Annotated in this window: 60 protein-coding genes and 2 tRNA genes (1 of these 62 running past the window's edge); 7 read left to right on the top strand and 55 right to left on the bottom strand. The window is 37.5% G+C overall.

The features are described 5' to 3' along the window. Together tkt and ACEN4L_RS08985 are read right to left on the bottom strand one after the other, a co-directional pair. Positions 1 to 288 carry the 5' portion of a transketolase gene (gene tkt, locus ACEN4L_RS08990; protein ID WP_407097224.1) on the bottom strand. The gene continues 1,707 nt to the left of window position 1, outside the view, so the window shows 288 of its 1,995 coding nt (coding positions 1–288); the start codon lies at positions 286 to 288; its stop codon lies off the left edge, out of view. A 102-nt stretch (positions 289 to 390) separates the two neighbouring features. Further along, positions 391 to 633, bottom strand: coding sequence for a DUF896 family protein (locus ACEN4L_RS08985; RefSeq protein ID WP_407097228.1), 243 nt, complete (start codon positions 631 to 633; stop codon positions 391 to 393). 229 nt (positions 634 to 862) lie between these two features. Here ACEN4L_RS08985 and lexA point away from each other — a divergent pair, with 229 nt between their 5' ends. Next, entirely contained in the window at positions 863 to 1,486 is a 624-nt protein-coding gene (gene lexA, locus ACEN4L_RS08980; protein WP_407097223.1) for a transcriptional repressor LexA, read from the top strand. Positions 1,487 to 1,543: 57 nt separating this feature from the next. Here the strand turns inward: lexA and ACEN4L_RS08975 are convergent, their stop codons facing one another. The 34 genes from ACEN4L_RS08975 to ACEN4L_RS08810 form a co-directional block, all read right to left on the bottom strand. Further along, entirely contained in the window at positions 1,544 to 2,182 is a 639-nt protein-coding gene (locus ACEN4L_RS08975) for a DUF3885 domain-containing protein (protein WP_407097222.1), read from the bottom strand. Positions 2,183 to 2,311: 129 nt separating this feature from the next. Further along, positions 2,312 to 2,824 (bottom strand): adenine phosphoribosyltransferase, encoded by a 513-nt coding sequence (locus ACEN4L_RS08970; protein WP_407097221.1) that lies wholly within the window; start codon positions 2,822 to 2,824, stop codon positions 2,312 to 2,314. A gap of 35 nt (positions 2,825 to 2,859) precedes the next feature. Further along, positions 2,860 to 5,193, bottom strand: a complete 2,334-nt coding sequence (gene recJ / locus ACEN4L_RS08965) for a single-stranded-DNA-specific exonuclease RecJ (protein ID WP_407097220.1) — start codon at positions 5,191 to 5,193, stop codon at positions 2,860 to 2,862. Between the two features lie 136 nt (positions 5,194 to 5,329). Further along, on the bottom strand, positions 5,330 to 6,196 hold the full coding sequence (locus ACEN4L_RS08960) for a DegV family protein (RefSeq protein WP_407097219.1): 867 nt from the start codon (positions 6,194 to 6,196) through the stop codon (positions 5,330 to 5,332). A gap of 22 nt (positions 6,197 to 6,218) precedes the next feature. Continuing rightward, entirely contained in the window at positions 6,219 to 6,779 is a 561-nt protein-coding gene (locus tag ACEN4L_RS08955) for a DUF1836 domain-containing protein (protein WP_407097218.1), read from the bottom strand. A gap of 152 nt (positions 6,780 to 6,931) precedes the next feature. After that, entirely contained in the window at positions 6,932 to 7,294 is a 363-nt protein-coding gene (locus ACEN4L_RS08950) for a lipopolysaccharide assembly LapA domain-containing protein (RefSeq protein WP_407097217.1), read from the bottom strand. A gap of 47 nt (positions 7,295 to 7,341) precedes the next feature. Continuing rightward, positions 7,342 to 8,172, bottom strand: a complete 831-nt coding sequence (locus tag ACEN4L_RS08945) for an SDR family NAD(P)-dependent oxidoreductase (protein ID WP_407097216.1) — start codon at positions 8,170 to 8,172, stop codon at positions 7,342 to 7,344. Then, positions 8,156 to 9,100, bottom strand: coding sequence for a ribonuclease Z (gene rnz, locus ACEN4L_RS08940; RefSeq protein WP_407097215.1), 945 nt, complete (start codon positions 9,098 to 9,100; stop codon positions 8,156 to 8,158). Before rnz ends, ACEN4L_RS08945 begins: the two co-directional genes overlap by 17 nt. A gap of 57 nt (positions 9,101 to 9,157) precedes the next feature. Next, positions 9,158 to 10,483 (bottom strand): GTPase ObgE, encoded by a 1,326-nt coding sequence (gene obgE / locus ACEN4L_RS08935; protein WP_407097214.1) that lies wholly within the window; start codon positions 10,481 to 10,483, stop codon positions 9,158 to 9,160. Between the two features lie 381 nt (positions 10,484 to 10,864). Next, the gene (locus tag ACEN4L_RS08930) at positions 10,865 to 11,590 is read right to left on the bottom strand and encodes an amino acid ABC transporter ATP-binding protein (protein WP_407097213.1); all 726 of its coding nucleotides are present in this window, start codon (positions 11,588 to 11,590) and stop codon (positions 10,865 to 10,867) included. Then, positions 11,583 to 13,070 (bottom strand): ABC transporter substrate-binding protein/permease, encoded by a 1,488-nt coding sequence (locus ACEN4L_RS08925; RefSeq protein ID WP_407097212.1) that lies wholly within the window; start codon positions 13,068 to 13,070, stop codon positions 11,583 to 11,585. Before ACEN4L_RS08925 ends, ACEN4L_RS08930 begins: the two co-directional genes overlap by 8 nt. 213 nt (positions 13,071 to 13,283) lie before the next feature. Continuing rightward, the gene (gene hemL, locus ACEN4L_RS08920; protein ID WP_407097211.1) at positions 13,284 to 14,573 is read right to left on the bottom strand and encodes a glutamate-1-semialdehyde 2,1-aminomutase; all 1,290 of its coding nucleotides are present in this window, start codon (positions 14,571 to 14,573) and stop codon (positions 13,284 to 13,286) included. After that, entirely contained in the window at positions 14,557 to 15,993 is a 1,437-nt protein-coding gene (gene hemA / locus ACEN4L_RS08915; protein WP_407097210.1) for a glutamyl-tRNA reductase, read from the bottom strand. Before hemA ends, hemL begins: the two co-directional genes overlap by 17 nt. Positions 15,994 to 16,087: 94 nt before the next feature. Next, entirely contained in the window at positions 16,088 to 16,672 is a 585-nt protein-coding gene (gene yihA, locus ACEN4L_RS08910) for a ribosome biogenesis GTP-binding protein YihA/YsxC (RefSeq protein WP_407097209.1), read from the bottom strand. Between the two features lie 368 nt (positions 16,673 to 17,040). Continuing rightward, positions 17,041 to 18,294 carry an ATP-dependent Clp protease ATP-binding subunit ClpX gene (gene clpX / locus ACEN4L_RS08905; protein ID WP_407097227.1) on the bottom strand — a complete coding sequence of 418 codons (1,254 nt, stop codon included), beginning with the start codon at positions 18,292 to 18,294 and terminating at the stop codon, positions 17,041 to 17,043. A 244-nt stretch (positions 18,295 to 18,538) separates the two neighbouring features. Continuing rightward, entirely contained in the window at positions 18,539 to 19,819 is a 1,281-nt protein-coding gene (gene tig / locus ACEN4L_RS08900; protein ID WP_407097208.1) for a trigger factor, read from the bottom strand. 163 nt (positions 19,820 to 19,982) lie between these two features. Continuing rightward, positions 19,983 to 20,945 carry a hydrolase gene (locus tag ACEN4L_RS08895; protein WP_407097207.1) on the bottom strand — a complete coding sequence of 321 codons (963 nt, stop codon included), beginning with the start codon at positions 20,943 to 20,945 and terminating at the stop codon, positions 19,983 to 19,985. 222 nt (positions 20,946 to 21,167) lie between these two features. Next, complete coding sequence (locus tag ACEN4L_RS08890) at positions 21,168 to 21,950, bottom strand: acetyl-CoA carboxylase carboxyltransferase subunit alpha (protein WP_407097206.1); 783 nt, start codon at positions 21,948 to 21,950, stop codon at positions 21,168 to 21,170. A 40-nt stretch (positions 21,951 to 21,990) separates the two neighbouring features. Continuing rightward, a complete protein-coding gene (gene accD, locus ACEN4L_RS08885) occupies positions 21,991 to 22,842 on the bottom strand; it encodes an acetyl-CoA carboxylase, carboxyltransferase subunit beta (protein ID WP_407097205.1) in 852 nt (283 codons plus the stop codon). Between the two features lie 41 nt (positions 22,843 to 22,883). Further along, positions 22,884 to 24,251: an acetyl-CoA carboxylase biotin carboxylase subunit gene (locus tag ACEN4L_RS08880; protein WP_407097204.1), complete on the bottom strand. Its 1,368-nt coding sequence runs from the start codon at positions 24,249 to 24,251 to the stop codon at positions 22,884 to 22,886. Between the two features lie 4 nt (positions 24,252 to 24,255). Continuing rightward, the gene (fabZ, locus tag ACEN4L_RS08875) at positions 24,256 to 24,678 is read right to left on the bottom strand and encodes a 3-hydroxyacyl-ACP dehydratase FabZ (protein WP_204211168.1); all 423 of its coding nucleotides are present in this window, start codon (positions 24,676 to 24,678) and stop codon (positions 24,256 to 24,258) included. Between the two features lie 55 nt (positions 24,679 to 24,733). Next, on the bottom strand, positions 24,734 to 25,210 hold the full coding sequence (gene accB / locus ACEN4L_RS08870) for an acetyl-CoA carboxylase biotin carboxyl carrier protein (RefSeq protein WP_407097203.1): 477 nt from the start codon (positions 25,208 to 25,210) through the stop codon (positions 24,734 to 24,736). Next, the gene (gene fabF, locus ACEN4L_RS08865; RefSeq protein ID WP_407097202.1) at positions 25,211 to 26,449 is read right to left on the bottom strand and encodes a beta-ketoacyl-ACP synthase II; all 1,239 of its coding nucleotides are present in this window, start codon (positions 26,447 to 26,449) and stop codon (positions 25,211 to 25,213) included. It lies immediately after the preceding gene. A 21-nt stretch (positions 26,450 to 26,470) separates the two neighbouring features. Beyond that, positions 26,471 to 27,208: a 3-oxoacyl-[acyl-carrier-protein] reductase gene (gene fabG, locus ACEN4L_RS08860; RefSeq protein ID WP_407097201.1), complete on the bottom strand. Its 738-nt coding sequence runs from the start codon at positions 27,206 to 27,208 to the stop codon at positions 26,471 to 26,473. Between the two features lie 31 nt (positions 27,209 to 27,239). Continuing rightward, the gene (gene fabD, locus ACEN4L_RS08855; protein WP_407097200.1) at positions 27,240 to 28,169 is read right to left on the bottom strand and encodes an ACP S-malonyltransferase; all 930 of its coding nucleotides are present in this window, start codon (positions 28,167 to 28,169) and stop codon (positions 27,240 to 27,242) included. 100 nt (positions 28,170 to 28,269) lie between these two features. Then, positions 28,270 to 29,229: an enoyl-[acyl-carrier-protein] reductase FabK gene (fabK, locus tag ACEN4L_RS08850; protein ID WP_407097199.1), complete on the bottom strand. Its 960-nt coding sequence runs from the start codon at positions 29,227 to 29,229 to the stop codon at positions 28,270 to 28,272. 30 nt (positions 29,230 to 29,259) lie between these two features. Continuing rightward, positions 29,260 to 29,490 carry an acyl carrier protein gene (locus ACEN4L_RS08845; RefSeq protein ID WP_407097198.1) on the bottom strand — a complete coding sequence of 77 codons (231 nt, stop codon included), beginning with the start codon at positions 29,488 to 29,490 and terminating at the stop codon, positions 29,260 to 29,262. Between the two features lie 33 nt (positions 29,491 to 29,523). Beyond that, positions 29,524 to 30,501, bottom strand: a complete 978-nt coding sequence (locus ACEN4L_RS08840; protein ID WP_407097197.1) for a beta-ketoacyl-ACP synthase III — start codon at positions 30,499 to 30,501, stop codon at positions 29,524 to 29,526. An 18-nt stretch (positions 30,502 to 30,519) separates the two neighbouring features. After that, entirely contained in the window at positions 30,520 to 30,969 is a 450-nt protein-coding gene (locus ACEN4L_RS08835; protein WP_407097196.1) for a MarR family winged helix-turn-helix transcriptional regulator, read from the bottom strand. A gap of 280 nt (positions 30,970 to 31,249) precedes the next feature. Continuing rightward, on the bottom strand, positions 31,250 to 31,582 hold the full coding sequence (locus ACEN4L_RS08830) for a DUF2187 family protein (RefSeq protein WP_407097195.1): 333 nt from the start codon (positions 31,580 to 31,582) through the stop codon (positions 31,250 to 31,252). A 230-nt stretch (positions 31,583 to 31,812) separates the two neighbouring features. Next, positions 31,813 to 32,421, bottom strand: coding sequence for an alpha/beta hydrolase (locus tag ACEN4L_RS08825; protein WP_407097194.1), 609 nt, complete (start codon positions 32,419 to 32,421; stop codon positions 31,813 to 31,815). A gap of 578 nt (positions 32,422 to 32,999) precedes the next feature. Continuing rightward, positions 33,000 to 33,449 (bottom strand): MarR family winged helix-turn-helix transcriptional regulator, encoded by a 450-nt coding sequence (locus ACEN4L_RS08820; RefSeq protein ID WP_407097193.1) that lies wholly within the window; start codon positions 33,447 to 33,449, stop codon positions 33,000 to 33,002. A gap of 308 nt (positions 33,450 to 33,757) precedes the next feature. Continuing rightward, a complete protein-coding gene (locus ACEN4L_RS08815) occupies positions 33,758 to 34,435 on the bottom strand; it encodes a CBS domain-containing protein (protein ID WP_407097192.1) in 678 nt (225 codons plus the stop codon). 42 nt (positions 34,436 to 34,477) lie between these two features. Continuing rightward, positions 34,478 to 35,074 carry a TVP38/TMEM64 family protein gene (locus ACEN4L_RS08810; RefSeq protein WP_407097191.1) on the bottom strand — a complete coding sequence of 199 codons (597 nt, stop codon included), beginning with the start codon at positions 35,072 to 35,074 and terminating at the stop codon, positions 34,478 to 34,480. A gap of 262 nt (positions 35,075 to 35,336) precedes the next feature. Here ACEN4L_RS08810 and ACEN4L_RS08805 point away from each other — a divergent pair, with 262 nt between their 5' ends. Further along, entirely contained in the window at positions 35,337 to 35,984 is a 648-nt protein-coding gene (locus ACEN4L_RS08805; protein ID WP_407097190.1) for a PepSY domain-containing protein, read from the top strand. 56 nt (positions 35,985 to 36,040) lie between these two features. Here ACEN4L_RS08805 and ACEN4L_RS08800 read toward each other — a convergent pair whose 3' ends face one another. Both ACEN4L_RS08800 and ACEN4L_RS08795 read right to left on the bottom strand, forming a co-directional pair. Further along, positions 36,041 to 36,601, bottom strand: a complete 561-nt coding sequence (locus tag ACEN4L_RS08800; protein WP_407097189.1) for a CDP-alcohol phosphatidyltransferase family protein — start codon at positions 36,599 to 36,601, stop codon at positions 36,041 to 36,043. Positions 36,602 to 36,773: 172 nt separating this feature from the next. Beyond that, positions 36,774 to 37,448: a hypothetical protein gene (locus tag ACEN4L_RS08795; RefSeq protein WP_407097188.1), complete on the bottom strand. Its 675-nt coding sequence runs from the start codon at positions 37,446 to 37,448 to the stop codon at positions 36,774 to 36,776. Positions 37,449 to 37,633: 185 nt separating this feature from the next. On the opposite strand from ACEN4L_RS08795, the gene ACEN4L_RS08790 reads away from it, so the two are divergent. Next, positions 37,634 to 37,723, top strand: a tRNA-Ser gene (locus ACEN4L_RS08790). A gap of 101 nt (positions 37,724 to 37,824) precedes the next feature. Here ACEN4L_RS08790 and ACEN4L_RS08785 read toward each other — a convergent pair. Together ACEN4L_RS08785 and ACEN4L_RS08780 are read right to left on the bottom strand one after the other, a co-directional pair. Next, entirely contained in the window at positions 37,825 to 38,769 is a 945-nt protein-coding gene (locus ACEN4L_RS08785; RefSeq protein ID WP_407097187.1) for a DUF975 family protein, read from the bottom strand. 312 nt (positions 38,770 to 39,081) lie between these two features. Then, positions 39,082 to 39,858 carry a general stress protein gene (locus ACEN4L_RS08780; protein ID WP_407097186.1) on the bottom strand — a complete coding sequence of 259 codons (777 nt, stop codon included), beginning with the start codon at positions 39,856 to 39,858 and terminating at the stop codon, positions 39,082 to 39,084. A 269-nt stretch (positions 39,859 to 40,127) separates the two neighbouring features. Between ACEN4L_RS08780 and ACEN4L_RS08775 the strand changes: the two genes are divergently transcribed. After that, positions 40,128 to 40,201, top strand: a tRNA-Arg gene (locus tag ACEN4L_RS08775). Between the two features lie 165 nt (positions 40,202 to 40,366). Here the strand turns inward: ACEN4L_RS08775 and ACEN4L_RS08770 are convergent. Beyond that, the gene (locus ACEN4L_RS08770; protein ID WP_407097185.1) at positions 40,367 to 41,350 is read right to left on the bottom strand and encodes a diguanylate cyclase domain-containing protein; all 984 of its coding nucleotides are present in this window, start codon (positions 41,348 to 41,350) and stop codon (positions 40,367 to 40,369) included. Positions 41,351 to 41,551: 201 nt separating this feature from the next. On the opposite strand from ACEN4L_RS08770, the gene ACEN4L_RS08765 reads away from it, so the two are divergent. Then, a complete protein-coding gene (locus ACEN4L_RS08765; protein ID WP_407097184.1) occupies positions 41,552 to 41,935 on the top strand; it encodes a PH domain-containing protein in 384 nt (127 codons plus the stop codon). Between the two features lie 70 nt (positions 41,936 to 42,005). Here ACEN4L_RS08765 and glnA (ACEN4L_RS08760) read toward each other — a convergent pair whose 3' ends face one another. The 14 genes from glnA (ACEN4L_RS08760) to ACEN4L_RS08695 all read right to left on the bottom strand — a co-directional run bounded on the left by glnA (ACEN4L_RS08760) (position 42,006) and on the right by ACEN4L_RS08695 (position 56,420). Continuing rightward, positions 42,006 to 43,346 carry a type I glutamate--ammonia ligase gene (gene glnA, locus ACEN4L_RS08760; protein ID WP_407097183.1) on the bottom strand — a complete coding sequence of 447 codons (1,341 nt, stop codon included), beginning with the start codon at positions 43,344 to 43,346 and terminating at the stop codon, positions 42,006 to 42,008. 45 nt (positions 43,347 to 43,391) lie between these two features. Continuing rightward, positions 43,392 to 43,784, bottom strand: coding sequence for a MerR family transcriptional regulator (locus tag ACEN4L_RS08755; RefSeq protein ID WP_407097182.1), 393 nt, complete (start codon positions 43,782 to 43,784; stop codon positions 43,392 to 43,394). A 597-nt stretch (positions 43,785 to 44,381) separates the two neighbouring features. Further along, positions 44,382 to 45,713, bottom strand: coding sequence for a type I glutamate--ammonia ligase (glnA, locus tag ACEN4L_RS08750; RefSeq protein ID WP_407097636.1), 1,332 nt, complete (start codon positions 45,711 to 45,713; stop codon positions 44,382 to 44,384). Between the two features lie 169 nt (positions 45,714 to 45,882). After that, positions 45,883 to 47,148, bottom strand: a complete 1,266-nt coding sequence (locus tag ACEN4L_RS08745; RefSeq protein ID WP_407097635.1) for an aminotransferase class I/II-fold pyridoxal phosphate-dependent enzyme — start codon at positions 47,146 to 47,148, stop codon at positions 45,883 to 45,885. After that, positions 47,145 to 48,392: a GTPase HflX gene (gene hflX, locus ACEN4L_RS08740; RefSeq protein WP_407097634.1), complete on the bottom strand. Its 1,248-nt coding sequence runs from the start codon at positions 48,390 to 48,392 to the stop codon at positions 47,145 to 47,147. The genes ACEN4L_RS08745 and hflX overlap by 4 nt, the downstream gene beginning before the upstream one ends. Before the next feature lie 39 nt (positions 48,393 to 48,431). Beyond that, positions 48,432 to 49,364 carry a tRNA (adenosine(37)-N6)-dimethylallyltransferase MiaA gene (gene miaA, locus ACEN4L_RS08735; RefSeq protein WP_407097633.1) on the bottom strand — a complete coding sequence of 311 codons (933 nt, stop codon included), beginning with the start codon at positions 49,362 to 49,364 and terminating at the stop codon, positions 48,432 to 48,434. A gap of 489 nt (positions 49,365 to 49,853) precedes the next feature. Beyond that, positions 49,854 to 50,252: a rhodanese-like domain-containing protein gene (locus tag ACEN4L_RS08730; RefSeq protein WP_407097632.1), complete on the bottom strand. Its 399-nt coding sequence runs from the start codon at positions 50,250 to 50,252 to the stop codon at positions 49,854 to 49,856. A gap of 105 nt (positions 50,253 to 50,357) precedes the next feature. Next, positions 50,358 to 51,452, bottom strand: coding sequence for a hypothetical protein (locus tag ACEN4L_RS08725; protein ID WP_407097631.1), 1,095 nt, complete (start codon positions 51,450 to 51,452; stop codon positions 50,358 to 50,360). Positions 51,453 to 51,644: 192 nt separating this feature from the next. After that, on the bottom strand, positions 51,645 to 52,613 hold the full coding sequence (locus ACEN4L_RS08720) for an ROK family glucokinase (RefSeq protein WP_407097630.1): 969 nt from the start codon (positions 52,611 to 52,613) through the stop codon (positions 51,645 to 51,647). A 19-nt stretch (positions 52,614 to 52,632) separates the two neighbouring features. After that, positions 52,633 to 52,860, bottom strand: a complete 228-nt coding sequence (locus ACEN4L_RS08715; RefSeq protein WP_407097629.1) for a YqgQ family protein — start codon at positions 52,858 to 52,860, stop codon at positions 52,633 to 52,635. 2 nt (positions 52,861 to 52,862) lie between these two features. Further along, complete coding sequence (locus tag ACEN4L_RS08710; protein WP_407097628.1) at positions 52,863 to 53,564, bottom strand: rhomboid family intramembrane serine protease; 702 nt, start codon at positions 53,562 to 53,564, stop codon at positions 52,863 to 52,865. Positions 53,565 to 53,661: 97 nt separating this feature from the next. Next, positions 53,662 to 54,246, bottom strand: coding sequence for a 5-formyltetrahydrofolate cyclo-ligase (locus ACEN4L_RS08705; protein ID WP_407097627.1), 585 nt, complete (start codon positions 54,244 to 54,246; stop codon positions 53,662 to 53,664). Between the two features lie 255 nt (positions 54,247 to 54,501). Continuing rightward, positions 54,502 to 54,651, bottom strand: coding sequence for a 50S ribosomal protein L33 (gene rpmG / locus ACEN4L_RS08700; RefSeq protein ID WP_204211082.1), 150 nt, complete (start codon positions 54,649 to 54,651; stop codon positions 54,502 to 54,504). A gap of 122 nt (positions 54,652 to 54,773) precedes the next feature. Further along, complete coding sequence (locus ACEN4L_RS08695) at positions 54,774 to 56,420, bottom strand: glycoside hydrolase family 13 protein (RefSeq protein WP_407097626.1); 1,647 nt, start codon at positions 56,418 to 56,420, stop codon at positions 54,774 to 54,776. 188 nt (positions 56,421 to 56,608) lie between these two features. Here ACEN4L_RS08695 and ACEN4L_RS08690 point away from each other — a divergent pair, with 188 nt between their 5' ends. Continuing rightward, positions 56,609 to 56,959, top strand: a complete 351-nt coding sequence (locus ACEN4L_RS08690) for a hypothetical protein (RefSeq protein ID WP_407097625.1) — start codon at positions 56,609 to 56,611, stop codon at positions 56,957 to 56,959. Between the two features lie 21 nt (positions 56,960 to 56,980). Continuing rightward, positions 56,981 to 57,508, top strand: a complete 528-nt coding sequence (locus ACEN4L_RS08685) for a hypothetical protein (RefSeq protein ID WP_407097624.1) — start codon at positions 56,981 to 56,983, stop codon at positions 57,506 to 57,508. Positions 57,509 to 57,671 lie beyond the last annotated feature (163 nt).

The following is a 57,671-nucleotide window of genomic DNA, read 5'->3' as shown; positions in this document are numbered from 1 at the left end:
TTCCCATTGACGGAAACTCTTTAAATCACCAATTGAAACTTTGTATCCTGCCAAATGCAGCATGCTGTACAACATCATGGATCCATGACCTGCAGAAAGTACAAAGCGGTCGCGGTCGACCCAGTGGGAATTTTTTGGATTGGCTTTTAAGTGCTTTGTCCATAACACATATGCCATTGGTGCAGCACCCATAGGTAATCCAGGGTGACCGGAGTTGGCTTTTTGAACTCCGTCAATGCTTAACGTACGAATGGTATCTACAGCTAATTGATCTACTTTATCGAACAAAAAATATCATTCCTTTCAAATTTCAAGCTTATTAAACTGCTTACATTGCTTCTATATCATACCATTTTTTTGTAAACAAATGGGAACTATTTCGAATTTTTTTTATCTGCCATGCAGACCTTTATCTTTTTGAATTTTCTTGACTTTATCAGGCGTTACATCGTTTCCTTCTTCGTCAACCACTTTCATGCCTTCAATATGGTTTCTCATTCCACCTCTGAAAGCTGTTAGATAATCTTCACGCAATTTTTTTTGTTCTACTTGTTCCGAAAGAGTTAGACCTTCTTCTGTTTTTGATTTTTTAGCTAACTCATTGATCCGGTTTATTTCTTCTTTTGATAACATTATCTTCATCCTTTCTACTTCCTTAACCAATATACCAAAAATGACTAAAAAATACAGCTGGATTGTCTGTTGAATTCGATCTTCTATATGTTATACCGACGATAAAATGACATTATAACTCAACAACTGGTCATTATCTTCAAAAAAGGCGAACGTTTGTTTGAAAAAAGGATTCGTTTATGCTATTCTAACAGTAAGAGTAAATAAGAATTGAGGTGTTTATAAAATTATGAAAAAATCACCAGCGTCTAGACAAATTGAAGTTTTACAATACATTTATGAACAAGTAAAAGAGAAAGGTTTCCCGCCGACTGTTAGAGAGATTGGTCAAGCAGTATCGTTGTCCTCTACATCAACTGTTCATGGACATTTATCTCGTTTGGAAAAAAACGGCTTTATTCATCGCGATCCGAGTAAACCTAGAACTATTGAATTGACAACTGCCGGTTTATCTCAATTAGGAGTTGGTTTAAATAAAATTCCTTTATTGGGTACCGTTACAGCTGGAGAGCCGATATTAGCTGTAGAAGAAGCGACAGATTTTTTTCCTATCCCACCCAGTTTAGAGTATGAAAATGGTTCATTGTTTATGTTGACCATTCGAGGAGAAAGTATGATCAACGCTGGGATTCTTGATGGAGACGAAGTTATCGTCCGTAAACAATCCAGTGCGGATAACGGCGACATTGTCATTGCAATGACAACTGAAGATGAAGCTACATGCAAACGATTCTTTATCGAACAAGATCATTACAGACTACAACCAGAAAACGATACTATGAGCCCGATCATCTTACAAGAAGTATCTATTTTAGGAAAAGTTGTCGGTCTTTATCGAAGCCATGTTTTATAAACAAAAAAGAGATTGTTTCAAAAATCGAGTGGGACTCGCTTTTTGGACAATCTCTTTTTATTCGAATAGTTTATCTATTTCAACTCTGTCATAATCTAAAATCCAGTCACTATATTTTGTATAGATCTCTTTTATTGCTGCAGGCGAAGTTGCCAATACATCACAACCTCTATCATCATAAGTATGGAAAATCGTTTTTTTCTGGATATTTATCACGTAAACATTATGAGAAATACTCGGATTAAAGCCTAAATCTTGGTTGCAAACAGCTTTCAGCAAGGCAACATGGTTTAAATCCATTGTTTTGCATGTTAAAGTAAATCTGTTGGTTTTACGTGTGCCATCCTCATCGTCTTCTGGAAAAATAAAAGGCAATTCTTGATGTTTTAAGCTGTAGAACAATGATTTTTTTATGTACGGAGAAAAATTCTGTAACTGACGTTTCAGTTTTTTTCTTACGTCAAAGTTGTTCATATCCATCACAACAAAAATATCATCTGTTGGTGAATGCAACGATTCAAATAAAGTAATTGCTCTATTATAACATCCTAATACATACAAGTTGTTTGAAGAATCAAAGAACCATTCCTTTTCTAGGCCAAGTTCAAAACGAATCCCAATACCCCAATTATAAAACAAAGGTGGTCTCAGCTGAAGATTGGGGTAATTTTCGTGCATAAAATCATTCAAGTTCATCTAATCACCTCATATGCACTAGTTATACAGTACTTTTTTTCTTCCGTCCGCTTTCAACAAATTCTTTCCATATTCCTTAAACAACACATAAAGAACTATCTCAACAGGAGATAGTTCTTTATGTGTTGATCAATATTCTGCTAAAGCAAGGATATCATAGCCTTTGATTTTTTCGCGGCCTTTTAGATCTTTTAACTCTACAATAAAAGCTGTTCCCACAACTACTCCACCTAAAGATTCAATCAATTCGATGGTTGCAGCAATCGTTCCGCCAGTAGCTAATAAATCATCACACACCAATACTTTTTGCCCTGGTTTGATGCTGTCTTTATGCAATTGCAGCGTATCTTTCCCGTATTCCAAACCATAAGTAACCTCTACGGTTTCACGAGGCAATTTGCCTTTTTTACGAGCTGGAGCAAAGCCGATTCCCATTTGATAGGCAACTGGACATCCGACAATAAATCCGCGAGCTTCAGGACCTACGATCATTTCTACACCTTTATCTTTAGCATATGCTACGATTTCATTTGTTGCAAAACGGTATGCCTCTCCATCTGCCATTAATGGTGAAATATCTCTAAAAATAATCCCTTCTTCAGGAAAATTTTCTACATCAGAAATATATTTTTTTAAATCCATTCTTTTTGTCCTCCGTTCACCAGTCAAATTCTTCTTTATTCGCTGATGGTTATTTGATTCATTAGCCATTGCTCAACTTCCCAAGCATGACTATAGACTAATCTTTCTTCCGCCTCGATACGTTGTACTTTTTTCTGGTACGTAATAGATTGTGTTAAATCTTTTTTCTCATTTGTTTCCACTCGATTAAGAAGTCCGGATTCTATTTTAACAAATCCAACCTCAAAAAACACCTGCAGAATGAATATTACTCGATTTTCTTTCATATTCAGTGTTTTTGCTAAAATACCCAGCTGATTTTTCACATCAATATTCTGATGAGACAAAATGAACTTGTATGCATTCGCAAAATGTTGCCGATTTGGCATACCTTCTAAATAATCATTCGTTGTACTGTGAAAAGAATACAAAACATTTTCCGGTTTATTGTGTTCTATCAATAAAGAAAGAATGGTCAATGAAGGTGGACAATCCACCAATACCAATAATGAATGCTGCATCAAAAATTGCTTAGCATCTTTTCGTGTCTGGATCAAGTAAGCTTTGCTTGAAGCGGGCATCTTTTCTTGGTACTGTTCATAGTTCGCAGAATCAAAGAATACGAAATCAGCGTTTTGCTTATTCCATAATGATTCTGGAATTTGTGTGCTTCGATAATCAAAGCATTGGATACCTTTAACAGCTATATCTTCAATCCGCAACTGTAATTTTCTAGAACCATTCCACTCATTGATTTCCAATTTGCCGACTGTTGACAGACGAGTGTTTCCTGATATTCGATCTGCCACTTCTCCAAAATCAAAACCAATAGTGTCAAGACTCGTTTGATCAAGCTGAACAGACATTTTCAAGTGTGTTCCGTCCGCCCCTATTTTACGGACCGTTTGCACGAGCACATTATCCAATTGAAAGGTCGGTTTAGGATTATCTGTACCGAAAGGAGCTAATTTTTTCAGCTCTTCAACCGTTTCGAGCGTTAAGTCTTCTTCGGTTACTACTTTGTCGATATGGATTTCTTCTCCCATTTGACCTGACAGTTGTTGTACAGCAGCATAGTCATTTAATTTGGAACGAATCTGTTCAATATTTTCACTTGGCACCGTTAATCCGGCTGCCATATGGTGTCCCCCAAAAGCTACTGTTAAAGGGCGGATTGTACCCAAAGCTTCATACAAGTGAAATGCTTGAACACTTCTGCCTGATCCCTTTGCCGTTCCGTTTTCACGGTCAATGTTCAGGATGATCGCTGGTTTGCCTGTCTTTCCAACTATTTTACTGGCAACGATCCCAAGGACTCCTTCATGCCAGCCTTCTTTAGCTAACACATAAACATCTGGTGAAGTATCTGTTTGTTCAAGCATATCGAATGCTTCGTCGGTTATTTTTTTTACGTACTGTTGTCTTTCTTCGTTCTTCCCTTGGATAATCTGCGCAATAGATTGTGCTTCATTTTCATCAAATGTAGTTAACAAACGTACTGCAGGCGAAGCGTCTCCTAGTCTGCCTGGAGCATTCAATCTCGGCCCAATAATAAAACCGACTGATTCCTCATCTATTTCGTTTTTTTTAACGCCGGCTACTTCATATAAGGCTACTAACCCTAACCGTTGCGTTTGCTTCAATAATGCTATTCCTTGAGTCACCAAAACCCGATTTTCATCTCTCAATGAGACTAAATCGGCAATCGTCCCCAAAGCTACTAAATCCAGCAATTCAACGGGCATTTCCCCAAGCAGAGCAGTAGCAACTTTAAAAGCCACCCCTACACCTGCTAAATCTCCAAAAGGGTACTGTCCAGCTGGATGACGTGGGTGTACAATTGCATAAGCATCCGGCAGTTCTTCAGGAAGCTCATGATGATCGGTTACGACTACATCAACACCTAATTCCTTAGCTCGTTTAATCGCCTCATGCCCAGACACCCCGTTATCGCAAGTAACGATCAACTGGCACCCTTCATTGATCAATTTTTCAAAAGCTTTACTGTTAGGTCCATATCCGTCTATAAAACGATTGGGGATATAAAAATCTACATTGGCGCCAATCATTTCCAGTGTTTCAAGCAACACCGATGTACTAGTCACTCCATCCGCATCATAGTCCCCGTAAATGATAATTTTATCGCCAGTTTCTACCGCTGCCATGATTCTTTCTGTAGCACGTTCCATATCATGCATCAAAAAAGGGTCGTAAATCCGCTTTTCACTTGGATGAAGAAAAGATTGGATCTTTTCTTTTGTATCTAATCCCCTGTGTAAACACAAAGAAATAAATAACGGTGAGTAAGAAAGTTCTCTGGATAATTCTTGGATCAATTGATGATTTTCAGTTTTTTCTGCTTGTTTCCATTTCATACGAGCATTAATCACAGTCTTCACTCCCAACCTAACTAGTATATCAAATAAGCCGTATAAATGGTAGATAATGGACAGCAAAACATCCTCTCTAAAAACAAAAAAACTTCAACAATAAGAGAGAAACTCTTGCTGTTGAAGTGCAACTTTTTTATTTTTCCAATCGGCTGACAGCGATCCCGATCAAACCAGGTCCTGTATGTACCCCTAAGGCTGGGCTGAGCGAATCAAAATAATTTGTACGGATATTCGGTAAAGCATTTTTCAATTTTCCAGCAATCGTGTCCGCCAATTCTTTAGTTTCTCTACCTGCATAACATACTGCCACATCGTACTTAACCGCTTGCTGTGCAAATTCAATCGTAGTATCGATCAGTTTTTGGATTCCTTTTTTACTTCCGCGAGCTTTAGCAACGGTGTAATAAATTCCATCCTCATTACATGAAATAACCGGCTTCAAGTTTAACAAGTTTCCGACAAGTGAGGAAACAAGTCCAATTCTGCCGCCTTTTTGAAGATATTCTAAAGTGTCCACATAGAAATGTACTTTAATATCTTCTATTCCATTTTGAAGTTTTTGTTTAATGATTTCCCATTCGAGACCAGCTTCTACATACGATAACGCTCGCTCTGCATGTAGCCCGCTGCCGATTCCAATATTCTTGGTATCCAACACAAAAACGTCTAAGCCTTCTATTTCTTCTGCCATTAAACGCACCATATTATTGGTACCGCTCAAGCCGCTTGAAATGGTGATGGCAATAACTTTAGTGTAGCCTTCTGCTTTGATTTCCATCATCATTTTTTTGATAGCTTCTCCGTCAGGCAAAGAGGTTTTAGGAACTTCTTCTTTCAAACGGTCATAGATTTCTTCTGCTTGAATGTCTACTTTATCGGTGTATTCCCCATCTTTGTAAATGATTTTCAAAGGAATCACTTTCATATTGCCCTTTTCTAAAATGTCCTGTGGAACATCTGATCCTGAATCAACTAGAAAAGCAATCTTTTCTTTATTCATTTTCTAATCGTCCTCCATTTAATTAATTACTTTTAGTTTCTTGATTTTCTGTCACTATAAGCGAAGCCACTAATTTTTCAGTCGCTATTTTAGTCGCTACTGCTAATGTAGCATTACGAACTAAAATATTTTCTTCTGTACAATCCTCTTTCATTAAAGGAACGTTACTGGTATTTCCGATTCTTGAAGCAACTGCCTTCAATGCATATTCTTGTTCAGAACAAAATAAATTATAAGCCTCTCTTATACCGTTTACTGAAGCTTGGTAGACGATCCCGTCTCTGACTTCTGGAATCGTAATCACTTGCTTAAGAATAGAGATAGCAATTAAATAGGCCAAGTGTTTCTTAGTGTACCTTTTTTTGACCGGTTTTGGAATAAGTTTCAATTTCACATAATTATTTACCATAGAGGAAGTAATGATTTTTTTATCATGGGTCGGATTGAAAATAACTAAATAATTTTCAATCAATGTAATGACTTGATCCATATATAAGTCGATATCTGGTAAATCATCCCATCTTGGCAAATGGTACTCTTCAACATCCACTTTCCATTTCAATAACTCTTCATTATACGTCATGTTTTCATATCCTTTTTAAAAGATAATTTATTTTAACACACACAAAGCAACTAGACAACATAGTTACAAGAACTAGATGAAAATGGTATAAAAAACTACCTCAATGTCTTTTCAGTTGTGGAAGAGATATTAAGGTAGTTTAAATTAGACCGTTATTTGGTTTCTGATTGATTCAATTGAGCTTGGAGTTGTTGTATTAAGCTGTTTTTGTCGCTTAATTCAGTCTCATGAGCTTTTTGAATATGTGCAATTTCTTGTTCTTGCTGCACTTTGGAATTTTCTATTTCTTTTTTCAGTTGTTTGACTTCTTTCCGCTCTTTCAGTAAAGGACCGGTCGAAATCAATACGGCTACTAAAGCTCCTATAAGCAAGGAGACTAAGATAACCATGATTAAAGGCCATGAAGCAACTGTAAAAGCAAAATTCACAGGGACTGCTTCAGTATTCATAACCGCAAACGCTGCAATCAATATCACTAATAGCAATGCAATAATAGTCGTCCATTGTCTTCTCATTTTTTCAACCTCGCTTTGTTTAGTCGTTTCAGCTTTTTATGTGAAATTTATTTTTGATTGAATAGAGTACTTGCTAAGTAATCCCCCATTTTAGGGAATAACGTATAGAATCTGCTGGCAACTTCCATCGATTTCGGCAAATTCAATTCTCGTTTGTTCGTACCGATCAAACGGACGATTTTGTGAGCCACTTCCTTAGGATCCAGTACATATTTGTCAACCTTAGCTAAATAGTCTCCATTTTTATCTGCTTTATCAAAGAAGGTTGTATTCACAGGACCTAAATTAACCGTTGAAACTTGAATAGATAATGGTTTCAGTTCTAGACGCAAAGCGTTTGTGTACCCAATAACCGCAAATTTAGTTGCAGAATAAATGGTCGATTTAGGAGTTGCCATTTTCCCTGCCATAGAGGCTATATTGATGATATGACCACTTTCTCGTTCAGCCATATGAATCGCAGCCATTTGAGAGGTGTACATCAATCCCAGCACGTTCACTCGGAACATATCCTCTGCAATTGCCATATCTGCCGTCAATACACTTTCAAAGTGTCCAAAACCTGCATTGTTGATTAATACATCAATAGGGCCTATTGTTGCAGTGATCTCCTGAAAGACAGCTTCAATTTCCTCAGGTTTTGAAATGTCCATCGAAAACAAGTAGGCTTTTTTACCTGAGATTTTTTCACAGGTATCTCTTACAGTCTGCAATTTATCTAAACTCCTAGCTGCAACTACAACGATGGCTCCTTCTAGAGCGGCTTCGTAAGCTATTTGTTCTCCGAGACCAGAAGATGCCCCGGTAATAAAAACGACTTTATCTTGCAAATGGTTATCAGATTTCACAAAGCTACCTCCTCTATAAATATTCTCCATCTTTTTGAAGCGGAATATCTACTTCACTAAAGTCTTTTACTACTGTGGTTTCTTTGAAAATTTTCTGTGCTTCTTTTTCAAGTGCATGAACATCTTTGGATAAAAATCGAGCACTGATATGTGTGAGTATCAGTTGTTTCACGTTAGCAGCTTTAGCTGTTTCAGCTGCTTCTACATTTGTAGAATGATTGTACTCTTTAGCAAGCTTGCGATTCGCATGATCAAATGTACTCTCATGCACTAATACATCCGCGTTTTCTGCCAACAATCTGCTGTTATCTGTTTTTTTAGTATCCCCTAAAATAGTCACCACTCGACCTTGATGCGGCGCTCCAATAAAATCTTTTCCATTGAATACCCGGCCATCTTCCAATGTGATCGTTTCGCCGTTTTTCAACTTGCCAAATAATGGCCCAAACGGAATACCTGCTTCTTTCACTTTATCTGCCTGAAGCGTTCCTTGATGACTGGCTTCTTCTATTCGATATCCAAACGATTGAATCCCATGCTTCAATTCCAGACAACTGACGGTAAAGTATTTATCTTGAAAAACAATGCCTTCTTTTTTGATTTCTTGAAATTTCAATGGATATTTTAAATACGTTCCACTGATTTTCAACGACGTCCTAACAAACTGCTCGATCCCTACAGGTCCGTAAATAGTAATTAGACCATCTCCACCCTGAAAAGCACGACTAGCTAGAAAACCTGGCAGTCCATAGATATGATCGCCATGCAGATGCGTAATAAAAATTTTATCCACTTTTCTCGGCTTTAAGGTGGTATGCAATATTTGTTGCTGCGTTCCCTCTCCACAATCAAACAACCAGACAGAGTTTATTTCATCCAACAGCTTCAAAGCAATACTGGATACGTTTCTTTGTTTTGAAGGTACGCCAGAACCTGTTCCCAAAAATAATAATTCCATTTCCTTCATCCTAATCTTCTTAAACTGTATATCTCTACTTTATTCTAACAGGGCTGTTTAATCCATGTATTCAAATTCAAATTCTTGATCTTTCATACGAACAATATCCCCATTTTTAGCACCACGTTGTCTCAATTCAGCGTCTACTCCCATAGATCTTAATTGACGAGCGAAACGCAAGGATGATTCATCATGATCAAAGTTGGTCATTTGGAAGAGTTTGATCAATTTATCTCCTCCAAGTGTCCATGTTGCATCCGGTTCTCTTTCAAGCGTATATGGTTTTTCTTCTGGTGTGTATTTGTATAGAATTGTTTCTTCATCATCCGCATCAACTTCATCATACACAGGGAACGGTTGCGTATTTTCCAATAAATCAGCTGTTTTACTCAGCAAGGCACTGATCCCTTTATGAGTCACAGAAGAAATTGGGAAAATAGCGATATCGTCATCAAATTCATTTTCTTTCAGTTCTTGAATTTTTTTCTTAAATATTTTTAAATTCTCTTCAGCATCAGGCATATCCATTTTATTCGCAACAATGATTTGCGGACGTTCTAATAAACGTAAGTTATACGACTCCAGTTCATTATTGATAACTTGGAAATCGTCAAATGGATCGCGTCCTTCGCTGCCGCTCATGTCAATGATATGCAGCAATACACGCGTACGTTCGATATGACGCAAGAATTGGATTCCCAGACCTACACCTTGTGAAGCTCCTTCAATCAATCCTGGCATATCAGCCATTACAAAGCTGCGGCCATCGTCAATACGGACCATTCCTAAATTCGGTACCAAAGTTGTAAAGTGGTACGCTCCGATTTTAGGTCTTGCAGAAGAAACCACTGACAGCAAGGTTGATTTTCCTACAGAAGGAAATCCAACTAGCCCAACGTCAGCCAATACCTTTAATTCCATTTCGATTTCAAATTCTTGACCAGGTTCTCCATTTTCAGCAATTTCGGGAGCTGGATTTCTCGGTGTTGCAAAACGGATATTTCCTCGTCCACCACGACCACCTTTTGCGACTATTAATGTTTGGCCATCTTCAATCAAATCACCTAAAACTACTCCAGTTCCAGCGTTTTTCACTACTGTACCTGGTGGAACTTTAACGATTAAATCTTTTGCTCCTCTACCATGCATTCCTTTAGTCATCCCATTTTCTCCATGTGAAGCTTTGAAATGACGGTTAAAACGGAAATCCAATAACGTTCTTAAGCCTTCATCAACTACAAAAACGATGTTTCCTCCTTGACCACCGTCACCTCCAGATGGACCGCCATCAGGAACATACTTTTCACGACGAAAAGAGACCATTCCATTACCGCCGTTACCGGCCTTAACATTAATTTTTACTTGATCTAAAAACATTGACATACTTATTTCCTCCTCAATTGATTGAGACTAGAATAATTCTATTTATTGATGATTTCTTGAACGGATAACTTATTTACTTTTTTTCTCAAAAAATCAGGATCCTATTGTGGAATCTTCATCAACTTTGAAAGATTCTACTACATTCACGCTTAATTGTACTTTTATTTTTGACATTTGTCCATTTAAACAAGAGAGAATCCCTGGATAATGACGAGTTCTGTTGCGATTTTAAGTCATCTAAGGGATAAAAATGCATTTGCCTTAAAAAGGTCTAGGATCCTCTTCTTCCTTTCACAGCGAACTCTCACATTGAACACATAAAAACAGTACCAATGAACCACTCCACTGATACTGTTTTTAAACTTTTTTCATCTGCCTGTACTACAACACTTTAGCTAAAAAATCTTGTGTCCGTTCATGTTGTGGAGAATTGAACATTTCTTCTGGTGTTCCTTGCTCCACAATGTATCCCCCATCCATAAACAATACGCGATCGGCTACTTTTTTTGCAAAGCCCATTTCGTGGGTTACAACGACCATTGTCATCCCTGATTCTGCCAAATCTTGGATAACGCTCAATACTTCCCCAACCATTTCAGGGTCCAATGCACTTGTCGGTTCATCAAATAGCATGACTTCAGGATTCATTGCCAATGCGCGTGCAATGGCAACCCGTTGTTGTTGACCTCCAGACAAATTAGATGGAAAAGCCTGTGCTTTTTCTTCCAATCCAACTTTTTCCAACAATTCAATAGCTGTTTTTTCAGCGACCTGTTCTGCTATTCCTTTAACTTTCATCGGTGCTATTTTCATATTTTCTAAAACCGTTTTATGTGGAAATAAGTTGAAATTTTGGAATACCATTCCCATTTTTTCTCTTAAGTGGTTCAATTTGACTTCTTTTAAACCAGTTAAAGAAGTCCCTTCAAAAACAACTTCTCCTTCAGTAGGTTTCTCTAATAAATTCAAACAACGCAGCAACGTACTTTTTCCTGAACCTGAAGGACCAATGATCACGACAACTTCGCCTTTTTTTATTTCCTCGTTAATGTCTTTTAAGACAACATTTTCTCCAAACGATTTTGCTAAATGTTCTATTTTAATCATGTGACATCTTCCCTTCGTAATAGTTCAATAGTTTAGTTAAGCTAAACGTTAAAATGAAGTAAATGACCATACTTACCGCAAGAGGAGCAATACCCCGGTAAGAAACAGACGTTACCACTCTGGTTTGGAAAATCAATTCGCTTACACCAATAACAGAAACGATAGAACTTTCTTTAATGATTGTCACAAATTCATTTCCTAAAGCCGGCCAAATATTTTTTAACGCTTGAGGGAAAATAATGTGTCTCATAGCTGTATTTTTACTCATTCCTAAGCTACGTGCTGCTTCGACTTGTCCAGTTGGAACAGAAGATAAACCAGAACGAATGATTTCACACACATATGCTCCACTATTCAAAGAAACGGCAATAATCCCAGCCAGCAATGCGGGAATATTAATGATATACCCTACCGCAAAATAAATGAACATCACTTGAATCATCATAGGTGTTCCTCGCACGAATTCAACATAAGCAGTGGCTAAAAAACGAAAGAATTTATTATTGGATAACCTTACTAAAGCCAATAAAACTCCAATAACAGAACCAATAAGGACACTGACAACCGAAATAAAAATCGTATTGAGAGTACCTTCTAAGAAATAAGACCAATAATTGGTCATAGAATTTGTGCCTGACTCAGACGATTCTGAATCTTGAGCTGTTTCCAAATAATTTCCAGCTTGAGCTAGGTACTCAGGAATCAGGTCTTCCGCTTGAATCTCAGCTAACGAAACATTGACTACATCCATTAGAGCGTCAGATCCCTTAGACATCGCAATAGCAGATCCTTCAGTCTCTCCTCCTTCAAAACCACCTTCAAAAGTCAGAAGCGCGTCATCAACGCCTGCAAAAGACAACGCGTTCGGGCCTTCCATAACGATAGCATCTACTTTTTTGGTTTTTAAAGCCAGCAATAAATCTGATGTTTTTCCTAAAGAAATCAATTCTGAGTCCGTCATTTCTGTTTTAGTTAATCCTTCTTGGATCGAACCCATTTGAGCCCCGACGATTTTCCCTGCAAAATCATCTTTTGAAGCATATAGGTCTTTGTCTTCAGAACGAATGACAATGTTTTGAGTAGCTTGGTAATACGTATCGCTAAAATCAACACTTAATTTACGTTCCTCTGTTGCAGACATACCTGCTAGAATCATATCTATATTGCCTGTTTCAAGAGCCGGTATCAAGCTGTCAAATTGCATATCTTCTACTTGCAATTTTACACCTAAATCATCCGCAATCTTCTGAGCAATCGAAATATCCATCCCGACGATTGTATCTTTTCCGTCAACAGTCGCGTGAAACTCATATGGCGGGAAATCAGCACTTGTTCCCATAATGAGAACGCCACGTTCCTTGATATCTTCCAAAGATGTGTCTTGTGAGGTTTCTTCTGCGGAAACGAATTGTGGGAATGAGAATAGTGGCAACATAAATCCAACTAATAACATTAAGGTTATCAAACCTTTTTTCTTCATATTTTTTCCTCCTGAATGGTGTACTCATAATCAATAGGGATAGTTTAACAAATCAGGAATATTTATGCAATATATTTTTGATTAATTTCTTTTTTATACATTATTAAGCGTTTTTATACATCTTTTAAGCCTAGTTTGTGTATATTTCATATGCAAAAAAGACTGAAAAGAGAATTTTTCTCTTTTCAGTCTTTTAGATCACATTATTCAACTCTATCTCATCAATGCTGCAAAGCTTTGATCCATAGCAGCTAATGTATCTTCAATATCTTTTTCTGTGTGTTCTGTACACAAGAAAATCCCTTCAAATTGTGAAGGAGGCAGAAAAATGCCTCGATCTGCCATCTCTTTATAGTATTTGGCGAAAAATGCTGTATCGCTCGCCTTACTTTGCTGATAGTTAGTAACAGGTGCCTCAGTAAAGAACATTCCTATCATACTGCCTGCTTGATTGACGGTTATGTCAATACTGTATTCTTGACTTAAGGACTGGATCCCTGCTTTTAGGAGATTGCCTAAATGTTCAAAATAACGGTAATCTTCTGGTGTCAATTGAGATAATGTCGCTATACCAGCAGCCATAGCAATAGGATTACCTGACAATGTTCCAGCTTGGTATATTTGACCAGCTGGAGCAATGTGTTCCATGATCTCTTTGCGTCCACCGTAAGCTCCTACAGGTACCCCTCCGCCAATTACTTTTCCTAAACAAGTAATATCAGGAGTCACACCAAAGTAGCCTTGTGCACTATGGTAACCGACTCTAAATCCAGACATCACTTCATCAAAAATCAATAACGCTCCATCTTGTTGAGTTAGTTCACGCAGTCCCTGAAGAAAACCATCTACAGGAGGAATAACTCCCATGTTCCCAGCAACTGGTTCAACAATGACCGCAGCGATTTCGCCTGCATAAGCAGCAAACAATTCTTTTACAGCTGCCAAATCATTGTAAGGAGCTACATACGTATTGGAAGTCGTGCTTTTTGGAACTCCTGGAGAATCAGGTAAACCTAGAGTAGCTACACCAGACCCTACTTTGACTAATAAAGCGTCATCGTGTCCATGGTAACTGCCCTCTAATTTAATGATCTTATCTCTTCCGGTATAACCGCGCGCTAAGCGCAACGCGCTCATAGTGGCTTCCGTTCCCGAATTTACGAATCGCACCATGTCGATTGAGGGGACTCGATCGATCACAATTTCAGCTAGTGCAGTTTCCATCTCGGTCAACGTACCAAAACTAGTTCCTAATGCGGCAGCTTCCTGGATTTTTTTAACTACAACAGGATTTGCATGGCCTAGAATCAGCGGGCCCCATGATAAAACATAATCAATGTATTCATTACCATCTTCATCAATAATATGGCTTCCTTTACCTTGCTTCATTACAATAGGAGGAACGTCCACTGATTTAAATGCCCGCACAGGACTGCTCACCCCGCCTGGCATAAGCTGAACAGATTTTTTGAAGATTTCTTCTGATCTAGTAGTATTTCTCAAACTGAACGACCTCTTTTCTTTCGAAATTAAAGACCGCTTTGTTTTCTTCTAGTGCTTTAGTGTCTTCTTTTTCTGATTTTTCTTCTTCTTTAGGTTTTTCTTCTCTCAAACCAATGTTTACTGCAAATCGATTCATCTCTTTTTCAGCTTTTTCTGATGAGTCTGTTTTTGCCATATCTTTCAGTGATTGAATTGGTTGTTTAGACAATTGGTTGATGACGCTTTGCATGTGTTTCTGAATCACTTCTGTTTCATGTTCCGTTAACTCAGGCAATTTATTTTGTAAACTGGTCATCACGGTGTCTTTGAGTTGATTATTTTTTTGACTGAATTCTTCCAAATAAGTAACTGATTTTCTTTCCTGGAACCAGAAATTGAATTGATAAACAGCTTCTTCCATTTCTGATTTGATAAAATTCAGTTCTTTTTCTTGTAATTGATTGGTCGATTTTAATTCACTGCTGATTCTGTCCATATCAAATAGGAAAATTTGTTTGTCCATTCCTAATTCTGTTTCTATGTTCCGGGGAACAGAAAGATCCATCATCATTTGATTTTTCTTAGAGAACCGTATATCATTCATTTTCTTGACTACATCCGTCGTTATAATCAACTCTTTAGACTTGGTAGCAGTAATTACACCATCGACTTTGGCTAATGACATAGGCAAATGGTTGTAATCGCCTGTATGAAAAGTCCGCATACTGATTTCACGTTTCTTCAGAAGACTCGACCACTCGTTTAATTTAGCTACTACTTTTTTTGTCTTTTCATAGTCACGGCTGGCGATCGTGACAGAATCAGCCCCTTGGTAAACTAAGGCTTTTGCTGCAGATTGAGCCATTTTCCCTGCCCCGATGATCAAAAATCGTTTATCGGAGAATTCCGCCCATTCTTGCTTGAACAACTGTACTGCTGCTGAAGCAGCATCTCGTGATACTTGATCTATTTTAGTTACGGTATGCATTTTCTTAGAAAATGCTACTGCTTTGTTAAATAAAGAACTCAAGATAGGGCCTACTGTCTTTGCCATTTGAGCAACTCGATAAGCATTTTTTACTTGTCCCAATATTTGGCTTTCTCCCACAATAGCGGAATCCAAACCTGTGGTGACATTAAATAAATGTGAAGCAGCACTCAAATTCGATTTTCCATAAGTAGTAGAAATCACTTGAGAGACATCGTACCCTGAATAATCAGCAATGTAATGCAATATATCGCCGTGTTTAAAAGAATCAGGATCAACATACAAATAGTATTCTGTCCGATTGCAAGTTGTCAAAATAGCCACTTCTTTTATTCCAGAAAACGAGTGTATATCAGAAAGTTGTTGATTTATATCGCTCTCTTCTATAGCATAATTTTCTCTAATTTCTATTGGTGCACATTGATGATTCACACCATAAAGTAAGATTTTCAATGTTTATCATCCTTTTAATTCTTCATTCCAACGTTGTGAGTGAATAGATTCGTTTCTAGGTCTTAACACCTAATATAAGTCCATTATTTTTAATCTACTTGATTTTTTCTTCAATGTACTTCCAAACTTCATCCATACCTAATCCTGTTTCTGAAGAAAATGTAAGAAGTTTATCCTCTGCATCCATCTCAAAGCCGTCTTTAATGATTTTTTCATGTTTATTCCATTTACTGCGTGGAATCTTGTCTACTTTTGTTGCCAAAATTAAAACAGGAATATCATAGTATTTTAAGAAATCATACATTTGAACATCATCGTTAGTAGGTGGATGTCTAAAATCAACCACGCAAATGGCTAGTTTTAATGTTTCTCTCTGTGTAAAGTATGTCTCCAGCATCTCTCCCCACTTAGCTCGTTCTGTTTTAGAAACTTTTGCATACCCATAACCAGGTACATCGACAAAATAGAATTTTTCTTCAATTTTGTAGTAATTCAATGTTTGCGTTTTTCCAGGTTTACTGGAAGTTCTAGCTAATTTTTTACGATTCGTCATCTTATTGATAAAAGAAGACTTCCCTACATTTGATCTTCCTGCCAACGCAATTTCCGGAAGGTTTGTCGTAGGATACTGTTTTGGTGAAACAGCACTAATGATAAATTCTGCATTATTTACTTTCATAATGTTTTGCACGCCCTTTATATATCTTACTGTATTTTATGATTTTCCAGTTTAATTAGATCGATCTATACTATATCACTAAACTAGCGCACAGCAATTTTTCCCTAGTTTACGATTCTACGAAACTAGGGGCATTTCTGATGGTAAAAACTCATTCGCCCGATAAATCCATTTCCTATTCTAACATACCTGATACTAAAATATAATATTTAAATCTTCTTTTCGCATTTTCCCAACATAAAAAAGAGATATTTGTAACACAATTGTAAAATTACGATTGTATCTTTTTAAAAAAAAAAGCAAAAAAACTACAGAAGATCAGCCTTTTTACCGGTTGATCTTCTGTAGTAACAGGTTTAATTAAACTATTAAACGACTTTTTTGCCTTCATTATTATAGAAAATGGCTTCAGTGGTACCTGCGACCGCTTCTTTCGTGATCACACATTTAGATACTTCTGGGCGACTTGGTAAATCAAACATAATTTCCAACATCAAGTTTTCGATAATCGAACGCAAACCACGAGCTCCAGTGTTTCTCTCGATAGCTTGTTTGGCAATTTCGCGTAAAGCATCTTCTTCGAATTCCAATTCTACGTTATCTAATTCCATCAATTTTTTGTATTGTTTTACCAAAGCATTCTTCGGCTCAGTTAAAATATGGATCAAATCATCTTCTGTTAATTTTTCCAGAGCAGCCATAATTGGCAAACGTCCAATAAATTCAGGAATCAATCCGAATTTCAATAGGTCTTCTGGAATAATTTGCTGCATTACAGATTTAGATTCGTCGATTTTTTTCTTCGATGAACCAGAACCAAAACCGATCACTTTTTCTCCTAAGCGGTTTTTAACGATCGTATCGATTCCATCAAAGGCCCCGCCAACAATGAACAGAATATTCGTTGTATCTAATTGAATAAATTCTTGTTGTGGGTGTTTTCTTCCGCCTTGAGGAGGAATACTGGCAACCGTACCTTCTAAGATTTTGAGTAAAGCTTGCTGTACGCCTTCACCTGATACATCACGAGTAATCGATACATTTTCACTCTTACGAGCAATTTTATCGATTTCATCAATATAAATAATCCCTTTTTCAGCACGTTCAACATCAAAGTCAGCTGATTGCAATAATTTCAAGAGAATGTTCTCAACATCTTCCCCAACGTAACCCGCTTCTGTAAGGCTGGTTGCATCTGCAATCGCAAATGGAACGTTTAGAATACGCGCTAGAGTTTGAGCAAGGAATGTTTTCCCAGAACCAGTTGGTCCGATCAAAGAGATGTTGCTTTTTTGCAGTTCAATTCCATCTTCTTCTTTTTCACCCATATGATTCACACGCTTGTAGTGATTGTACACCGCAACAGACAAGGATTTCTTAGCCTGTTCTTGACCAATCACGTATTCATTTAAAATTTGTTGAATTTCTTGAGGTTTTGGTACTTCTAAGAATTCACCATAACCTACTTCACTAAATTCTTCATCTATGATTTCTTTGCATAAGTCGATACATTCGTTACAGATGTAAACACCAGGACCGGCAACGATTTTCTTCACTTGATCTTGTGTTTTTCCACAGAATGAACAACTTACGACTCCACTTGTTTCTTCATCATTAAACATGTTCCCATACACCTCAATTCTGTTTCCTGTTTCAATCATTGACACCACCTCTACAGTAGCACAATGTTCAAACTTTTTAAATAATAGCATAAAAAAAGGGATAATGCTACTCATGGTGATCTTCATTGAGTAAGAAAGGGACCAGACCAAAAAACCTATGGCCCAGTCCCTATACATACCAAGAGTATACCTCTTAAAACTGTTCTAACTGACGTGCTTCATCAAAACAGCACTTGATATAGAATTATTTTTCTACTGCAGAAGAAGTGATTAAATCAATAGCTTTTTTCAATGAAATGTCGTGTTTCAACATATCAGGAGTCAAAGCATTTCTTACAGCATCCACTTCCATACCGTATTCTTCAGAAAGATTTTTGATTTCTTCTTCAACTTCTTCATCAGAAGGCTCAAAGTTTTCTTTTTCAACAATAGCTTCTAATACTAAGTTTGTTTTCGTTCTGAATTCTGCATCAGTTTCCATTTGTTTGTGCAAGTCTTGTTCTGTAGTACCAGTGATTTGGTAGTACATTTCAGGAGATACACCTTGTTGTTGCATGTTGTTTAAGAAGGATTCCATTTGACGGTGAACTTCGTCATGTACCATTGAATGTGGAATTTCTTCGATTGTTGCATTTTCTACTGCTTGACGAATAGCTGCATCTTCAACAGCTTCTTCAGCTGAAGCTGTTTTAGCTTCTGTTAATTGTTTTTTCACTTTTTCTTTTAATTCGTCAAGAGTTTCAACATCTTCGTCTACATCTTTAGCGAATTCATCATCTAATTCAGGAAGTTCTTTTGCTTTAACTTCGTGAACTTTAACGTTAAATACTGCTTTTTGACCTTTCAAGTCTTCAGCTTGGTAGTCTTCTGGGAAAGTTACGTTAACTTCCACTTCATCTTCAGCTTTTTTACCAACTAATTGGTCTTCGAATCCTGGAATAAATGAGTTTGAACCTAATTCAAGTGAGAAGTTTTCGCCTTTTCCACCTTCAAAAGCTTCGCCGTCCTTAAATCCTTCAAAATCGATCACAACAGTATCGCCATTTTCAGCTGCTTCTTCTTTTAAAACTAATTCAGCTTGAGCGCTGCGTTTGCTTTCTAAGTTTTGAACTACATCTTCGTCAGTTACTTCACGGTCTTGTTTTGGAACTTCAAGACCTTTATAATCACCAAGTTCAACTTCTGGTTTTACAGTGATTTTAGCTTCAATTTCCCAAGCTTTTCCAGTTTCCATGCTTTTCACATCGATTTGTGGTTGGTCAACTGGTTCAACGCCTGTTTCTGCTAAAGCAGCTTCATAAGCGTCTGGTAAGACAGCGTTCAATGCATCTTCATATAACGCTTCTTCCCCATACATTTTGTTAAATACTTTACGAGGAACTTTCCCTTTACGGAAACCTGGTACTGATAACGTACCTTTAACTTTGTTAAAAGCTGTATCGATTCCTTGTGTTATTTGTTCTTGTGAAATTTCAAATGATAGAACACCATCATTTTTTCCTGTTTTTTCCCATTTTGCAGTCATGTAAATTACCCTCCGAAATATTCTATTTTCATAGTCTTTTGAAGACTTGCATACTTTTTCATATTACACTACTTATGCGGTTTTGTAAATAAAAATTGCTTTTGAATCCCTGACAAATAAGAAATTTTTCTCTGTAATAGACGTTCTTTGATCTATAGACAGCTTAAGATAACATCTGTTCAATTTCTAAATTCAATCGATTGATCCAATCAGCCATTTTTTGAATTTCCTTATCATCTTCAGACTCATTTTTAGATTCTATGTCGTACCGTCTAAAGCTCAAGGAAATCCATTCGTCAGCATCGGTAATCACTTCTTCAATATAAGGATGCAGCAATAAAAAATACAAATTCATTTCTTGAAGCAAAGCGTGATACAACGAGGGATTATCATCTTCAAACTTTTCTTTTAATCCTTCAATGACAGCTTCAACGACTCTTTCATCTTCTAATGAAGTTAATTTTGCAGGAGTGACCAATCTTCTTTGCTCAAACCAATACAATTCAAATTCTTCGTCTACTTGATGATCAATTAAGATTTCCAGCACCGTACTTTTTACGATTTCATTGACAAAAGGGTTCCTTAAAATGCTTCTTGCTCCTAATGCATACCACTCTTTGTCCATTTCTTTCATGTCTTTGACCAAAGCGGCTTGGTGCTCAAAAGATTTATCCCCCATTGCTAATATCTCTTTCAACAATTCTTGATTGTGTTTCTTTTTCTCTTGCTGTTGTTTGTTTTTTTCGTGCTCCAAAGCAATTTTAGTAGCTTTCCACATTTCTTTCGTCGATGTGCTCAGATTGTGTTGTGCTGTTTTCTTTTGGATAATTCGCTCAGCTTCAACGAACAACTGATTTTTGATTAAAAGTGTAGTGTATAAACTATACAAACTTTCTTCATTTTCATAAAGTTCTTTTTTATCATCTGCGATCTCTTTTGCAGTTTCATAGTCTTCCAGTTGATACAGTGCTGATACATACATGGCATTCACACTTGGTTCTTGACGAATAGCGTATGCTTCTTTAAAAAAACGACAAGCTTCTTCTATATTGCCTACTTGAAACATTTTGACAGCTTTTTTTAGATACAGCTCATAATTATTTGGAAAATCGATCCGTTCTCCCATGGTTCACCTTCTTTGCACCATTTTGCTTGCGCTAGCAAAAGTTTTTTTAGCTTCCTCAATTTTAGAGAGCAGCTGGTTGATTATTCACACCAGCAACTTTGCTGCAACGTATGTTTTCAGTTTAACACACCACACGAAGTTCTGTGAATAAAATCCTTGCTGCACGAAAAAACTTATCTTTCTACTATAAAATAGAAAGATAAGTTTTTTTGTCTAGTTATTTTAAAACGCTCTAAATTTTTTATACCGTTCATTAACTAATTCTGTAGCTGTTTTCTTGGACGCAACAGATAAAAAGTCGGCTATCTCTGTTTTTAAGGTAGCGAGAATTTGTTCTTGGGCCAGACGCTCACCTTCGATAGATTCAGAAATAATTTTGTCTATCACAGACAAATCCATTAAGTCATCTGGTGTCAGCTTCATTACTTCTGCTGCTTCCTTAGCTCGTGAAGCATCTTTCCAAAGAATAGACGAAAATCCTTCAGGCGATAATACAGAATACATTGAATTCTCCATCATCCATACTTCATTTCCCATAGCCAAAGCTAAAGCTCCGCCACTTCCACCTTCTCCAAGAATAATCGAAAGAATAGGAACTTTTAATTGACTCATTTCGAGAAGATTTCGTGCAATAGCTTCTCCTTGACCTCTATCTTCTGCCTCAACGCCACAATAAGCTCCGGCAGTATTCACAAAATTGATGACAGGACGGTTGAATTTTTCTGCTTGTTTCATCAAACGCAATGATTTTCGATAGCCTTCAGGATGAGGAGAACCAAAATTGCGACGAATATTTTCTTTGAGTTCGTGTTCTTTTTGGTTTCCGATCACCGTAACTGCTGTACCATTTAAAGTAGCAATTCCGCCAACGATAGCTTTATCATCACGAAATAAACGATCACCGTGTAATTCTATAAAATCTTCAAAAATTTCTGATACGATATCCAGCGTGTTTAAACGGGATATTTTTCGCGCGCGTTCTACGATTTCAATGGCTTTTTCCATTTAGGGCACCTTCTTTGTCAACGCTGTTTAAAAAGCTGTTTTATTCATGTAATTTAAGTATTGATCCCAACATTTGTTTCAATTCGCTTCTTGGGACGATTTGGTCGATAAATCCATTTTCCATAACCGATTCAGCTAACTGAAAATCATCAGGCAATTTTTCTTTAATGGTTTGTTCGATCACACGTTTCCCAGCAAATCCAACTAATGCTCTAGGTTCAGATAAAATAATGTCTCCTTGCATAGCAAAACTAGCTGTTACGCCGCCTGTGGTAGGGTCTGTCAACACAGTGATATACAGAAGACCGGCTTCGCTATGTCGCGCAATAGCTCCGCTTATTTTAGCCATCTGCATTAAAGAAATAATCCCTTCTTGCATTCTGGCACCACCAGAAGCAGTAAAAATAATCACAGGCAATTTTTCTTCTGTAGCTCGTTCAACTGCACGCGTAATTTTCTCTCCGACGATGTGACCCATACTTCCCATCATAAACGTCGAATCCATTACGCAGATGACTGTATGATGGCTATTTATTGCAGCTTTACCCGTGACAACTGCTTCATTCGAGCCGGACTTATTTTGTGCTTGTTGCCATTTATCTTCGTATCCGGGAAATTCTAACGGATTTGACTGCTCCATCACTTTATCCCATTCCTCAAAGCTGCCTTCATCGGCAATCAATTGAATCCGCTCGGTTGCACAAATTCTAAATGAATATCCGCATTCTGGACAGATTTTATCATGACCTAAATCTTTGGTATAAATTGATTTATGACACTGAGGACATTTGGTAAACATTCCGTCTGGTACAACGGGAATCGCTGTATCTTCGGTTTGTGTTCGATCCACATGAATGGGAATGTACACTCGTTTCTTCTTAAACAGTTTCAATTTATCACCTCTGTAAAAAGTTCTTACTTTCTTCGATTTAATTAATCAATACGAGGCACCCAATTTTTAAGAAAATCCGTTTCTAAATAACTAGTGTCGTATTCTCCACTAATAAAAGTGGCATCATTTAATAAATCTTCCTGAAAGAATTGATTGGTTATGATTCCTTCTATAACAAGTTCACCTAATGCACGTTTCATTTTAGCTATGGCTTCCGGACGATCCGCACCTTTAGTGATGATTTTTGCAATCATCGCATCATAATAAGGAGGGATTTCAGCACCTTGGTACATGGCGCTTTCCACCCGCAAACCGAGCCCGCCTGAAGGAACTAGTAAATAGTTTAATGTTCCAGGGGAAGGAGCAAAATTAAACGCTGGATTTTCAGCATTGATACGACACTCGATCGTATGTCCTGTTAGTCTAACATCTTCTTGTTTCAAAGACAATTCTTGACCAGAAGCAATTAAAATTTGCTGTTTGACAATATCTACTTCAGTCGCCATTTCCGTAACGGGATGTTCTACTTGTATACGGGTATTCATTTCCATAAAGTAATAGTTGCTATCTACATCTAACAAAAATTCAATCGTTCCCGCATTTTGATAATGTACATATTTAGCTGCTTTTACAGCAGTTTCTCCTAGCAACTGTCTTTGTTCTTCATCGATCGCTACAGAAGGAGATTCTTCGATAACTTTTTGATTTTTACGTTGTAAAGAACAATCACGTTCTCCAAGATGGATCACATTCCCATGATTATCCGCCAGAATTTGAACTTCTATATGACGCGCATGTTCAATGATTTTTTCCATATACATATCATCATTTCCAAAAGCAGCTTTTGCTTCAGATTTAGCGTTCACATAAGCAGTTTCTAGTTCTTCTTCATTCGCTACACGACGCATCCCTTTACCGCCACCGCCAGCACTGGCTTTCAGCATCACAGGATACCCAAGACTTTTAGCTGCAGTTTTAGCTTCATCCATAGAATGAATGAATCCTTCACTACCTGGAATAACAGGTACACCAGCTTCGATCATTAGTTCTCTGGCATTTGCTTTATCTCCCATTTGATGAATGGTTATCGGTTTTGGACCAATAAAAACAATATTCATTTCTTCACACATAGTCGCGAACGTACTGTTCTCAGATAAGAATCCAAAACCAGGATGAATCGCTTGAGCGTTTGTGACTACTGCTGCACTTAATATAGATTGCATATCCAAATACGAATCGGTTGCTTTTGCAGGTCCAATACAAATAGCTTCGTCTGCTAATTGCATGTGTAAAGCGTCTCGATCTGCTTCGGAATAGACGGCGACTGTTTTAATCCCCAGTTCTTGACACGCACGTATCACACGTACGGCAATTTCGCCTCTATTTGCAATAAGAATTTTATTTAACATAGGCTTAACGTCCGATAATAAATGTCAATTCGACTTCGCAGACTTTTTTCCCGTCAACGTAAGCGACACCTTTACCGATTCCTGCATAATCTTTTAATTTCACGATGTCTACATGTAACATCAACTGGTCGCCTGGTTGAACTTTTTTACGGAATTTAACTTTGTTCATTCCACCTAAATAAGCTGTTTGTCCTTTAAATCTGTCTAGTGACAATAGAGGAATCGATCCAGCTTGAGCCAATGCTTCTAAGATGTAAACTCCAGGCAATACAGGCTCGCCAGGGAAATGCCCTTGGAAAACTTCTTCATTGATGGTGACATTTTTTAATGCTACCACATGTTCACCAGGTGTCATTTCTTCCACACGGTCGATAAAGTAAATTGGGAAACGATTGGGGATTAATTTTTGGATCTCTGCTATATTCATTTTAGTCATTTCTAAAATTCCTCCTTAAATAATGTAAAAAGCGGTTAAATCAGCCCTAATCAACTCTGAATAACGCTTGGTTGTATTCTACAACTTGACTGTCTTCAATCAGAATTTCAGTAATCGTTCCATCTACTTCACTCTTGATTTCATTCATTACTTTCATAGCTTCTACAATACAAAGTGTTTCGCCAACTTTTACAGTATCTCCTACTTTTTTAAACTCAGGTTTTCCTGGTTCTGGAGATAAATAAACCACTCCTACAATCGGAGATAAAATCTCTTCCCCTGCGGCAGCCGGAGTGCTTTCCGTTTCCCTCACAGTGACGGATTGATAGCTGCTTTCGTTGTTGTAAGCTGTTTCGTTTACAACAGGGCTAATTGTTTCAATTTTTGTGTCTTTAGTCATTGATTGAGAAGTAGCAGAATTTTTGCTCATTTGAACGGTTACGTTGTCCATTTGCAATTGAAATTCTTTTAGAGAAGACTGATCAACCAAATGCAGCAACTCTTTTACTTGGTTAAAGTCCATCTATTTTCCCTCCCATTTTTTAAATAAGGTTACGGCATTGTGTCCACCAAAACCTAATGAATTGTTTAGAGCGTATTGAATCTCTTTTGCTCTACCTTCATTTGGAATGTAGTCTAAATCACATTCTTCATCCGCTACTTGTAAACCGATGGTTGGAGGAAGGAAGCCTTCTTGTAAAGCTTTCACACAAGCTACTGCTTCGATACCACCAGCAGCACCCAATAAGTGACCCGTCATACTCTTAGTACTTGAGATAGCTACTTGCTCAGCTGCATCCCCTAAAGCGTATTTAATGGCTTTCGATTCTGATGAATCATTGGCTTGAGTACTTGTTCCATGAGCGTTGATGTATCCGATATCCGCTGGTTGAATATTTGCTTCATCCATAGCTAATTTCATCGCTCTACCTGCTCCGCTGCCATCTGGTGATGGAGCTGTCATGTGATAACCATCTCCGGTTGCACCATATCCAACGATTTCTGCATAAATAGTAGCACCGCGTTCAATAGCATGGTCAAGACTTTCCAACATCAATACGCCGGCGCCTTCACCCATAACAAAACCATGACGCTCTTTGTCAAATGGAATCGACGCACGATCAGGATCAGTACTAGTTGATAGAGCATTCAATGCTGCAAAACCAGAGATTCCGATTTCATTTACCGTTCCTTCTGCACCGCCAGCAATAATAATATCTGAATAACCATGTTTGATATTACGGAAAGCTTCTCCGATAGAGTTGTTTCCTGATGCACATGCTGTAACGATAGACGTATTGATTCCACGTGCACCAATGGCAATGGAAATATTTCCAGCTACCATGTTTCCAATTGCTAAAGGTACGAACAATGGAGCAACGCGTTGTGGACCTTTAGTGTGCATTTTAATGATTTGCTGTTCCATAGCGTTCAATCCGCCAATACCAGAACCTACAATGACTCCAAAACGATCCATGTCTGTTTTTTCTACATCAATACCGCTCATTTCAACAGCTTGAACAGCAGCTGCAACCCCATATTGTGAGAATTCATCCATACGTTTAGCAACTTTACGGTCCATATAATTTTTTGGATCAAAATCTTTTAATTCTCCAGCAACTGAGATCCCAGTTTCGCTAGCATCAAATTTAGTGATTTCTTTAATTCCGTTCTTTCCTGCTTTTAAGCCTTCCCAAAAGGTTTCAGCTGAGTTACCCAATGGAGTAACTGCACCCATACTTGTAATGACTACACGATTCATTTGTGTTCGTCCTCCTTATTATTAACCGTTCATGACCATTCCACCGTCAACATTGATGACTTGGCCTGTAATATAGCGGTTTTCGCTTAAAAAGACTGCTAATCTGGCTACATCTTCCACGTTTCCAAAACGTTTCAATGGAATTTGACCAACAGCTTGTTCTTTCATTTTATCTGACAATACATCTGTCATTTCTGTTTCAATAAAACCTGGAGCAATCGCATTAACAGTGATTCCTCTAGCTGCTAATTCTCGTGCTGCTGATTTAGTTAAACCCACAACACCAGCTTTACTGGCTGCATAGTTGGCTTGGCCAACGTTTCCTACTAAGCCCACAACACTGGACATATTAATAATTGTGCCGCTTTTTTGTTTCAGCATCACTTTTGAAGCATGACGAATCGTATTGAATGTCCCTTTTAAATTGATATTGATGGCTTGGTCAAAATCCTCTTCTGCCATTCTCATCAACAACATATCTTTTGTGATACCGGCATTGTTCACAAGCACGTCTACACTACCAAAAACTTCTTTCGTTTCTTCAATCAACTTTTGAGCAAAATCAAAGTCGCTTACATCGCCTAAGATTGTATGCGTTTTAGCTCCTAAACTTTCCAATTCATTCAACAAACTTTCTGCTATCGGCTTCCGACCGTTCAAAACGATGTTTGCGCCAGTTTTCGCAAATTCTACAGCAATAGCTTTTCCAATTCCTCTAGAACTTCCAGTTACAATAACAGTTTGATTTTTTAGATTCATATCCTCATCCTTTTTCTGCTATCTTCATGTTTTACGCAAGTTTTTGCAGCGTTTTTTCAAGCGATTTTATGTTTTCAACATTCATGATTTGTACTGTTTTATCGATTTTTTTGATAAAACTGCTTAATGTTTTACCTGGACCGATTTCAATAAAGGTATCTACACCCATATCGATCATTTTTTGTATGCTATCTTCCCAATAGACTGGAGACATCACTTGTTTGACCATTAATTCTTGAATAGCTTCAGCGTCTTCAATGGGTTTAACAGTGGTATTACTGATAATGGGAATACTAGGATTCATTATCTTGACCGTTTTGATTTCTTCTTTTAATTGTCTAGCTGCTGGTTCCAATAGACTGGTATGAAAAGGTCCACTGACTGTCAGCGGCACTACACGTTTAGCTCCAGCTTCCGACAATCGCTTGCTCGCTATTTCAACAGACTCTTTTAATCCTGCAATAGCAATTTGTCCAGGCATATTGTAATTTGCTGGAGAGACAACCCCATATTCCTCAGCAACTTCTTGGCAAATTTGTTCAATAATCAAGCGGTCTAATCCCATAACAGCAGCCATCGCACCTTCTCCAAGTGGAACTGCCTCAGTCATGTATTGGCCTCTTTTTTTCACTAATTGAAGAGCCTCCGGGAACGACAATACTCCTGCTTTCACAAATGCACTGTATTCTCCTAAGCTCAGACCAGCGACTACATCAGGTTGTAGTCCTTTTTCGGTCAATAAAGCATCAATGGCCATACTGACGGTTAAAATAGCCGGCTGTGTATACATCGTTTGATTTAATAGATCATTTTCTTCAAAACAAAGAGACTGCATATCTAATTGCAATGCTTCACTTGCTTGTTGGAAAATATCTTTTACGCTGTCATACTCTTCGTAAAGTTCTTTTCCCATACCTGCATATTGAGCACCTTGACCACTATATACAAATGCTGTTTTCATCAGTTTCACTTCCTAAAAAAAGAACTAGAAAACTATCGGAAGCAAAAAGAACTTCTTTTAGCTTTCTAGCTAATATAATGTGGCTGGTTGTTGTAAGAGTCTATGCCTCTAACGAACTAGCTTGTTTACGAATAATATCTTGGTATTCAGTCATTAATTCTTGAATGATTTCATGACAACTTTGTTCTTTTTTCACTAAACCGGCACTTTGACCAGACATGAATGAACCAGTGTCTTTATCTCCATCAATAACCGCTCTTTTCAATGCGCCTTTCCCCATTGCTTCTAAACGATCGAAATCTGGATTTTCATCACTCGTGATCTCTTTTTCTACTTTTAAGTATTGACGAGTCAATTTATTACGCAACACACGAACAGGATGTCCGGTAATTTGTCCTGTAATAACCGTGTCAATATCTTTTGCTTTGATAATAGCGTCTTTGAAATTTTGATGAACGGTACTTTCATTCGCCACAACAAAACGAGTTCCTAACTGTGCAGCTGAAGCTCCCAACATAAACACGGCTGCAACACCACGGCCGTCAGCAATACCTCCAGCAGCAATAACAGGAATGTTTACCGCATCTACAACCTGAGGCACTAAGTTCATCGTAGTTGTTTTCCCGATGTGTCCCCCAGCTTCCATTCCTTCACAAATAATGGCATCTGCGCCTTCATTTTCCATACGTCGCGCTAAAGCAACTGAAGCCACTACTGGAATAACTACTGTACCGACTGCTTTGAATTGAGCCATATACCGACCAGGAGAACCTGCTCCTGTAGTTACCACTTTTATGCCTTCTTCACAAACTACTTTGACAACATCTTCTACATATGGTGAAAGGAGTAATACGTTAATCCCGAAAGGTTTGTCGGTTAAAGCTTTTGTTTCATGAATCAATTCACGAACTGTTTCTCCTGTCGCATGTCCACACGCCAGAATCCCTAACCCTCCAGCATTTGATACAGCACTTACAAGACTAGGATTCGCTACCCAAGACATCGCACCTTGAATGATTGGGTATTTTATTCCAAGTTTTTTTATTAAATCTGTCTGCATACAGATATTTCCTTCTTTCTATATGTAGAATTATTTTTTCGCGATTTCAGCTTCTACAAAGTTTACGATATCTTGTACGGTGTTCAATCCTTCTTCTGATTCAATTTTAATATCAAATTCGTCTTCGATATCATTGATGATTTGGAATAAGTCTAAACTATCTGCTTCTAAATCTTCACGGAAGTTGGTAGTTAATTGTACTTCTTCCTCGTCTTTATCTAATTGGTCCATAATAATTTCTTGAATTTTTGAAAATGTCATTGTTGTTTCCTCCATTAATGTATAATATATTTTTTATAGTTGGATGAGCATGGATCCCCATGTCAATCCCCCTCCAAAACCTGTTAACACAATCTTTTCGTTGCTTCCCAAAACCAATTTCTTTTCAGCAACCAATTCATGTAAGAGCAGCGGGATACTTGCTGCTGATGTATTCCCATATTTGCTGATGTTGACAGCAAACAACTCTGGTGAAATTTTTAATTTTTTTGCGATAGCTTTTAAGATCCGCTCATTCGCTTGGTGAGCCACTATACATTCTACATCCTCGAAGGGAGTATTGGTGTCGCTTAACAGCTTTTGAATGCTTTGTGGAACGCTGCGTATAGCAAAATCAAAAATGCTTCTGCCTTCCATTTGTAATGAATACTGATGCTCAGCTTTTTGCGAACTCCATTTTTCAGAAAGAGACAAGGTTCCTGCAGTAAGCGCGTTTCCGCGGCTTCCATCAGCATGAATGTCTTCTCCTAAAACAAACGATTCGCCTGGAGTATGTTTTAATAACACACCGCCAGCTCCATCACCAAAAAGAACAGCAGTACTTCGATCATTCCAGTCGATAATCTTCGACATGACTTCTCCGCCCAGAACTAAACCGTAACGGTAACTGCCTGACTGCATCAACTTATCGGCTATCGATAAAGCATATACAAACCCTGAACAAGCAGCGTTGACGTCAAACGACATGATTGAATGAGCACCTATTTTATCTTGCACTAGGCTGGCTGTAGAAGGACTCAAGTAGTCAGGAGTCATTGTTGCAACAACAATGAAATCCACTTCTTCAGCTTGTACACCTGCATTTGATAAAATATGCTGAGCGGCTTTGGCACATAAATCTGACGTATTTTCAGTTTCGCTGATATGACGTTCTTTAATACCTGTGCGGCTTGTTATCCATTCATCAGAGGTCTCTAAAAATGTTTCTAACTGTTCATTGGAAATAATTCTTTCTGGTACGTAACTTCCTGTACCGACTATTTTAGTTCCCATTCCATTCAACTCTGTTCTCTATAAAGAATTTTTTGTGCGATCTAGGAATAGATGTAAGTTTCTCAAACCTTTTACTAAAATTTCTGCTTCTTCGTCGCTTAAATCACTAAGCGTTTCTTTGACCATGTCACGATGAAATTTATCGTGCAGGCGGTAGAGCAGACGTCCTTTTTTAGTCAGTCCAAGTTTTACCACTCGTCTATCTTCTTCGCTTCTAATACGTTCGACATACCCTTTTTTCACTAAATTGTTTATTGATACAGTTAGTGTACCTACAGTTACATAGGTTCTCTTAGCTACTTCTGTGGTGGTGTTTTCTCCGTACATTCCAATGGCTTCGATTGTGTGCATCTCTTTAATAGATAAATCATTAAATCTACTGCCTTTTAAAGCATTTTCTTCAATAATTAAGACTTCATTGAATATCTTAACTAAATAAGGATTTATCTCATTGACAATTTTATCCACATCTCTCCTCCCATCTGATGAATATCCAAAACAGAATTTAGTTTGAACATCAAATTGTTTGACAATCAAAATACTAATTCATTTTAGTTTGACTGTCAATAAAAATTCGCAACTTTTTTTGACAAGAACTCAAAACAAGCTATATATCAGCATTTTAAGAGAAACTATTTTGAAACCCAAAGTAACGTAGAACCTGAAAAATATCTCTTTTACTATTTTTTCTAAAAAAACAAAAAAAGCTGGATCTGATTTAAGATCCAACTTCTTAACGTGTATTTTTTTAGAGAACAGTTTGTTCAATATCTTTAAAATTAACAATAGTTCTATCTTCCATTAAATCTTTCATTTTTTCAGAAGATAAGTCCCAGGAGATATCTACAACAGCACTATTTTTCAATAGTTTTGTAATGACACCTGCCATTTTTTCATCGCGGAAAGTAAAAATAATTTTATCTCCCACATCTGGTTTAAAAGACAACTTAATCTCTTCAATCATCTCAACAGCTTCATTATAGGGTACTCCTAGAAGAGTTGCAATTCTCGAATTGCTTGCTCCTTTTCTAAGTTCCACTTCAACTAACGATTGAATCTCTTTGGTAATTTTATTACCCATTTAATCCCCTCATTTCTTCAACTCTACAAAGAATGTAACTTAAAAAAATAATCTTTTACTCTCAAACTCCTCTTTCATTATAACACAATTATAATTTTTCGCAAAATAACTAACGTTTCTTTAATTTTCCTTTATTTTTAGTCCAGAAAACAGAAAAACTACGACTAAAAAGTTTTACCTTTTCCATCATAGTTATAGAAGGGACAAAAAATTTATACACTGTACCTTTTTTAAGAGAAGTTTTTAATATACCATTGAGCAGCAGCAACCACTTCTTTTTGAGTCAAAGAATGTCCATGCTGTCCCCAGTCAATTTCCACTGTGGAACCAGCTTCTTCAAGAAGGTGTTTTAAGTCTTTGCTTTCTTGAGGAGCACAAATCGGATCATTTTCTCCAGCCCCAATAAAGACTGGGACTTGGTTTAAATTAGGCAGATCCATTCCTCTAAGTGGAACCATTGGGTGGTGAAGAATTGCACCTTTTAACACATCTTGGTAATGGAATAGTAAGCTTCCAGCGATATTTGCCCCATTTGAATAACCTATCGCTACGACATTGTCTCGATCAAAGCCATATTTTTTGGCGGCTTCATCAATAAAATCTGCTAGATTTTTCGTTTCTTCTTTTAAATTTTCAATATCGAAAACACCTTCAGCTAATCGTTTAAAATAACGTGGCATTCCATTCTCAACTATATTTCCACGTACACTCAATACTGATGCTTCTGCATCGACCATCTCTGCTAGCGGCAGTAAATCATTTTCCGTTCCACCCGTTCCATGCAACAATAGTAACGTTGGTTTTGTTGGATTAGTGCCTTCTTTAAATAAATGTTTCATCAACCTCAACCTCTCTGATTTAGTTTGGTTTAATTTCTCTTATTTCTATTGGAGTCAGCAATAGCTCCGCGCTCTCAGTAATAGAGAACGCTAAAGTAATTGGGGTCCTTCACTTCTGTCGGATAAAAATCTTTAATTGCCACTCCAGCTGTCACACCATAAAACGTATACGGATTTTCTTTTCCGTCTGTTCTGGCTACTAATTCTAACTGCAGGTCGGGAGGATCTTGGAAGTTAAATAATCTTCTCTAAAACAAGCAGATTTTTCAACGGGTATACCAAAAGAAAGCACTCATTATTCCTATAAGGGCAGTGATCTTTCTGGAACCACATAAAATGTGACACCAGTTTGGCCGTCTCCAATTGTTCCTTGACGAGCATTTCCAAAGGAACAAACGTCATGATCGTACCTGGTTGACCTTTTTCATTTTCAAAATATAAATGATAGATACCTGGATCATCAAAATCCACCTTTTTTAATGTGTCGAAACCCAAGTACAAAACCTTAAAAATCAACGTTTTATTGGGAATTCCCAAAGTTTGTTTCTCAGTTCCTGTTCCCCTAGCCGTTATACAGATTATTTATTTTTTGTACTTTGCTCTGCTGCAGTCAAGCCAACTTTTTTTACTAACGGGATCAGCGTTTCTATTTCTTCACTAGATAATACAGAAAACAATTCTGTAATCATTTTTTCATGAAGAGGGAAAGCTTCTTCCATGAAGGATTTACCTTTATCTGTTATGTGCGCGAAAATAACTCTGCGGTCGGTCGCACACGGTTTCCTTTCGATATGTCCTTTTTGCTCTAATTTATCAATGACATACGTCATACTGCTGCTGGAAAGCAGTATTTTTTTTCCAATGTTTTGGATCTTTTGTTCTCCTTTAGCATAAAGCAACTCTAAAACTGCAAATTCCGTGGGGTTTAACCCATACTTCACCATGTCTTGTTTCATCACATCTTGCAGGCTTTGAGACGCTCGCAACATCACTGTTAGCGCTTTTAAAGAATCTTCATTTTTCGCCATTAAAAAAACTCCTTCCATGTATACATCGCTTATTATATATATCAAAATAATTTATCTTCAATTCGAGATAAACATACCATAGATTTTTCTGCCCGTCAAACAAATCGCTGGGAAGCTTTTAGTCTACAAAAGAGTGATCCATGCCTTTTACATCTATAAATGATCAAAAAAAAGCTGTGATAGAAATATCGCAACCTTTAGTTCTAGTTCTATTTAAATGTCATTATCTTTCTGTACGCAAGAGCTTTAAAGCTCTTGACCAACTCAGTATACATAACATAAAACAGAACAGATTTTTTTGAATTCTTCTATAAATCAGAAGGCGTAATAATCCCCATAGGACTCTCAGTTTTTTTACCGTTTTCAGTAATCAGCAAAGCATCGATTTTCCGATCCTTTTTTAACAGTTCTGCAGCTACATCGATACTCATATCTTTTCGTACGAATAAATAATTGTTGCTTTTAGAGTCTTCTCTCAAGATTTCTTCTGTTGTAACTTGTTTTAAATCCACTACAGCGGACTTTAAATGATTGGCTAACCAGTACGTAATGCCATTTTCTGTCAACAAACCAATCAAATCTCCTTTTTGATAGACAGGAAAATGAGTGATCTGTTTATTTTTAATGGTTTCCAATACGGTAAGAAATAAGTCCTCAGCTTGGAAATGAACCACATCTCGTTTAAAAGCAGGATAAACTTTTGGCGGGCTTTTGATTACAGATTCAATCAATTCGATCCTATCTACAACTTTATCCGTAGGTACAGCTAAGTAACGGCTTGTCTCCAGTTTTTTATGCACTAACACATTTCTTAGATCGGCAAAAATTTGCAAATCATTCTTATATTCTTTGACTCCGCTATTGCGGTATTCATTTTCATCTAGCAAATGATAAAAAGGTTTTTTGTGTGCTTTTTCATTGCTCATAAAACTCAAATGATTGTGAATGCGGTTAAAACTAGCTAAAAATCGTTCTGCATTATCCACTTTCTCATCCTTTCTTTGATTTTCTTACGATCCAAAAGAACTTTAGAAAATATTCAACCAGTTCACTATCGTAGTCCATCCCAGGCTGTACAATATAATTGGAATCGGCTTTCCAAGAATAATAATCACAGCAAATTTTTTCCAAGACATTGTTGTTAATCCAGCTAAATAACACAACGCGTCATCAGGTGCTATAGGACCAAAAATACCGATAGCAAAAATGCGATCAAACATTTTACCATCATTTAACCATTTGGAATACTTGTTGAACACTCTCTTGCTTAGCATCTTTTCTACTAATGGCTGGCCATAACGTTTAGAAATCAAAAATGCTCCAAAAGAACCTATACAAATCCCAATATAATTGTACACGATTCCCCATACCGGACCAAATAAGATCACTCCAGCCACACATGTAACGGCTGCTGGAAGAATAGGCAACACGACTTGTAAAAACTGAATAAAAATAAATACCAATATAGCTTGTGCCCCGTAACTTTCAACATATTGAATCAAACTCTCTCTCGAGTCGAAAACGTCATTGCTGTAACCAAGATAAAGAAAAAAAACAGTCATCACCAATCCCGCCAGTGTCAGCAAATCAAACCAATTGAAGCGGAACTTTTTTACGTATTTCATATCTAAACCCCAATTTCTATATCCATTCTTAATTTCCCTACAATGATTGTACGATAATTATTTGATGTATGCACTCCTTCTTTCGTTGTATTTTTCCTTCTTCTGTCAAAAATACTTTGAGCAGATGAATGTTAGCCATTATTTTTTCTTGTTATACTGCAGGTATAAGTAAGAAATTTCGCTATGTATCCTCTTTTTATTTTTTTATAAACAGATGCCACTTAGCGAATTAGCTGAAAAACAAAAAGAAAGGAAGATCAAAATGACAAACAAAAGAAAACTAGCCTTTTTAGCTTTAATTAGTACAGGGATTTTAGGGGCTTGCGGAACGGACTCCTCAACGGATACCGGTTCAGAGGAACAGAGCAGTTCTGCTCAAGAAAGCTCAATGAGCAGCCCATCAGAAGACATGAGTTCAGAATCATCTGAATCAGAAACTACTGGCGACTCTTCTTCTAGTAGCTCAGAATCTGCTCAAGGAATTCATGAACAGGAATTTGATATCAGTTTAGATGATGCCATCCAAATTTATAACGAAACCCATCCTAATTCTTTTATTGAATCCATTGAATTTGATGATGACGATGGAAAATACGAATATGACTTTAATGGGTTTGATGAGTCTGCTGAATATGAATTGAGCATTGATGCTTCTACAGGAGAAGCCATCGATAGAGATACTGACAATAATGATGATGACAACAATGATGCTTTGAACTTAGACAACATCGTTTCTCCTCAAGAAGCTATGACAACTGCTATGGAAGAAGTCGGCTCTGGATATGTGGATAGTTGGCATTTAGATACCGAAAACGGCTCAACCGTTTATGAGATCAGTATTGAGAATACTCAAGATGATGACGATGTTATTATTAATGCTGAAACAGGAGCATTCATGCACAGAGATTAAACCATTTAACGACACACAAAAAAGCTGGTCTAGGCCAGCTTTTTCTGTACTTTTATTTAGTTGTTTGATTGATACATATACACAAAAATTTTTGTGTACAACATGAACGACAACAATAAAAAGAATCCCGTGATCAACATTAATCCATTAGCAATAGCATCACTGATCATTGGAAAAGCCACCATTATCGTCATGCACGTATAAAATACCGCTGTTGACACTTTTCCACACCACAAAGCACCGTCTAATTTTTTGTTTTTCTTGATCAAAACAATATTCCAAAAGAGCATGGACAGTTCTTTCACTAAAAATAAAATCACGATGATCCACATATACTGAAAACGAACCATTAAACAAAACAGAATCGCCGCTTGTGTTACTTTATCTGCTACCGGATCCAACAACTTTCCGATATCCGTAATTTGATTGAATTTTCGAGCAATAATGCCATCCACTAAATCTGTGATTCCAGAAAAAAGGATGATGAGGCCCGCAATTCTATAATCTTGGATACTGTCAGCATTTACATAAAATGAAACAAATACCGGTACCAGAATTAACCGAATAATAGAAAGTATATTGGGGATCGTGAAAATCTCTTTTCCCTTATGTGCCATTCTCTCTCCTCCACTAATCTTTTACTGTTTTATCCTTATGTAGGACACTTATCTTTTTTATCATACCATTTGATAAAGCTTTTTACATCACTTTTCATCTTGAAAAAATATCCTGTGACACAAAAAAAGAACCTGAAAGTAATCTCTCAGGATCCAGACTGTATCATTAAAATTATCTTTCATCGTATTCAAATGAATCGATTGAATAAGTAACATTTTCTAGATCACTCACACTAAAGAATGCTTCTTGACTGTCCATTGGAATTTTGAAATACGCTGGCATTGTAGTATCTGTTTCCAGAATCCCAAAATCATCTTCAGATAAAACAAATGGAGCGCTATCTAATATAACTTCCCCATCAACAGTACTCATGCTGACAGTTAAGTTAATATTTGTCATTGCCATATCTGTCCGGTTCACTATAATGAACACCGCTTTAACATTATCTTGGCCTTGCTCCCCTAAAAATAGACCTGTGAAATGAATAGCCACATCATTATCAATACCTAATTCTTCCGTTTGGGACATTCTGGTTTGGATTTCTTGGAGCAATGGATCACTTTCTAATGTATAGCCTTGATCGATCTCAGACTTTTGAGGAACTAACGGGAATTCTGAAGTGGCTACTTCTCCGCCAGTACTCTCAGACTCACTTGAACTTGCTTCTGAAGAAGCTGCTGAAGATGATGCTGAACTCTCTTCTACACTTGATTCAGAAGTTTCTGCACTCGATTCAACACTAGACTCTGAAGATTCGCTTACTTGTGACTCTTCCGTAGTACCTCCCATTAAATCGCAACCCGCTAACAAAGCAGCAACTCCCAGTAACGTTACCAATTTTTTCATATTCTTCTCCTCCTAAGTTTTTGCCCCTTTCCAGATAAGTGATTATCAATTAAGAAACATAAGGTGTTTTACTTCTACAATTCTATTATACCTTAGAAGAGATAGTGTTCAAAATGAAATACTCAATTTGGTTATTGTCATCCTAAAAAAACAGGTTTATACTAAAGAAAGTGGCCAATAACAATGGAAGATTACCCAAGTTCGGCTGAAGGGGACGGTCTCGAAAATCGTTAGGCGAATTTATTCGTGCAAGGGTTCAAATCCCTTATCTTCCATACAAAAAAGGCTGCTGGCCTATAATTTACAGACTTCTTCGGTCTGGTGTTAGCGTTTAGGCCTGCAGTCTTTTTTTATTTTGTACAGTTAGTATTGAACACTAGAACCTATCTTGGTTATTTTCTGAATCATCAAAATCATCGGATTCATCATATGGATCGATGTAGTCAGTAGAATAACTAGAATTCTCTTCATATTCCACTTCATCCATTTCCATCTCTGGGAAACCCACTAAATCACGGTAAAAAACTTGATTAGCTGTTTTTCTATAAGGTTCAACATAAAGCGACAGAATGAGGATCACTAAAATGAACGCCAGGACTACAAAAATCATTCCAAAGAAGAATCCCCAGAATTCATTTGGTGCATATGTGCTGGCATATTCGAATTGGTAGCTGATCGTATTGATACTGCCGAAAATAAACGCTAAAAATAGAATAACGGGTATTAAGTACCATAAAATAAATGAAAATTGCAGTTTAAAATAGTCCCATTTTCTACCTTCCATGATTTCTTTACTGCGTTGAATCGCACCCATGATATCCAAATTTGGATCGTCTTTGTAGACATTAAACGATTGACTGTAACTATAAGATTTAATGATTCCTGGTATGATCAGCAATAAACTCCACAAGATAATAAATAAATTAGTTACTACTGAGATCCCTAAAACTTTAAAAAATCGATTGGTTTTTAAGGACTGAAACATCGCTTCTACAGTTAATTTTTCCCCGTCAACCATATCTAGTAAAGACCAGTCATAACCGACTGCGAAGACAGCCGTAATAAAGCTGACTACTATAGTCACCAATGAAGAAAGAATCGTTTCTCTTGTACTTGCAGCTATCATATCCGAGGTAACCAGTGCTGGATCTTGTGAAAATGTTGATGTTAAGCTCTCAAAGCTGCCCGCTCCTACGAGACCCAATAACACCTCACTGATAATGGAAGTTAAAATAGTCATAATCACTAAGTTTAATATCGCTATTTTCCAATTTCCTGAAAGCCTTGCTTTGGCTTCTTTCTTTAGTTCTCTTGTTCTCATACATACTCCTCCACTCTTTCCCTACATTTTTCTGGTGGGCTACGCTCATTATACCAAATAAAGAGAATTCTTTAAGAATAATTCAAAAGAATTCTCTTTTATTTTTTATGAAGTATTGACAACAAATCCATGACTATAAGTTACTTTTTTTTCTTTGGTCTCAAGAAATAAATCAAAGACAGCAGCAACGAAAAATACACTCCGACATACCCTAAAGCAAAATAGGTGATGATTCTCAGCATTGATCTCACCAACTTTCTTTTAAAGCAACGTCCTCTCGTTTAACAGACTCAACAGCTCGTATGATGTCTACTATCTTCTCTTCTCATCATCTGGACCTTCTCCTTGTATATTAGGACTGTTCGAATCTAAAGGTTCTATACCTTGCGGTGGAATTTTAGGGTCAATTCCAAATCCTGGTATAGTCGGATCAGTTGGCTCATCTGTTAAAGGTTGATTGTTCAATTCTTGATTAACTTGGGTAACCTCATGATCTTCAACGTACTGAGTTTCTTCGTCTGCATTTCTATTTCTCTCCTTAGACGTGTAAGTGAATTTATCTTGTACATCTGTTGTCCCGCTATCTGAAGTACGTATATCATTGGAATTTCTTGAACTGAAATCAGCATCGACTCCTGTTCCAGGTAAAATCGGGTTGATTCCACCCGGGGTTTCGTTAAAATCTCCTGTCTCTCCACCAGTCATACTAGTATTTTCAGAGGATTGAGCAGTCTCGCTTTCTCTTCCCATAGTAAAGCTCGTGCTTTCTTCAACCAATATGACATAGCCATTGTTTTTGACCACTTCATTGTATTGATTTCTCAAATGCTCCTCTAATTCATATTTTCCTAAAGGATTTTCTGCATCACTATCACTAAAACTTTCTTTTATTTTATCTAGCATTCCTTTATCTTCTTCTTTAGCTACTGTATCTATTTTAGCATCAGTGATATCTTTTAGTTGTTCTTCATTTTCTTTTTTAGTCATGACCGTGATGTCTTTTTCTTTGTACCCCAATTCTACCAAGTCATTTATTTTTTCTACTGTTTCTTCTGCTGATAAAAAACTATCAATTACTTTATAGCTCATATTTTTTCCTCCTCTTATTCCTATCTTCTAGGAATTGCATCTCTTTCAAGATAATCGTATCAAATCAGTAACCCCTTTCCAACTATTTAGCCTAGGGAAGTATCCATTTTGCGCTTTCCTACGAAGATGTTTGATCGCTTTAGCTTTATTTTCAGTAATGGTAAAAAAGGATATAACTTTTTTTACATATTTATGAGTTTTCTGTTGACTTTTTATTCATTTGGGCCTATAATAAATCTTGTCGCTGGTTAAACAACGACAAACAAAATGTCTCAGTAGCTCAGCAGGATAGAGCATTCGCCTTCTAAGCGAACGGTCGGGAGTTCGAATCTCTCCTGAGACGCTAAAAATATCTAATGTATAAATGTATTTATATCGTTAGTACAAAACTAAGACACTCTCTTCGGAGAGTGTTTTTTTATTTTGTCTTTATTTCTGGTCAACAGACAAAAGCATTCTTTCCGATAAAGAATGCTTTTAATCGAATCATTATTATAGAAGAAAATAGTTATCCCACGACTTGATTTCCCCCGTTATTATCAGCAGCCACCATTTTTTTAGAGGCTCTTTGAATCAGTTCGCTAATAGTTTCAATGGGATTATATGTAGAGATACCTGCACTGACACTCACATTTCTCGGCACATCAAACAATGTTTCAAAAACAGCTTGACGGATCGTCTCTGCGGTGTCATGAGTTTCTTTTTTAGTGGTGTTTTCCAGCAATATGAGAAAGACGGATTCTCGGTATCTTCCAGCAATATGTTTGTCTTGTATAACTGTCTGAATGATTTTACCTGCTGTCTTCAGCACTTCTTCACTCAACATAATACCGAAATCCTCTTCAAATCTGGCATAATGATCTATTTTTAAGAAAACAATCGACAGCGGTTCATTTTTCGCTTTGGCTTTGCTGGCGCATTTGGCCAACTCAACTGTGATAGCTGATCGTGAATACAAAGACGTTAATGAATCGGTTTTTAAACGATCGGATAGATGTTTATTTTTCGATTCTAATTGTTCTCTGTCTACTTCTTCTTCAGTCACATCAAATACAATTCCAGAGAGGAAAAGGGGCTCGCCTTTTTCATTTCGTTCCGTCACTTTCCCACGGTCTTGATATACTTTCCATGAACCATCTTTAGCTTGGATACGATACTTCACTTCCCACACAGGAATTTTCCCCGCAAGATGGTCTCTCATCTTTTGCATGACTTCTTCTTTGTCTTCTGGATGCAGTTTGTCTGTAAAAAACTGAAAGGTCACTTTCTCCGGTAAATCTTCTTTTCCATACCCAATCGCTTCTGCTTTCAATGGATTGAACGTCACTTCATTCACTGTAAAATCCCAGAACCATTGTCCCAAGTTTCCTGTCCAGCCAAATTCTAAACGCTCTGATTTTTGAAATGTCTGCAACAATTCTTTATTTAATCGCGTTAAAGACACTATTTTGGTTACCAATTCTTCTTTTGAATACTCTTCGTATTCTTGCATTTTATCAACTCCTTTTGTAGAACTTGAGCGGAAACTTAAAAACCCTTTATTTAAGTAAGTTTACTATACTTTAGCTTCCCCTTCAATAAGTCTTCAAAAAACTTCTTTCTTTCTATAAATAGCGTCTCTGCTTTCACTTCTTTCTACTCTTTTGATATACTGGTTGAAATGAGTATTTATTAACTAAAGGAGTGTATATACATGGGATTACTTGGCGGAATGATGGGAAATGCAAGCAATATCAGCGCAGAAGAGGCACGTAAAAAGTTAGGCAGTGTTGTTTTAGACTCAGAAGAAATCGATTTAGCTTTCAAATTAGTGCGGGATACGATTGTTTTCACGAATAAACGATTGATTGTTATAGATAAGCAAGGAATGACAGGGAAAAAAACGACTTTCCAATCATTACCTTATAAATCGATCAGCCGGTTCACCGTTGAAACTTCAGGGCATTTCGATTTAGATGCCGAATTAAAAATCTATATTTCAAGTGGTGCAGAACCAGCTGTAAACTTGCAATTTACAAAAGATAAACATATTGAAGCCATTCAACAAGCCTTAGCTTTAGCTGTTTTAGGCGCTTAATTGTTCACAATAAAAAGGCACAACTGATCGCTGTAAACGATCAATTGTGCCTTTTTGATTAAACAAAAGCTTAATACAATTTCAAGTATTGTTCTCTTTCCCATTGTGAAACTTGGATACGGAAAGCATCCCATTCTACTTTTTTCGCTTCTACAAAGTTATTGTAGATATGTTCTCCTAAGCCATCTTTGATGATTTCATCTTTTGACAATGCTTTAACAGCGTCCAATAAAGTTGAAGGCAAGTCATAGATTCCATTAGCTTGGCGGTCTTCTTCATCCATTGCATAAATATTGCGGTCGATAGGTGCCGGCAATTCTAAGTTATTTTTAATCCCGTCAAGTCCAGCTTTCAGCAAAGCAGCCATCGCTAAGTAGGGGTTTGCGCTCGGATCTACACTGCGTACTTCAATACGTGTAGACATGCCGCGTGATCCTGGTATACGGATCAATGGTGAACGATTACGACCACTCCATGCAATATACACTGGAGCTTCATAACCGGGAACTAGACGTTTGTACGAGTTGACTGTTGGGTTGCAGATCGCTGTAAACGCATGTGCGTGAGCTAAAGTCCCCGCAATAAATCCACGAGCTGTATCGCTTAACTCCATATCTCCTTTGCTATCATAAAATGCATTGCCTTCTTTAGTAAAGAGAGATAAATTAAAGTGCATACCTGATCCATTGACACCAAATAAAGGTTTCGGCATAAATGTTGCGTGCAAACCATGTTGACGCGCAACTGTTTTGACCACTAATTTAAAGGTTTGAATATTGTCGCACGCTTCTACTGCGTTGGCGTATTTCCAATCAATCTCATGTTGTCCAGGAGCTACTTCATGATGACTAGCTTCAATTTCAAAACCTAGTTCTTCTAATTGCAATACGATATCGCGACGGCAGTTTTCTCCTAGATCAACAGGAGCTAAGTCAAAGTAACCACCATGATCATTCAATTCCAAAGTTGGTTCATTTTTATCATCTAATTTGAACAAGAAGAACTCCGGTTCCGGTCCTAAGTTAAATTCAGTAAACCCTAGTTCTTCCATTTCCATCAACACACGTTTTAAATTCGCACGCGGGTCCCCTAAAAATGGAGTGCCGTCCGGATTATAAATATCACAAATCAAACGTGCCACTTTTCCTTTGCCTTTCCCGACCTCCCAAGGGAAAATCAGCCAAGTATCCGTATCTGGGTGTAAGTACATATCACTTTCTTCGATCCGCACAAAACCTTCGATAGAAGAACCATCAAACATCATTTTATTGTCTAACACTTTCTCCAATTGACTAATGGGCACTTCAACGTTCTTTATGGTTCCTAAAATATCGGTAAACATTAATCGGAGGAATCGTACATCCTCATCTTTTGCAGCTTGTTCAATAAATTCTTGGGTAAATTTTGCCATTACTGTTTCTCTCCTTTATAAATCAGACTTTTTTATGTAAAGCTATTAATGTTTAAAACGTTGTTGATTCAGTTTATTTTTATCTTTGGGAGACATTCCACTAATAGATAAAAACTCAGAATACAAAATTCTTCTAACATCATCATCTGTTAAATTCTTTTCATATGATTTGGTTTTTTCATTATTTTCGAGCTCTTTCAATTCATAAATCCTTTTAATACCTGCCATGTTGATTCCATCAGCTAAATAATCTTTAATCTCAAGGAGCACATCAATATCATTCAGAGAATACATTCTTCGATTGCCTTCATTCCGTTCAGGATAAATCAACTCTTGTTCTTCATAATAACGAATCTGTCGTGCCGTTAAATCCGTCAGTTTCATAACTGTACCAATTGGAAATACAGACATAGATCTTCGCAATTCTTTTTCTCTCATTTTTGTCCTCCTCTCAATTACTTTTACAGATTACCAGTTCATATCGTGCATGTCAATCTATTTTTTACAAAATGTTAGGTTTTCTAACATAGATTTACGAACTTAAACATTTTAAAAGGGTTCTTCATTCCGAATATCAAAACAAATTTTCAGGTATACCACTTTTTATAAAGGAGTGAAAACAGATCCACTTTCTCGCTGCAATAAAGACTACTATTCGCCTGACTGGTTCTATGAGACTGAAAAGTTATGTTCAATATAAAGCCTCATAAAAAAATTACTACCTTTAACTGTTGAAACTGCTCTCTTGACTCATACAATTAATCATCATCAGACTTTGAGAATCTATTTTGACCGGCTTAAGTTTAAATCAGACAAAAAAAGACCGAGACACTTTCGCGGTCCCAGTCTTTTAGATTCTGCAATATTTGACGTTAGTAAATAAAAATAGTTTCCTTTTTAAGGCTAAACCTTTTAGAAACTCATCCTTAGAAATATCCTCCGGTCTATAAGGTTTTCCATAAGCAGTTCCATAGGTCGGAGGAAATTTCTTTACCAACGCCAGAAGATAAAAAATCATCTTTTATACATCGTAATTTATTTTTTAAAGTATTTTTGTTGTTCCCATGGAGATACTTGTTCATTGTATTCTACCCATTCTTGTGTGCGAATGGTAATGAAGTTGTTATACATATGATCGCCCATAGCTTCTTTCATGAGGTCATCTTTTCTCAAGTAATTGACCGCTTCATATAATGTCGCTGGCAAACGCTCAATGTCTTGTTCCCCCAGTTCTGAAGATGTCATTTGATAAATGTTCTTTTCAACCGGATCTGCTACAACTTTACTTTCTTGAATCCCGCTTAATCCAGCTTTTAACAATACCGCTAAAGCAAGATACGGATTTGCGCTTGGATCTACACTGCGTAATTCAACACGAGTAGACATCCCTCTAGAAGTTGGCACGCGCACTAGCGGCGAACGGTTGCTGGCACTCCATGCAATATGCACAGGTGCTTCAAACCCTGGTGTTAAACGTTTGTATGAATTGACTGTTGGGTTGCAAATCGCTGTATAAGATTTAGCGTGTTTCAACAGACCGGCTATGAATTCGTGAGCTGTTTTGCTTAATCCCATAACATCTTCTTCGTCATAAAAAGCATTTCCTTCTTCATTGAATAAAGACATGTTGAAATGCATACCTGATCCATGAACCCCATTGATCGGTTTCGGCATAAACGAAGCATGCAATCCATGTTTGCGGGCAATTGTTTTTACCACTAGTTTAAAAGTTTGAATGTTGTCACAAGCTTCTACGGCATCTGCATATTTCCAATCGATCTCATGTTGCCCAGGAGCAGCTTCATGGTGGCTGGCTTCAATTTCAAAGCCTAATTCCTCTAGTTGCAACACAATATCCCGACGACAGTTTTCACCTAAATCAGTAGGCGCTAAATCAAAATACCCACCATGGTCGTTTAATCGCTGCGACGGTTCTCCGTTTTCGTCTAATTTAAACAAGAAAAACTCCGGCTCTGGCCCTAAATTAAATTCTGTAAAGCCCTCACTTTCCATTTCTTCTAAGACTCGTTTTAAATTTGAACGAGGATCTCCGGCAAATGGGGTCCCATCTGGATTGTATACATCACAAATCAACCGTGCGATTTTTCCGTATTCTGTATCCCACGGGAAAATGAGCCAAGTCGATAAATCTGGTCGTAATTGCATGTCACTCTCTTCAACTGCTACGAAGCCATCGATTGAGGAACCATCAAACATCATTTTATTGTCTAGTACCTTATCGAGTTGACTGATGGGAACTTCTACATTTTTTATGACCCCATCTATATCCGTAAACATCAAACGTAAGAATCGTACATTTTCTGACTGTGCAATTTCCTTGATTTCTTGCTTTGTATGATTTTTCATTGTTTTGTAACTAAACTCCTCTTAATTTTTTTAGTCCTTAAATTGTGTCTCCCACAATTTCTCCTTACTAAACGTAACACAAAATCACTGGACTTGTCATGGAATAACCCCTAAGGAACACAGCAAAAAGCCTGACCATAAACTATCTGCTATGATCAGGCTCACTAAATTAAGGGGTTTTTGTTTCAAAATACAACTCTGATACGGCAGCTGTTACAGCTAGTTTGACATGTTCATATGTCAAACCACCTTGGACATACAACGTATAAGGTGCGCGGATCGGACCATCAGCTGTCAGTTCAATACTTGACCCTTGAACGAATGTTCCAGCTGCCATAATCACATCATCTTCATATCCCGGCATATAGGCTCCAATTGGGGTTACATGTGCATTGATTGGAGAATATTTTTGGATCGTTTGCGCAAATTGAACCATCTTCTTTTCATCATTCAATGAAATCATTTGGATCAAGTCGGTGCGTTTTTCATCCCATCTTGGTATAGAAGAGACTCCGCAAGTTTCCAATAAAGCAGCTGTATAAACAGCACCTTTTAAAGCTTCTCCCACAATGTGAGGAGCCATAAAGAAACCTTGATACATTTCCGGTAAGCTGTACAGAGAAGCCCCAGCTTCACGACCGATACCTGGAGAAGTCAAACGGTAACCACATGCTTCTACTAGATCCAAGCGACCAACGATGTACCCGCCGATTTTAGCTAACCCTCCACCCGGGTTTTTGATCAATGAACCTGCCATCAAATCAGCGCCAACTTCTATCGGCTCTCTTTCTTCCACAAATTCTCCATAACAATTATCCACAAAAATAATGACTTCAGGATTGACGCTTCTGACAAATTGGATCATTTCTTCAATTTTCTCAATCGTAAAGGAAGGACGGCTAGCATAGCCGCGAGACCGTTGAATCGCTACAACTTTCGTTTTAGCCGTCATTTTTTCTTTGACCATTTCAAAGTCTACACTGCCGTCTTCTAACAGAGCTACTGAATCATACCCCATTTGATATTCTTTAAAAGAGCCGACTGCATTTCCGGTCACTCCGACAACTTCCAATAACGTATCATACGGCTGCCCTGTGATGTACAACAAATCATCTCCAGGACGCATGATTCCAAATAACGCTGTAGTAATCGCATGGGTTCCTGAAATCAATTGCGGACGGACTAGCCCTGCTTCAGCTTTAAACACGTCTGCGTACACTTCTTCTAATGTATCGCGGCCAAAATCATCGTATCCATAACCGGTAGAAGGGTTAAAATGCTGATCAGAGACATGTTTTTCTCGAAAACTGTCCAGCACTTTCTTTTGATTGATCAAGGCGTTTTCGTGAATTTGATCCACCATCGGCTGGATTTTCTTCTCTACCTCAGTAATTCGTTGTTGCAATTCTGATGTATATTGTTTATTCCAACTCATTCTTTCTCCGATTCTCCAATCCATCTAGACGTCGCTTTAGCATAACCTTTTACGACATAAACATTTTTTTCTTCATCGTATACTTGTGTCGCTATTTGTGTTTCTTGTTTCAACTGAATCAATAAATCTCCTTCAGCTACAGGTACTTCTATCCGATACGGTTCCATGATTTCTTCTACTTTGTCCATTAATTGAGTCAACAGCAATTCGATATCTTGATCATTTTTAGCAGACATCACAATGTTCGGGAAATAATCTGGATAAAACGGTCCTTCAATCAAATCACTTTTATTATAGATCGTTAAAAGCGGAAGGTGGTCCATTTTTAAATCCATCAATAAATTCATTACGGTACGTTCATGTTCCAACATGTTTTCTGCTGACGCATCCACGACATGCAGCAATAAATCGACACCTCTTGTTTCTTCAAGAGTAGATTGAAAAGCTTCAATCAATTGTGTTGGCAAGTCTTGAATAAATCCTACTGTATCGGTTATCGTGACATTTAGTCCGCTTGGCAATTTCAACTGCCGTGTCAGCGGGTCCAGCGTAGCAAACAATTTATTCTCTTCATACGTTTCAGCATGGGTCAACTTATTGAGTAATGTTGACTTGCCGGCATTGGTGTACCCCATTAATCCAATCTGAAAAATATTGCTTTCTTTTCGCTGTTTACGTGTCAGTTCACGGTGTTTTTCTGTTTTGAACAATTCTTTGCGAATATCGTTTATTTGATCGCGAATGTGGCGACGATCCGTTTCCAACTTAGTTTCACCAGGTCCTCTGGTTCCGATTCCACCGCCAAGCCTCGATAAGTTTACCCCTTGACCAGCCAGTCTTGGCAATAGATATTGCAATTGAGCCAATTCAACTTGCAGCTTTCCTTCTTTGCTTTTGGCGTGCATCGCAAAGATATCCAAGATCAATTGCACCCGGTCGATTACTTTTACTTCGACCACATCTTGAATATTTCTCGTTTGTCCTGGAGTCAGTTCATGGTTAAAAACGACCGTATCGGCTTCCAGCTCTTCTACTAATAGTCCTAATTCTTCTATTTTCCCTTTGCCCAAATAAGTTCGTGAATCTGCTCGCGCTCTTTTTTGAGTCAAATGACCGACCACTATCCCTTGAGCCGTTTCTGTCAATTGTTCCAATTCTTTTAGGGAATAATCAAATCCAAAATCTGTTTCTGTCGTTTGGACTCCTACTAGTATGACTCGTTCTGCTTTAGCTTGTGTCTCCATAAAATCACCCCTTCATCATTTCATCCGGCATTTAAATCACTAGTTAAAAAACGCCTCAACTTCTGCCAACACTTGTTTCTCATCTGTTGGATGCTCTACCAGATTCCACCAACTGACATTATCCATGCGATTCCTGAACCAAGTCAGTTGTCTTTTAGCATATCGTCTAGAATTTTGTTTGATTTGTTCAATGACCTCTGATTTAGTTTCTTCTCCTTTAAAGTAAGAGAACCATTCTTTATAGCCAATTCCTTTGGCCGCTTGCGTATCTTCCAGACCTTGTTCGACTAACTGATACGCTTCTTTTTCTAGACCAGCAGCAAGCATTTGATCCACGCGTAAATTGATTCGGTCATACAATACAGAACGTGCCGTGTCTAATCCGATTATTTCAGCATCGTAAATCGATTCTTTTTGCTGACGTTCATTTTGGTAAGAAGAAAATGGTTCTCCGGTGACGTGAAATACTTCCAATGCTCTGATCACTCTTCTGCGATTATTGTGGTGTATTTTCTGAGCTGCCTCTGGATCGATCTTTTTCAACTCTTCCCACAAAAAAAGATTTCCTTTTTCCTCTGCTATAGCTTCTTTTTCATTTCTGAATACTGGATCTGTCTGACCTTCTCCACCATAACTGACATCATACAGCAGCGATTCAATGTACAAACCCGTCCCGCCTACAATAATCGGGATTTTCCCTTTGGCAGTGATTTGTTTAATCAACTCTTTGGCTCTTTTTTGAAACACTGTCACCGTGTAATTGCCCCATGGTTCTATTTCATCAATTAAATAATGGGGAATCCCCTCCATTTCTTCAGAGGTTACTTTAGCTGTTCCGATATCCAAACCTTTATAGATTTGCATAGAATCCCCGCTGATGATTTCACCATTCATTTTTTTGGCTATTTCGATACTCAAACTCGTTTTCCCAACTGCTGTCGGTCCAACAATAACAAGTATTTTGGTTTTCATGAGTAATACAACACTCCTTTTGCTACCAATACTCCCTTTACTCAAGAAAACAACTAAAAAGTCAGTGAAGATAACGCCTTTACTTTTAGAATCCTTGATGCTGGATCAGAATATGGTTCCTTCTATTATCTTGGTAATTATACCATATATTACGCTATTCCTCTCCTATCAAACCTAATTCAGTCTTTCTATCTTTACAAAAAATCTGTTCGTATAACACAAACACGACCTCAGTAGCAGAATTCTTCAAAAGGTTCACTCAGGAGGCGCTTAGATTGATTCTAAAATGTAGGCTTCTTAGTTGGATTGAATAAGCTGCGTTGGCAGACATGCGCAAAAAAGCAGCTCATACTAACATAAAAACTACCCGGACTGTTTGGAAAAAGCCCAAACTATTCGGATAGTTTTATGTACGATGAGCTGGATGCTCTGCTCAGCGCTCTTTTTTTAGACGAGTTGTGTATGAGCAAAACGCCATGTTTTACTCTATTATCTAGCTTTCCGTTTGATTTTGCCTGTCCATTTTTTGTAGCCGCCTTTTAATGTGTAAAGGTCTGTGTATCCGGCTTTACGTAATTTTAAGGCTGCACGTCTGCTGATAGTTTGATTTTCATCGTAAAGGTAGATGGGTTGATCCTTACGAAAATCAGTGATGCGTTGTTTTAACATAGAGTATGGAACATTGCGTGCTCCAAGAATATGTCCTGCATCAAAATCGTCTTTTTCACGAACATCAACTAATTGCACTTTTCTTAATCTCTTGGTAAAATCTTCTTGCGGTAATTCCACGGCTGCATTTTTACGTCTAAAGTATTGTGCCAGTTCGTAAATACCCCAAATGATAATAACGCCCCATAATATATAATTGATAATTGTCGTTGTTTCCAAAATCTAGTGAACCCCTTTCTGTACATCCTTGTTCAAGTACTAATTTTACACAAGAATGCGCTAATTTACTAGAGGTTTTTTCTTGCTGTAAAGAGAATCCATGGATTAAAGGGAAATTAATTCATGGATTGTTTGATTTTCGATATCGATTAGCAGTTCGAAGTTCCAACCGTACAAGCAATACTGTCCATTTGCAGAAATTAAAATCGGTGCTTCTTCTGGCACTTCTACTATAGGTTCAATTTGGCCTTCTTCAAAATTCAATTCAGCAAAGATAAATTGACCTGGCTCCTCCTCAATGGAGACAGCCTTCTCTGCAAAAATACCATAAATAGAAGTGCCTCTTTCTGCTTGTGTTAAATAAGGGAATAAAATGCGATTATTCATAGTAACTTTCGGAGCCACCATAAAGCCTGCATCTACTAAAAATGGGTATTGATAAGTCAACATGATTTCTTGCTCGTTGAAATCTGATGGAGTGAACTTGATAAACGTATCTTCATGTAAAAAGAAATCAGATGCATAGGAATCCAACAACAAAACCTCGCCGTTTCGGATATCTCCCATGTATAACTTTCCGGTTTCCAAGGTAAAATCATCTTCATTATCGATAAATAAGTACAAGTTTTCAGAGTACCATTGCGGATTCAAAGAAGCTGACTCGACAGCGGTGTATTCATTGGTCTCAATGTTCCAATTGTAGACTGACGTATTATTGTCTCCTTCATAATAAGATACAAAAGCGACAGCTGGATTCTGTGCATTGACATTTATGTCTACAAAACCGTTGGAATTGATCGGCAATTCTTGGATTTGTTCCCCTGCGTAACTTAATACAATCAATGTCGACGCAGCATTTTTTACTTGCTGCACAATAATTTTTTCTTCACTAGCAATGACGTTCGAGGCTAAGATGAAAGAATCAGTTTCATACAGCAAGCTGAAAGAACCGGTAAAAATATTAAATGAGTAAAGCGAATCCCCATCTATATCTCCCGATTGAACAATAATTTCTTCTTCCGATTTCCAACCGATTATTTTACGGAATTCTTCTCTCGGTAAAGGAATCTGCTCGAAGACAACTTCCTCTTCTGTTTCATCACCTGTACTTGGTGTTGCATCCTTAAATTGACAAGCACTTAAAAATAAGGCGACAACTAGAAGTAAAACGACTATTTTACCAGTGGATAAACGTATCATACTCATCACCCTATTTTGGAATTTCAACTTCATTTCAATTCTGTCACTTTTTTTACGTTCTGATAACAATCTAAACTTATTATAACATAGACTACTACTGACCTCCTGCATAATGCCTGTAACCCAGCATAGTCTTACAAATGAAAAAGCACCACGGCCTTTTGCCTTGGTGCTTTTGCTGTCATTATTCTATTATTCCGCTACAGAAGCTTTTACCAGTGAACTAGCTCCGATAACACCTGCATCATTTCCTAAAATCGCTAAACGAATCTTTGTGGATCGACGAATAGTTGGAAATGTATATTTTTCAAAATAAGGTTGAATGGTTTCCGTTAAAATCTCTCCAGCTTTTGAAACGCCTCCGCCAAGAACGATCGTAGACGGATTTAAAATATTCGCCAAGTGAGAAGAAGCTAACCCTAAGTAGTAAGCTACTTTATCTACGACCATCAAAGCTAGCGGATCTTTTTCTTTCGCCAAATCAAAGACATCTTTTGCAGTGATCAATTGTCCGTCATCAATGATGTATTTTAGTCTGGAATCACCCGCAAAGCTATCTGAAAAGTCTCTCGCCAAATGAACGACACCTGTAGCGCTGGCAACAGTCTCTAAGCAGCCCGTTTTTCCACACGTGCAGGCATACCCGTTCGGGTCTACTGTAATATGGCCAACTTCACCTGCTGCTCCAATTGCTCCGTGAACCAATTTTTTCCCTACAATGATTCCGCCTCCGACGCCTGTACCAAGAGTCAGAAACACAACGTTTGGATCGCTTTCTCCTGCGCCTCTCCAAGCTTCGCCTAAAGCAGCTACATTTGCATCATTGTCTATAAAGAATGGAATTTGTGTTCCCGCTTCAATTTGCTCTCTGACAGGCTGTACTGTTTTCCAATTTAAATTATAGGCACCGATAACGGTTCCATTTACAGCATCAATTGTCCCCGGCGAACCCATTCCGATCCCTATAAAATCTTCTGGAGTCATGCCATACATGTGCAAGTGTTTATTGATGGCTTCAATAATAGAAGGAACGATTTTTGTACCTTCTTCAGAAATATCCGTCTCAATACTCCATTTTTGTTTGATTTCTCCTTCTTCTGTTAAAATAGCAAATTTAACCGTAGTACCGCCCAAGTCGATTCCAATAATTTTTTTTGACATATGTATTCCTCCATGTTGACTAGTTATTTTTTTGATCCATGTGTTCTTGTTCCCATTGGTGCTCTTTTTTTAAGATAACCATAGCCGAGACAAATACGTCTCGTTCAATTAAATGAGTTTGATAAATTTTCCTTAATTCGTCCATCATCAATTCAAGATCCCAGAGTCTTTCACCGACGTGGACAAAAATACCGTAGCGTTTCAGCAATTGCTGCACATCGTAAACACTTTTTAAGGAATGTTCCATCTCTAAAACACTCCTAAAGTGCGTACATAACCGATGATCAACAGCACTGCCAAAAGACCGGCAAAACTCGCACCATATAGCAAACGTTTCTTTTTCCATCTGGGTAATGGATTTTGTACACTAATAGCCGTTGACAATAAAAATCCTCCTGCAAGACCGCCTAAATGTCCTGCTAAATCTACAGAGGAATTGAAAAATCCGAAAACCAAATTAATGACAATCAAAGTTCCAAAATTCCGAGACATTTGTTGGATCGCCGGATTATTGGTGTATGTTCTGCCTAAAAATATCGTAGCTCCGAATAAACCGAACAAACTCGTACTGGCTCCTGCTGATACAGATAAGGCATTAAATGCAAAACTAGCTGCATTCCCTGCTATTCCGCTTAAAAGATAAATCATGGCGAAACGCCAGTGTCCCAATGTGTCCTCTAATTGGATACCCAGAAAATACAAAATAACCGAGTTCATCAGCAAGTGTACCCAACCAATATGCAGGAATATAGGAGTGACTAATCGCCACCATTGACCTGCCACCAGTAATGGATTAAACTTCGCCCCATATTGAACTAAAGTCAAGGTGTTGGTGCTTCCTCCGTCAAAAGTCATTAAGATAAATAACAGAATCTGAAGACCTAAAAAAGTATACGTGACGATTGGTTGCCTCAAATAGCGTTTTATTTTCATTTGAGTTTGGTAATTCATCTATTAAACTCCATTCTCACTTATATTTTTTACTCATTCGTCTTTTCAATTCTATATTATAGCACAAAGTAATCTTCACAAAATGCAAAATAATATTTTATTTTCCTGTTTGGAAATCTGCAGTTGAAATAACCTTATCTTCCATGACTAAAGCGTCCATCGGTATATCAAAGGGTTCAGGATCCCACAAATCAATTTGCTGTTCCTTTAATACCAACGCTATTTTAGTCCCTAAAAAATCTGCTAAAAACCGATCGTAATAACCCCCACCAAATCCTATCCGATAACCCTCTTTTGAAAATCCCAGTCCCGGAACAACCACTAAATCAATGGCATTTTTAGCAATAGGCTGTAATGCAGGATCCGGTTCAAGCAATCCAAATGAAGAAATTTTCATCGGTGTATGTTCATTATATAAGACAAAATCCATGATCCGTTCTTTTTTTGCTCTCGGCATCACGATCTTTTTATTTGTTTTCCATGCTTCTTCCACTATAGGCAAAGTATTCAATTCGAACTCTTGAGCCATGGTCAAGGCAATGGTTGAAGCTTGCTGCCAATAGCGCGAACGAAAAAGATTGGCATAAATTTTTTCTTCTGCTACTTTTTTTTCAATTCCGCTTAGTTTTTTTAACGTCCGGATTTTGTCTTTCCGAATCTCTTTTTTATTCACTGTTTCCACTTTCCCTTCTTAAAGTTGTGATAGAGGTCATTTACATACCCGTAAATTTAATTCCTTACTTCACACTCTTCTTCAGTATAGCAAAAAAGGAACCGGTATAAATCCCCCAGTACCTTTTTTCTTTGTGATTTTTTGATTGTATTCCACTAATCGGCTCATAAGACAATACGACCCTGCGGCTGTTTGAATAAATCAACCAGTCACAGGGACGTATTTATACGGCAAGCCATACGTATTCCACAGCATTTAACTAAATTATTTAGTTTCACGGTGTAGAGTTACGCGACGTTCGCGTGGGCAGTATTTTTTAAATTCAACACGGTCCGGATTGTTACGTTTGTTTTTCTTTGAGATGTAGTTACGTTCTTTACATTCAGTACATTCCATTGTGATGTTTACGCGCATGATTTTCCCTCCAAGCATTAAACAATATTTGAAGATAGTTATTTATCCAATCTTCCGACTTGATTATGATACCATTTTTTTATAGTAGATTCCAGTATTTTTTTATTCTTTGTAAAGTTTTTTTACTTTACATAAAGAGGAGAATCTAATTTAACGACAAATGTTTCGTAAGCATCCAATTGAAGTTGATTTAAATCATATCGTTTAACCGCACTATTACTGATGATGGGTTCCAATTCAGTTGTTTCCTCAGTAAACTGAAATTTGTTGACTTGCTCACTAAAATTCGCCACGACCAGCCATGTCTCTCCTTGGAAAGTTCTTGTATAAGCAAATAAAGATTCATCTTCTTCTGCCAACAATTGATAATCACCGTAAACCATAAGAGGATTTTCTTTTCTCAATTGAATCAATTTTTGGTAAGTATAAAAAATAGACTTTGGGTCAGCTAAAGCTTGTTTCACGTTGATCGACGGATAATTTGGATTTACCGGCAACCAAGGTTGTCCTGTCGTAAAACCTGCCTCTTTTGAATCTTCCCATTGAATTGGAGTGCGTGCATTATCTCTTCCTTTAGCATTGATAGAAGCCAAAACAGCTTCTTTGCTGTACCCTTCTGCCAAACGTTCATGATACATATTCTTTGTTTCTACATCATCTGCTTGGGAAATATCGGTCAGGGTAATATTTGTCATACCGATTTCTTCTCCTTGATAAATATAAGGAGTTCCTTTCATCATATGCAGCAAAATAGCAAACATTTTAGCACTCTCCACACGATGTTCCTGATCATTTCCCCATCTCGAAACGATTCTGGGCTGATCATGGTTGTTCCAAAAAAGACTATTCCAACCCTCATTTTGAAGCTCCACTTGCCATGTAGAAAGAACTTGTTTTAATTCCACAACAGACAGCGGTCTTAGATCCCATTTTGCTTTTCCCGGCTGTTGGTCGAGAGCCATATGCTCGAATTGAAACACCATAGATAATTCTTTGCGATCGGTACCAGAAAACAGTTTCGCTTGTTGAGGATTAGCTGAATTGGTTTCTCCAACCGTCATCACATCCTGTTTTCCAAACGTTTCACGATTCATTTCCTGCAAATATTCATGCAACTTAGGACCGTGAGCGGTGATCTCTTGGTCTGGCAGTTTACCGACCAACTCAATAACGTCCAACCGAAATCCGCCGATCCCTTTATCCAGCCAAAAATTCATCATGTTATAGATCTCATAACGCATGTCTTTATTTTCCCAATTTAAATCTGGTTGGCGTTTACTAAATAGATGCATAAAATATTGCTCGGTTTCTTCCTCATATTCCCACGCGGAACCGCTAAAAACAGAACCTAAACCGTTTGGAACATCTCCATTCACTGGATCTCTCCAAATATAATAATCGCGATAAGGATTTTCCTTGGATTTTTTTGCCTCAATAAACCAAGCGTGTTCGTCTGATGTATGGTTGACAACCAGATCCATTACTAAACGAATATTTCTTTTTTTAGCTTCTGCTATCAGCAGTTCCATATCTTCCATTGTTCCAAATTCTGCCATGATAGCATAATAATCGCTGATATCATATCCATTATCATCATTAGGCGATTCATAAACTGGACTGAGCCAAATCACGTTAATCCCTAATTTTTCAAGATAATCCAATCGTTGAATGATTCCTTGAATGTCTCCTATCCCATCTCCATTGCTGTCTTGAAAACTTCTAGGATAGATTTGGTACACTACTGCATTTTTCCACCATTTTTTGTCCATAGTTAACTCCTTAAGTTTTTTGATAAGGCTTTCAAACGTAGTTTACCATATCTTTCAAACCGAGAGGACACCTTTTTTCAAAAAGTACAAAAAGCATGAAATTATATTAAGTTTTATTTACAACATAGGTTTTGTGCGCATATTGTGGTAAACTTTTTCTGGAAGTAAATTATAAAGAGGTGAAATAAATGGATTTATGGATTATTGTGATTGTTCTACTTGTTATTGCAATAGCTTTGATCGTTTGGTCTTTCTATAAACAAGACAATGGAGAAAAAGTGCAAGAAGAATTTGAAGAATTATCTTTGCAGTGGTTGCAAGAAATCGATCATTTGAAAAAAAGAGTCACTTTACTTGAATCAGAATTGAATATTCAATCGGAAGAATTGCCTTTATCTGATAAAGTACACGATGTATTAAGAAAACACATCATCACTTTGTATACACAAGGTGCTGCACCTGAAGACATTTCCAGCCAAACACGTTTATCTGAACAAACCGTTCAATCGGTCATAGACGATTATGTGTTAGAAGCCTAATCAATCAAGGAGGTACATAACATGAGTAAACCAGCATTACGATTCTTGTCGTTAGGTTTCTTGGTATCTGCCCTCATTCTTGCAGGTTATCGTTCGTTCTTTTACGAATCCCAACCTGTTGATGCAACAGATGCTTCAACTGAGTTGACTCAAGAAGATGAAACGTATAAAGATAAGTATGAGAGTCTGCTTGCAGAAACTGAACTGGCAAAAATGGAAAGCGAATACGCTGAAGATGGACAAGATACTGAATCTACTGATGAAACAGCTGCTGAGGAAAGCTCTGAGAGTGAAACTGAAGAAGCAGACAGCAGCACAGAAGAATCTTCATCCGAAGCTGTGACAGCTACTGTTGTCATCAATAACGGCGATCCAAGCAGTATTGCAGCTCGTCAGTTGCAAGATCAAGGAATTATTGAAAATTCTGCTGATTTTGACAACTTTTTAGAAGAGAACAATTTGTCAAACCTAATTCGACCTGGTACTTTCACAATTGAAAGTGGTATGTCGTTCCAAGAAATCGCGGACATCTTATCAAGTGAAAATTAATTTTCCTGATATTAAAAGTTGTCATCGAGTAGGAGATAAATAATTAATTTATTTACCGTCCTCTCACACCACCGTACGTACCGTTCGGTATACGGCGGTTCAATTTTATATAACATGCTTTTGTTTTAAATAGTAACTATCGGGAGATACTAGACCTTTGAGG

The organism is Desemzia sp. FAM 23988, from assembly GCF_045528365.1.
Taxonomy (GTDB): Bacteria; Bacillota; Bacilli; order Lactobacillales; family Carnobacteriaceae; genus Desemzia.
The sequence above is the reverse complement of the archived record's forward strand: the minus strand, read 5'-3'. Positions and strand labels throughout refer to the sequence as shown.

Excerpts from the sequence above, each read along its gene's own strand:
- ACEN4L_RS08985 (WP_407097228.1), bottom strand. The coding sequence starts at position 633 with ATGTTATCAAAAGAAGAAATAAACCGGATCAATGAGTTAGCTAAAAAA.
- lexA (WP_407097223.1), top strand. The coding sequence starts at position 863 with ATGAAAAAATCACCAGCGTCTAGACAAATTGAAGTTTTACAATACATT.
- ACEN4L_RS08975 (WP_407097222.1), bottom strand. The coding sequence starts at position 2,182 with ATGAACTTGAATGATTTTATGCACGAAAATTACCCCAATCTTCAGCTG.
- ACEN4L_RS08970 (WP_407097221.1), bottom strand. The coding sequence starts at position 2,824 with ATGGATTTAAAAAAATATATTTCTGATGTAGAAAATTTTCCTGAAGAA.
- ACEN4L_RS08960 (WP_407097219.1), bottom strand. The coding sequence starts at position 6,196 with ATGAATAAAGAAAAGATTGCTTTTCTAGTTGATTCAGGATCAGATGTT.
- ACEN4L_RS08955 (WP_407097218.1), bottom strand. The coding sequence starts at position 6,779 with ATGACGTATAATGAAGAGTTATTGAAATGGAAAGTGGATGTTGAAGAG.
- ACEN4L_RS08950 (WP_407097217.1), bottom strand. The coding sequence starts at position 7,294 with ATGAGAAGACAATGGACGACTATTATTGCATTGCTATTAGTGATATTG.
- ACEN4L_RS08945 (WP_407097216.1), bottom strand. The coding sequence starts at position 8,172 with ATGGAGAATATTTATAGAGGAGGTAGCTTTGTGAAATCTGATAACCAT.
- rnz (WP_407097215.1), bottom strand. The coding sequence starts at position 9,100 with ATGGAATTATTATTTTTGGGAACAGGTTCTGGCGTACCTTCAAAACAA.
- obgE (WP_407097214.1), bottom strand. The coding sequence starts at position 10,483 with ATGTCAATGTTTTTAGATCAAGTAAAAATTAATGTTAAGGCCGGTAAC.
- ACEN4L_RS08930 (WP_407097213.1), bottom strand. The coding sequence starts at position 11,590 with ATGATTAAAATAGAACATTTAGCAAAATCGTTTGGAGAAAATGTTGTC.
- ACEN4L_RS08925 (WP_407097212.1), bottom strand. The coding sequence starts at position 13,070 with ATGAAGAAAAAAGGTTTGATAACCTTAATGTTATTAGTTGGATTTATG.
- yihA (WP_407097209.1), bottom strand. The coding sequence starts at position 16,672 with ATGAAAGTAAATAATGCAGAATTTATCATTAGTGCTGTTTCACCAAAA.
- clpX (WP_407097227.1), bottom strand. The coding sequence starts at position 18,294 with ATGTTTAATGATGAAGAAACAAGTGGAGTCGTAAGTTGTTCATTCTGT.
- tig (WP_407097208.1), bottom strand. The coding sequence starts at position 19,819 with ATGACTGCAAAATGGGAAAAAACAGGAAAAAATGATGGTGTTCTATCA.
- ACEN4L_RS08895 (WP_407097207.1), bottom strand. The coding sequence starts at position 20,945 with ATGGGAGAACGGATCGATTTTCCAAATAATTATGAGCTGTATCTAAAA.
- ACEN4L_RS08890 (WP_407097206.1), bottom strand. The coding sequence starts at position 21,950 with ATGGAAAAAGCCATTGAAATCGTAGAACGCGCGCGAAAAATATCCCGT.
- ACEN4L_RS08880 (WP_407097204.1), bottom strand. The coding sequence starts at position 24,251 with ATGTTAAATAAAATTCTTATTGCAAATAGAGGCGAAATTGCCGTACGT.
- fabZ (WP_204211168.1), bottom strand. The coding sequence starts at position 24,678 with ATGAATATAGCAGAGATCCAAAAATTAATCCCCAATCGTTTCCCAATT.
- accB (WP_407097203.1), bottom strand. The coding sequence starts at position 25,210 with ATGGACTTTAACCAAGTAAAAGAGTTGCTGCATTTGGTTGATCAGTCT.
- fabF (WP_407097202.1), bottom strand. The coding sequence starts at position 26,449 with ATGAATCGTGTAGTCATTACAAGTATGGGTGCAGTTACTCCATTGGGT.
- fabG (WP_407097201.1), bottom strand. The coding sequence starts at position 27,208 with ATGAATCTAAAAAATCAAACTGTTATTGTAACTGGAAGTTCTAGAGGA.
- fabD (WP_407097200.1), bottom strand. The coding sequence starts at position 28,169 with ATGAAAACAGCATTTGTATATAGTGGTCAAGGTGCTCAATATGCAGGT.
- fabK (WP_407097199.1), bottom strand. The coding sequence starts at position 29,229 with ATGCAGACAGATTTAATAAAAAAACTTGGAATAAAATACCCAATCATT.
- ACEN4L_RS08845 (WP_407097198.1), bottom strand. The coding sequence starts at position 29,490 with ATGACATTTTCAAAAATTCAAGAAATTATTATGGACCAATTAGATAAA.
- ACEN4L_RS08840 (WP_407097197.1), bottom strand. The coding sequence starts at position 30,501 with ATGGGAACTAAAATAGTCGGTACAGGAAGTTACGTACCAGAAAGAATT.
- ACEN4L_RS08830 (WP_407097195.1), bottom strand. The coding sequence starts at position 31,582 with ATGGGTAATAAAATTACCAAAGAGATTCAATCGTTAGTTGAAGTGGAA.
- ACEN4L_RS08825 (WP_407097194.1), bottom strand. The coding sequence starts at position 32,421 with ATGAAACATTTATTTAAAGAAGGCACTAATCCAACAAAACCAACGTTA.
- ACEN4L_RS08820 (WP_407097193.1), bottom strand. The coding sequence starts at position 33,449 with ATGGCGAAAAATGAAGATTCTTTAAAAGCGCTAACAGTGATGTTGCGA.
- ACEN4L_RS08810 (WP_407097191.1), bottom strand. The coding sequence starts at position 35,074 with ATGAAATACGTAAAAAAGTTCCGCTTCAATTGGTTTGATTTGCTGACA.
- ACEN4L_RS08805 (WP_407097190.1), top strand. The coding sequence starts at position 35,337 with ATGACAAACAAAAGAAAACTAGCCTTTTTAGCTTTAATTAGTACAGGG.
- ACEN4L_RS08800 (WP_407097189.1), bottom strand. The coding sequence starts at position 36,601 with ATGGCACATAAGGGAAAAGAGATTTTCACGATCCCCAATATACTTTCT.
- ACEN4L_RS08795 (WP_407097188.1), bottom strand. The coding sequence starts at position 37,448 with ATGAAAAAATTGGTAACGTTACTGGGAGTTGCTGCTTTGTTAGCGGGT.
- ACEN4L_RS08785 (WP_407097187.1), bottom strand. The coding sequence starts at position 38,769 with ATGAGAACAAGAGAACTAAAGAAAGAAGCCAAAGCAAGGCTTTCAGGA.
- ACEN4L_RS08780 (WP_407097186.1), bottom strand. The coding sequence starts at position 39,858 with ATGAGCTATAAAGTAATTGATAGTTTTTTATCAGCAGAAGAAACAGTA.
- ACEN4L_RS08770 (WP_407097185.1), bottom strand. The coding sequence starts at position 41,350 with ATGCAAGAATACGAAGAGTATTCAAAAGAAGAATTGGTAACCAAAATA.
- ACEN4L_RS08765 (WP_407097184.1), top strand. The coding sequence starts at position 41,552 with ATGGGATTACTTGGCGGAATGATGGGAAATGCAAGCAATATCAGCGCA.
- glnA (WP_407097183.1), bottom strand. The coding sequence starts at position 43,346 with ATGGCAAAATTTACCCAAGAATTTATTGAACAAGCTGCAAAAGATGAG.
- ACEN4L_RS08755 (WP_407097182.1), bottom strand. The coding sequence starts at position 43,784 with ATGAGAGAAAAAGAATTGCGAAGATCTATGTCTGTATTTCCAATTGGT.
- glnA (WP_407097636.1), bottom strand. The coding sequence starts at position 45,713 with ATGAAAAATCATACAAAGCAAGAAATCAAGGAAATTGCACAGTCAGAA.
- ACEN4L_RS08745 (WP_407097635.1), bottom strand. The coding sequence starts at position 47,148 with ATGAGTTGGAATAAACAATATACATCAGAATTGCAACAACGAATTACT.
- hflX (WP_407097634.1), bottom strand. The coding sequence starts at position 48,392 with ATGGAGACACAAGCTAAAGCAGAACGAGTCATACTAGTAGGAGTCCAA.
- miaA (WP_407097633.1), bottom strand. The coding sequence starts at position 49,364 with ATGAAAACCAAAATACTTGTTATTGTTGGACCGACAGCAGTTGGGAAA.
- ACEN4L_RS08725 (WP_407097631.1), bottom strand. The coding sequence starts at position 51,452 with ATGATACGTTTATCCACTGGTAAAATAGTCGTTTTACTTCTAGTTGTC.
- ACEN4L_RS08720 (WP_407097630.1), bottom strand. The coding sequence starts at position 52,613 with ATGTCAAAAAAAATTATTGGAATCGACTTGGGCGGTACTACGGTTAAA.
- ACEN4L_RS08715 (WP_407097629.1), bottom strand. The coding sequence starts at position 52,860 with ATGGAACATTCCTTAAAAAGTGTTTACGATGTGCAGCAATTGCTGAAA.
- ACEN4L_RS08710 (WP_407097628.1), bottom strand. The coding sequence starts at position 53,564 with ATGAATTACCAAACTCAAATGAAAATAAAACGCTATTTGAGGCAACCA.
- rpmG (WP_204211082.1), bottom strand. The coding sequence starts at position 54,651 with ATGCGCGTAAACATCACAATGGAATGTACTGAATGTAAAGAACGTAAC.
- ACEN4L_RS08695 (WP_407097626.1), bottom strand. The coding sequence starts at position 56,420 with ATGGACAAAAAATGGTGGAAAAATGCAGTAGTGTACCAAATCTATCCT.
- ACEN4L_RS08690 (WP_407097625.1), top strand. The coding sequence starts at position 56,609 with ATGGATTTATGGATTATTGTGATTGTTCTACTTGTTATTGCAATAGCT.
- ACEN4L_RS08685 (WP_407097624.1), top strand. The coding sequence starts at position 56,981 with ATGAGTAAACCAGCATTACGATTCTTGTCGTTAGGTTTCTTGGTATCT.